The following is a 57,671-nucleotide window of genomic DNA, read 5'->3' on the forward strand; positions in this document are numbered from 1 at the left end:
GAACCGACGCGACCCGGACTTACGCCTTCGCGCGTTCGACGGAGCAGCAAAACAGCATCGAACAAAAAACGTATGAAGCGCTGGTTGCCAATGAACTCGCCACGCATTCGTTCCGGCAGGTACCGGACGCGGATGCAAACTACAGGGTGGAACTTTCGTATTCTATTCGCGGCGACATGATCACCGTCCGGCAGCCGGTCTATTACGATCCGTGGCCCATGTACGGCGGCTGGTACGGAAGGCCTTACGGCTGGGGCGGCTATGAAGCGTGGGGTGGCTGGGACATGGGGCCCGCGGGATATGTGGATCAAAGCTACCCGGTGTTTGTCCACGCGCTGCAGATCCGGATGACCGACCGGGCCAGCGGGCGCGAGGTGTACAAGGTGAGCGCGAGTAATTCGGGCGGCGAATCGTCGCTGCTCCGGGCAATGCCGTATCTGATCCGCAGCGCGCTGGCGGACTTCCCTCTGGGCAACGGCACGGTACGCACGGTAAAGATTCCGCTGGATAAGAACGGCGGCGCCAGCAATGAGACGGCGGTGGCGGCGGGTACTCAAAGCCGTCCGGCAAGCGCTCCTGCGGGCGTGCCAGTGCCGGTGCAATAGCCTCAGTAAAAGCCTTCTTGGCTTAACGAAAGAAAAAAATACCGACATGGCATGGGCGGGACGCCCGTGCCATCGTTTAGTTGCACGTCTCGAAACATCCAAACTCCCGCTAAAAACCAGCGTTGCACCGTGGCCAGACATGGATGGCGTGCGCACCAAATCCGGCAGCCCCTTATATGCAATTAAATTCGAAACGAGATATATTTCGAGGATGAACAATCCCCGCAACGCTACGCTTCGTGCCGCTCCTGAGCCAGCAACCTGGGACGCGCGGCTCGCCCGGCGCCTGGTTACGCCGCTCGTCGGTACACCGATTACTCCGAACCATTTGACGACACTGCGCCTTCTGATCGGCATGGTGGGCGCTTATTATTTATCGGTAGGCAGTTTCTGGACATGCAGCCTTGGCGCTTTGCTGATCGCCGTGTCAAATTTTGTCGACCATACTGATGGCGAACTGGCGCGTATCAGCGGCCAATCCAGCAAGATCGGTCATTTTTACGATCTCGCGTGTGATTCCGTTGTGACGGTGGCGCTTTTCGTAGGCCTTGGCTTCTACGTGGGCGTACATCATCCTTCCATGATCGTCCCGGCGCAGTGGCTCGGTGGTGTGGCGGGCGTTGCAGTTGCACTGATCTTTTTCCTGCGCATGCGGATTGAATCCATGGCGGGTAAGAACGGCACGAAGCAGGCGTCAGTGGCGGGATTCGAAACCGAAGACGTGCTGTATCTGCTGCCTTTTGTGACTTTGTTCAACGGCATGACGCCGTTCCTTGTCGCGGCGTCCATCGGCGCGCCGCTGTTTGCCGTGTGGGTCGTGGTGGATTATCAGCGCGTGGTGCGCCGCGTTGCACGAAGCACGACCTCCAGCAAAGACGCCGACGGCCAAGACTTGCAGGCTGTTCAATGAATTCAACTGTCAATCCGGCATCGGCGCACCCGTTCGGCGGCAACGCTGCCGGGCGCGAACGCAAGCAGGCTGTCGACGAGATCCTCGCCGCGCATCTCCAGCGCACGTCCCCCGAGCCACAAACGGCCAGGCGTCATCAGGCCTTCGATGACCAGGGCGCATTCCTTTATCTGGAAGACTTTCTGCCGCGCGAGTTCACGGAAAAGTTGGTCGAGGCGGTGCATGCGGTCACGCCAGCCATCAACCGCAACTATTTGCCGGGCCACAAGCAGGGTGGCAGCGTCAGCCGCCATGCCATCGATGAACTGGCGCCGTTTATTGCCGAGTTGTATCGGTCGCCGGCCCTGATTCGCTGGCTGGAAAAAATCAGCGGCGACACGCTCCAGGAATCTCCCGCCGACGATCCGCACGCCTACGCGTTGTACTTTTATACGAAGGCAGGGGATCACATCGGCTGGCATTACGACACGTCATATTACGACGGGCGCCGTTACACGCTGCTGCTCGGCGTGATGGACGATTCGTCGTGCCGCCTCGAATACGAACTGCACACGCGCACGCCCGAGATTGCGGATCAGCCGGGTTCCGTGCAGATTCCGCCCGGCGGCCTTGTTTTCTTCGATGGCGACAAGCTGCGCCATCGCATCACGCCTGCTCGCGCGAACGAATTCCGCGTGTCGCTCACTTTCGAATACGTCACGAATCCGAATATGCGGCCGTGGCAACGGTTCGTATCGAACATGAAGGATTCGATCGCGTATTTTGGTTTCGGCCAGGTGTTCCGCCGCAAAGGCGGGAAGAACGGCGCCGCATGAGCCGCGCTGGAACTGTCCTTCTGTCGCTCGGCGTGGTGTTGTTCATCGCGCTGCTGGGCTGGCAGGGTTTCGGTTCCGTTGCGACGGCGCTCGCTGCAGCAGGCTGGGGCCTGCTCGCGGTGGCGATGTTTCATCTGCTGCCCGTGGTGATCGATGCGCTCGCGATCGAAACGCTGTTCGCCCGCAATCAACGCGATGTCACGTTCCGCGACGCACTGCTCGCGCGCTGGACCGGCGAGTCGGTCAACAGCCTGATGCCGGCCGGTCAGATCGGCGGCCCCATGTTGATGGTGCGGTATCTTTCGCAGCGCGGCATGCGTGCTCGCGACGCCGCCGCCGTCATCACCGTCAGCACGACCATGCAGTCTGTCGGACAAATGATCTTCGCAATGATCGGCCTCGCGTTGCTGAGCAGTTATGCGTCGGGCGTGGGCATGGTGCTGCCGGTGTTGATCGTGATCGTGGTGTGTTCGTTGATGGTGGTCGGATTCTTCTTTGCGCAGCGCGCCGGTTTATTTGGCCGCGCAACGCGCTTTGCCTCCCAGTTCGCCGCGCGGTTTTCGAAGAAACGCGACTGGTCGTCGCTGGTGTCGCGCGCGCAGGCCGTCGATGGCGCCGTGCTCGAGCTCTACAAGAAGCCTGGACCGGTTGCCGCGAGTTTCGCGCTGAGCCTGCTTGGCTGGATAGTGGGCACGGGCGAAGTGTGGCTTGCGCTGCATTTGCTTGGCTCGCCGGTTGGCTGGGCCGAAGCCCTCATGCTTGAAAGTCTCGGACAGGCCATTCGCGGTGCGGCCTTCGCCGTGCCCGGTTCGCTTGGCGTGCAGGAGGGCGGTTATCTGCTGCTCGCGCGCCTGATCGGCCTGCCGCCCGAAACCGCGCTCGCACTTTCGCTCGCCAAGCGCGCGCGCGAATTGCTGCTGGGTTTGCCGGGCATCGTTTATCTGCATTTCGCTGAAAAGGGCTGGCAGCGCCGTCGTCTCGCGCGCGTGCCGGATATCGAATAAAGCCTTGTCCATAGGATCATCATGCGCGCAATCATCCTTGCCGCCGGGATGGGATTACGTCTCGTTCAGCCGGAAGGGCAGCAAAAGCCGAAGTGCCTGCTGCGTTTTGGCGAATCGTCGCTGCTTGAACGTCATCTGCAACTGCTGAAGTCGGCGGGCGTGGATGAGATCGTTTTCGTGCTCGGTTTCAAGCACGAAGTCGTGGAAGAAGAACTGGCCGCGATCGACTGGAAGCCGCGTACCGAAGTCGTCGTCAACAATGAGTTTTCGCTTGGCAGCGTGTTGTCCGTGCACACGGCCGCCGAAGCGCTGACGCGCGGCGGCGACGTGCTGCTGATGGACGCCGACGTACTGTATGACGAGCGCATTCTCGAACCGCTGGTGGCGGGCGTGGGGCCGGTGAACCGCCTGTTGATCGACCGCGATTTCGAAGCCGGCGACGAACCCGTGAAGCTTTGCGTGGCGAATGGCGTACCGGTGGAATTGCGCAAGCAGGTGCTGGCCGATCTGCAGTTCGACGTGATCGGCGAGTCGGTGGGTTTTTTCCGTTTCGACGAAACCGCTGCACGCCGTCTGGCCGAAATCGTCGCGGGATATGTCGCGACGGGCCGCGCCAACTTGCCGCACGAGGAAGCCGTACGCGATTTGCTGCTGGAGCGCAGCCAGGTATTCGACGTCGCCGACGTGACAGGCGCGCCATGGATCGAAATCGATTTTCAAAACGACGTTAAACGCGCGGCCGACGAAGTCTTGCCGCAACTGCGTCAGCTTGCTGGAGCACTACGATGAACGCACCGTATCAATTACCCGTCGGCTATTCACGCACGCTTCGTTTGCGCGAAATGCTGCAGAGCAATCAGCTTGAATTCTTGATGGAAGCGCACAACGGCTTGTCCGCGCGCATTGTCAAGGAAGCCGGTTTCAAGGCGATCTGGGGCTCGGGCCTGACGATTTCCGCGCAATTCGGCGTGCGCGACAACAACGAAGCAAGCTGGACGCAAGTGGTCGACACGCTCGAGTTCATGGCCGACGCCAGCGACCTGCCGATTCTGCTCGACGGCGACACGGGTTACGGCAACTTCAACAATGTTCGCCGGCTCGTGAAGAAGCTGGAGCAGCGCGGTATTGCGGGCGTGTGTATTGAGGACAAGCAGTTTCCGAAGACGAACTCGTTCCTCAACGGCGAGCGTCAGCCGCTTGCCGAGATGGACGAATTCTGCGGCAAGATCAAGGCCGGCAAGGATTCGCAAAGCGATCCGAATTTTTCCATCGTTGCGCGTGTGGAAGCGCTGATCGCCGGCTGGGGCATGGAAGAGGCGCTGAAGCGCGCCGAGGCTTACCGGCAGGCTGGCGCCGACGCCATCCTGATTCACAGCAAGCTGTCGAAGGCCGACGAGATTCTCACGTTCGCGCGCGAATGGGCAGGCCGCGGGCCGCTCGTGATCGTGCCGACGAAGTACTACAGCACGCCAACTGATGTGTTCCGCCAGGCCGGCATCAGCACCGTGATCTGGGCGAACCATTTGCTGCGCGGCGCGGCGTCGACTATGCAGGCAATCGCCAAGGAAATTCACAGCAGCGAGACGCTTGTGAACGTGGAAGACCGCGTGGCGAGCGTGAACGAGATTTTCCGTTTGCAGGACGCCGAAGAATATTCGACGGCTGAAAGCGTGTATCTGTCTTCGGCGAGTGCATCGCGCAACGCGGTTGTGCTGGCGGCAAGCCGGGGCGCGGGCCTCGAAGCCGTCACCGCCGACAAACCCAAGGTCATGCTCCCAATCGCGGGCAAGCCATTGCTGCGCCGCCTGGTCGAAGCGTTCAAGAAAGAAGGTATCAACGACATTACCGTGGTGGGCGGTTATCGCGCTGACGCCATCGATACGTCGGGCATTCGTCTGGTCGTCAACGAGAAGCACGAACAGACGGGCGAACTGGCGTCGCTCGCGTGCGCGGCGAAGTCGTTCACCGCGGACACCGTGATTTCCTACGGCGACCTCTTGTTCCGCAGCTACATTCTTCGCGATCTGGTCGAGTCCGACAGTGATTTCTGCGTGGTCGTGGATTCGTCGCAGACGCCGCAGGTAGGCGTTGCCTCAACAGACTTTGCGTATTGTTCGACCGCCGATGACCGCGCGCTGTTCGGCCAGAAAGTCTGGCTCGAAAGCGTCACGAGTTCGGCAGGTCCGGCCAACGTGGAATCGAAAACGCCGCAAGGCCGCTGGATGGGCTTGCTCAACGTTCGCGGCGCGGGCCGTGAGCGGCTGGTCGCCACACTCGAACAACTGCAACAGCGCGATGACTTCGCCAGGCTCGACATGGCCGCGCTGCTGAACGCGCTGGTCGCGGCGGGCGAGCGTATTGAAGTGCAATACGTGCACGGCCACTGGCGCGGCGTGAACGATCTCGACGAACTGCGTCAAGCTGGCGATTTCGCGCACGGACAAGCGCCGTACGGTTCGAATGGATCGGCGGGCGCGGAGGCTGGCGCGTGATCGAAGCTGCACAATTTGTCGAAGCCGCGCGCGAGCGCGGTTTCGACTGGTATGCGGGCGTGCCGTGCTCGTACCTGACGCCGTTCATCAATTACGTGCTGCAGGACGAATCGCTGAATTATGTGTCGGCGGCGAATGAAGGCGACGCCGTTGCGCTGATCGCGGGCGTGGCGCTGGGCGCATCGGGTGTGCACCGTGCGCGGCGCGGCGTTTCGATGATGCAGAACTCCGGGCTCGGTAACGCGGTGAGCCCGCTGACCTCGCTGACGTGGACATTCAGGCTGCCGCAATTGCTGATTGTCACGTGGCGCGGCCAGCCCGGTGTCGCCGATGAACCCCAGCACGCGCTGATGGGTCCCGTGACGCCGGCCATGCTGGAAACCATGGAAATTCCTTGGGAACTGTTCCCCACTGAAGCCGACGCAATCGGTCCCGCGCTCGACCGCGCGACCGCGCATATGGACAGCACTGGCCGTCCGTACGCGCTGGTGATGCAAAAGGGCAGCGTGGCGCCGTACAAGCTTGAAAAGAAGGGCTTGAGCGGTGTGCGCCGGCGTGCTTTGAACGAGCGCGCCGAGGTCAAGGCGCAATTCAGGAACGGCGAACTTTCTTCACGTCATGACGCACTTCAGCGCGTGATCGCGCATACGCCGAAAGATTCGACTGTCGTGCTGGCATCGACGGGATTTTGCGGGCGCGAACTCTACGCCATCGATGACCGCGAGAACCAGTTGTATCTGGTCGGATCGATGGGATGCGTGACGCCCATGGCGCTTGGTCTTGCGCTCTCGCGGCCTGACCTGAACGTGATCGCGCTCGATGGCGATGGCGCCGCGCTCATGCGCATGGGCGTGTTCGCCACGCTTGGCGCATACGGCCCGTCGAACCTCGTGCACGTGCTGCTCGACAACGGCGCGCATGAGTCCACCGGCGGTCAGGCGACCGTATCGCGCGGCGTGGAATTCGCGCGCATTGCGTCGGCGTGCGGGTACGCGCTGGCTCTCGATGGCGACGATCTTTCGGTTATCGATCAGTTGTTCGAAGCAAAAGATATCGACGGTGTTCGTTTTGCGCGACTGTCGATCAACACAGGCACGCCTGGCGACTTGCCACGTCCGTCGATCACGCCGGAAGACGTGCGCGCGCGTTTGCAAAAACATATCGGACGCTAGACATCATGCTGCTGCTCAATCCCGGCCCCGTCACGTTGACTGAACGCGTGCGCAAAAGCCTGTTGCAAACCGACTTGTGTCATCGCGAGCCGGAATTTTTCGATCTGCAGGACGAAGCGCGTTCGCGTTTGCTTGCCGCTTACTCGCTCGATCCAAAGGTCTGGACGGCCGTATTGATGACGGGTTCGGGCACCGCCGCCGTGGAGTGCATGATCGCTGGCATGGTCCGCCAGGGCGGGCGCTTGTTGATTGTCGAAAACGGCGTGTATGGGGAACGGATCGCGCAGATTGCCTCCCAGTACGGGATCGATCATGAAGTCGTGAAGTATGCGTGGATGGAAGCGCCGGATACCGACGCGATCATTGCCAAGCTGGATGGCGTAACGAACGTCGCCATCATTCATCACGAGACCACGACGGGCCGTCTGAACAAGATCGATGAGTTGAGCGCGGCGTGCAAGGCGCGCGGTATCGGCTTGTTGCTCGATGGCGTGAGCAGCTTCGGCGCCGAGCGTATCGACTTCGATGGCGGCGGCATCACGGCCGTTGCCGCGACGGCGAACAAGTGCCTTCACGGCGTGCCTGGCGCAGCGTTCGTGATCGCGAAGCGCGAAGCGCTGAAGCACGCGGCGAGCCGCACGTATTACCTTGGCATTACGCGCCTCGCCAAATTGCAGGACGAGCGCAACACGCCGTTTACGCCGTCCGTGCACGCGTATTACGCGCTGGTGGAAGCGCTGCGCGAGTTCGAGGACGAAGGTGGTCTGGAGGCGCGTCACGCGCGCTATGCGGCGCTCGCCGAGCAAGCGCGTTCGGGATTGGCCGCGTTGGGAGTTGAAGGTGCGTTGCCGGCGGAGGAATCCTCGGTGGTGTTGCGTGCGTACCGGCTGCCAAAGGGCGTGACATATCCGGTTCTGCACGACGCGTTGAAGACCGAGGGTTTTGTGATCTACGCGGGGCAGGGCGGTTTGTCGAACGAACTATTCCGTATCTCGACAATGGGGGCTTTGGGTCCAGCCGATATCGACCGGCTGATTGCATCGATTGCGAAGATCGTGCGTCAAGCCTGAAGGTTTTGTTTGAACGCAAAAGGCCGCGACACCTTTCAGGTTGCCGCGGCCTTTTGTATTACTTATGCCATCAATCCCGGTTACAGAAAATCGCCGTGATGAACGGCGCCACGTGATGGATGATCGCATCGCTTCCGGCGGCGCGGACCTTCTCTCTCACTGAATCTTCCCCGCCAATAACCACCGCGCCATACGCCGATTCGGCGATCGGCGCGCCGCTTCCCGTCTTGAAGATGGCGTCGTCCTTCTGGAACCCGACGACGGCGAACACGCCGAAATCGAAGGCAGTGAGATGGCTGCCGCGCGTGGGCTTGAACGCATTGATGGAGTTGGCTTCCACGCGCATGGGCGTGGCTTCGATCACGTGATCCTGCTGCAGCGGCGCGATGAACGCATGCGCGTCCGCTTTGCAATCAAGCAGGGAATCCAGCGCATAAGCGGAGGCGTGCGCGGACGTGACGGCAATCAGAACGGCCAAGCCGATCCGGACGGCGTGGCCAAGGTGTTTAACGCGTGGCTTCATGAGTAGTTTCACGACCGGTGAACAAGCGCTCGGGCGATACCAAAGGCTAAACTTTACCGGGAAGCAGGGAAACGCGCTCAATCTGTAATTTTGTCCGATCCAGCTTGTGTTTTTTTGGGGCGCGTTGGCTTAGTTTAATTACGCCGCAGCCCGTTCCTCGGCGACCCCACGCCGCGCAGCCCTTCGATGCACGCATCGTCCCGCCGAATACGTTTCGAACACAGCGCGGTCATCGCCGAGCATGGCGAACGCGAACAATAGTTCTTCCAGCGATTCAGCGCGCGCGGTGCGGCGTGCGAGAAGCGGCGTGCTGGCCGGATCCAGCACCACGAAATCCGCTTCGCTGCCAGGCTTCAATGTGCCGACCTTGTCTGCCATATCCAGCACCTGGGCCGCACCGGTCGTCGCCAGCCAGAACATGCGCGCCGCCGTCAGATGATGACCCGCGAGCCGCGCAATCTTGTGCGCCTCACCCATGGTTTGCAGCATCGAGAAAGACGTGCCGCCGCCTACGTCGGTTGCGAGCGCCACCGGCATGTTCGATCGAGCCGCTTGTTCGATGTCGAACAGGCCGCTGCCAAGAAACAGATTCGATGTCGGGCAATGCGAGGCCACCGCGCCGGTTTCGGCCATGCGCTCGCGGTCGGTATCGTCGAGATGAATGCAATGGCCGTAGACCGCGCGCGGGCGCAGCAGATCGTAGTGATCGTAGATGTCAAGATAACTGCGATGCCCCGGGAACAGGCTTTCGACCCACTTGATCTCGTCGGTGTTTTCGGCAACGTGGCTTTGGATATAAATGTCGCGGTGCTTTCCGGCGAGTACCGAGCAGGCTTCGAGTTGCGCCTCGGTAGAAGTCGGCGCGAAGCGTGGCGTCAGCGCGTATTCCTGGCGGCCACGGCCATGCCACCGCGCGATGAGTTCGGCGCTGTCGTCGTAACCGGACTGCGCGGTGTCACGCAAGTATTCAGGGCAATTGCGGTCCATCAGCACCTTGCCCGCAATCATGCGCAGGTTGCGCGATTCGCTTTCGCTAAAAAACGCATCGGCAGACTGCTTGTGGACCGTGCAATACACGAGCGCACTCGTGGTGCCGCAAGCCAGCAGTTCGTCGATAAAAAATCCCGCCGTCTCGCGCGCGTAAGCCGGATCTTCAAACTTGCGCTCGGTCGGAAACGTGTACGTGTTCAACCATGGCAGCAGACCCGGCGCGGGCGACGCGATCATGTCGGTCTGCGGATAGTGAATGTGCGAATCGATAAAACCTGGCACGATCAACTTGTCGCGAAGCTCCCTGACGATTGCATCCGACGCCATGCGCGAGCGCAGCGCCGCATACGCGCCCGCCGCCACCACGCGGCCATCTTCCACCAGCAACAGGCCGTCGGTTTCATGCACGGCGTTGCTGTCGGAGAAAGCGGGGTCGCCGCGGAACGTGAGAAGCTGCGCGCGGTAGGCGGTTTGGCGGCTGGGCGAAAGCATGGTTGAAACGTCTCCAGTAAAGCTTGTTATAGCTGTGTCAAAAGCAGCAGCGAGAGCGCGGCGACAATCCACATCGCCGGCTTGATTTCTTTTCTGCGGCCCGTGAAGAACTTGATCACGACAAACGCGAGAAAACCGTACGCAATGCCGTCCGTGATCGAGTAGGTCAGCGGGATCAGGATCATGGCGAGGAAAGCGGGAATGGCTTCGTCGAAACGGCCCCATTCGATCTTCGTGATCGACTCCATCATGAACACGCCAACGAGCACGAGCGCTGGCGCCGTCGCGATTGCGGGCACGAGCGAAAGCAGCGGCGAGAGGAACAGGAAAGGCAGGAAACACAATCCCGCGACGACCGCCACGAGCCCGGTACGGCCGCCCGCCGAAATCCCCGCTGCCGATTCAATGTAGGCGTTCGCCGGACTCGTGCCGAGCGGCGCGGAAATAAGGGCAGAGAACGAATCGACCATCATCGACTCGCGGATATTGCGCGGGTTGCCGTCTTTATCGTAGAGCTTGCCGGCTTCCGAAATTGCCATGAAGGTCGAGAGCGCGTCGAAGAACGACGTGAACAGCATCACGAAGATGAACGGCCAGTAGATCACCTTCAGCGAGCCGAAAATATCGAGTTGACCGAGCGCGGAGAAGTCCGGCGCGGAAAACAGCCCGTTCCAGTTCACGAGGGTTTTCGTGGCGATGGCGGCGGGCCAGTAAGCGGTGCCGTCGCCCCAGAAGCGGCCGATGGGAATCGCGATCACAGTCGTGAAAATGATGCCGAGCATCAGCGCGCCCGTCACCTTGCGCGCCACCAGGATCGTGGTCACGGCAAGGCCGATCAGGAACGTGATGACCACCGGATTGAGCGATGCCGAATGCACGATCGTGACCGGATCGCCAACCACGAACTTCGCGTTGACCAGGCCGATCAGGCTGATAAAAAGGCCGATGCCGCACGATACGGCGTGGCGCAGGTTCGCCGGAATTGCATCGACGACGAGCTTTCGCGCGTTGAACAACGCGAGGACCGCGAAGATCACGCCGGCCCAGAATACGCAGCCAAGCGCGGTTTGCCACGGCATCTTGCCGCCGTGGACCATGACGAATGTAAAGAGCGCGTTCATGCCCATGCCCGGCGCGACCAGCACGGGATTGCGCGCGTACAGGCCCATTGCGCAACTGCCGAGGAAACTGACGATCACGGTCGCCGTCAGCGCGGCAGGAAAGGGAACGCCGGCTTGCGACAGGATTCCGGGATTGACGACGATGATGTACATCGCCGTGAGAAAGGTCGTGATGCCAGCGACAATTTCGGTCTTCGTGCGCGAACCTGCCGCGCGGATGCCGAAGAAACGCTCGAGCGTGGTGGTGTCGTTTGTGATCGATGCCATGATGTTCCCGCGCGTCAGGCCGCTGCGTGCCAATAAGCATCGAGCCTGGCGACCATCGCGTCGCGTTCTGCGTCCGTCACGAACGACGCTTCCAGGCTGTTTTTAAGCAGCGTGTAGACCTCGGGATCGGTGAGATTCAACGCCTCCTGGATCGCGAAGTAGTTGGCGTTCACGTAGCCGCCGAAATACGCCGGATCGTCCGAGTTGATCATGACCGCGACGCCCTGGTCGAGCAGCGCCTTGAGCGTGTGTTTGGTCATGTCGTCGAACACACGAAGCTTCAGGTTCGACAGCGGACAGACCGTCAACGCAATGCGGGCATCGGCGAGACGGGCGACCAGCGCCGGATCTTCCATGCTGCGCACGCCGTGATCGACGCGATCCACCTTCAGCAGATCAAGCGCTTCATAAACATACGCCGGCGGTCCTTCTTCGCCCGCGTGCGCCACGAGCTTCAGACCTTTATCGCGCGCCTTCGCAAACACGCGCTCGAACTTCGACGGCGGATGACCGCGTTCCGACGAATCCAGTCCAACGCCAATCAGCCGATGCTTGTATTGATCGAACAAAGGCAACGCTTCATCGAACGTCCTGAGCGCATCGTCTTCCGGCAGATGGCGCAGGAAACAGAGAATCAGCTTGCTCGTCAAGCCGCGTTTTTCGCCCTCGGCCAGCGCGCTTTCTATACCCCCAACCGCCGTCGCAATCGAAACGCCGCGCTCGGTGTGCGTCTGCGGATCGAAGAAAATTTCGGTGTGCGTGACATGGTCTGCGAGCGCGCGTTCCACGTACGCCATGGTCATGTCGTGGAAATCGCGCTCGTGCAACAGCACGCTTGCGCCCGCGTAATAGATGTCGAGGAATGATTGCAGGTCGGTGAACGCGTAGGCCGCGCGCAGCGCTTCAATGGAATCGTACGCAAGCGTCACGCCGTTGCGCTTCGCCAGTTCGAAAATCAGTTCGGGTTCGAGCGAACCTTCAATGTGGATGTGAAGTTCGGCCTTGGGCGCGCGGGCGATCTTGTCGGCAAGAGTGGGATTCATGTTGTTGTGCTCAAAAAGGTCTGGATCACGCGATTTGCGGATGCTGCGCGGAATTGTAGCCGCGCGCGGCGTGCTCCTCGACCTTCTGCAACAACTGGGCTGCAACGGAGACAGCAATCATTTCGGGCGCTTTGTCGGCAATGCCGGGCACGCCGATGGGACAGGTCATGCGGCCAATGCGCATTGCATCGATACCGCGCGCCGCCAGCTTGCGCTCGAATTGGACCTTCTTGGTGTGCGAGCCGATCATGCCGAAAAACGCAAAATCCCCGCGGTGGAGGATGCGTTCGGCAAGCGCGAGATCGAGCGCGTGGTTGTGCGTCATCACCAGGAAGTAGCTGTTCGGCTGCGCTTCGTCCACCGCCGATTCCGGCGTGCCGCTGGCGTCCATGGTGACGTTGCCGGGAAGATGATCCACCGCGGGGAAGGTCTCGTCGCGTTCATCGACCCAGACCACGCGGCACGGCAGATTCGCCAGCACCTTGACGATCGCGGCGCCCACGTGTCCCGCGCCGAACAGCACCACGGAAAATTCCCGCAACGCAATGGTTTCAGTCAGCAAGGCGCCGCTTTCATCGAAACCCGCGCCGTCCCAGAGGAGGCAATCCTGCTCGCTCACGCCGGGCTCGGGATCGGAGAGCATCACGGCATCCGGAACAGGACCGAAGCCGACGCTGCGCACGGTCGAATGACCCTGCGCCAGGCGTTTGTTCAGCGACGTCACCCATCCCAGATCGCCGATATCCAGCCGCTCGAACGCCAGCACAACCGAGCCGCCGCAACATTGGCCGAGGCTCGGTCCCAATGCAAAGCGTTCGAGCCGGCGCATGTGAGGACTACGTGCGCCGTCTTTCAGCACTTGCCGCGCGGTTTCAATGGCCTTCCATTCAAGGTGCCCGCCGCCGATGGTGTGGCGTGCTTCGTCGCGTGTGACGAGCATCTTGGTGCCCGGCTCGCGCGGCGCCGAGCCTTGCACGCGCGCAACCGTCACCAGCACGACGGCGTCGCCGTGTGCGAGAAGGTGTTGCAGATCGTGCAGCCAGGCTTGCATTGAGCGCGCTCCTAGTTGACCGTGGCCGGTTGTGCGATGTCAGCGGCGACTTCGAACACTTGCCTCGATGCCTGCGCGTCCAGAGCGTTCAGTATGGATTCGGGCGTGGCGGGCGCGCGCAACGCCGGGGCATCGGTGGAATCCGGCGCGGCCGACGCAATGGCCGCGCGAATCGCCAGCAACACGGAGAAGCCGAGCAACAAGGGCGGTTCGCCCACGGCCTTCGACCGGAACACGGTCGGCTCGACGTTCTGATTCTCGAAGAGCTTCACGTTCATGGCGGCAGGAATGTCGCTTACCGAAGGAATCTTGTACGTCGATGGCGCGTGAGTCATCAGGCGGCCATCTCGGTTCCACCAGAGTTCTTCCGTGGTAAGCCATCCCATGCCTTGCACGAATCCACCTTCCACCTGGCCGATATCGAGCGCGGGGTTGATCGACTGGCCAGCGTCGTGGAGGATATCCGCGCGCAGCAAACGCCATTCGCCGGTGAGCGTGTCCACGACAACTTCCGAGATTGCCGCGCCATAAGCGAAGTAATAGAAGGGCTGGCCGGTCAGCGTTTTCGAATCCCAGTTGACCTTGGGCGTGGCATAGAAGCCATCGGACCACAACTGCACGCGCGCAAGATATGCCGCTGCAACGAGTTGATCGAAGGGCATCTGGCCGCCGTTGGCATCCACCACGCCGTTATGAAAACGCACCTCTTCCGCGCGTCCGCCAAGCTGTTTCGCGGCCAGTTCCGCGAGCCTTGCGCGAATGGTCAGCGCGGCGGCTTCCGCCGCCTTGCCGTTCAGGTCGCTGCCGGTCGACGCAGCCGTGGCCGATGTATTCACGATCTTCGAGGTATCGGTGGCAGTCACGCGCACTCTCGACAGCGCCACGCCCAACGCGTTCGCCACGACCTGCGCGACCTTCGTGTTGAGTCCCTGGCCCATCTCCGTGCCGCCGTGGTTCACGAGCGCCGAGCCGTCCTTGTAGACATGCACGAGCGCGCCGGCCTGATTGAGGAACGGCACGTTGAACGAAATGCCGAATTTGACCGGCGTGAACGCTATGCCGCGCTTGAGCACGGGACTGGTCGCGTTGAAGGCGGCGATTGCGTGGCGCCGCTGCACATAAGCACTCGATGCCACCAGTTCGTCGGTCAACGGCTCGAGCACGTTGTCTTCGACGGTCTGGCCGTATGGCGTCATGTTGCGATCATGGACACCGTAGTAGTTCACGCGGCGGACATCGACGGGATCGCGCTTTAATCGATGCGCGATTTCGTCCATCAACACTTCCATCACGAGCGCGCCTTGCGGACCGCCGAAACCGCGAAACGCCGTGTTCGATTGCGTGTTCGTGCGGCAGCACAACGCGGTGATATCGACGTCCTTCAGGAAATACGCGTTATCGAAGTGACAGACCGCGCGAGTCGCCACGGCGCCCGACAAATCCGCCGAATAACCCGCCCGCAACGCGATTTCCACGCGCGCGCCTTGCAGGCGGCCGTCGTTGTCGAAACCGGCTTCGTAGGTGTAGACGGCGTCGTGGCGCTTGCCGGTGATCATGAAGTCGTCGTCGCGATCGGCGCGCAGTTTCACCGGCTTGTGCAGCAAATGCGCCGCCAGCGACGCGATGCACGCAAAGATGCCCGACTGCGATTCCTTGCCGCCGAAACCGCCGCCCATCCGGCGGCATTCGCACTGGACGTTGTGCGTTGGCCAGTCGAGCATGTGCGCGACCAAATGCTGCATTTCACTCGGATGCTGCGTTGAACTGTAGAGAAGCAGTCCGTCATGTTCCTTTGGAATGGCATAGGCAATCTGTCCTTCCAGATAGAACTGTTCCTGCCCGCCGACTTCGAATTCGCCCTGGATCCGATGCGCCGCCGACGCCATTTTCCCGTCCGGATCACCGCGTTTCAGATGCAGCGGCGGCAGCACGAAGGCTTTTTTCGCCTTGGCATCGCGCGGTGTGAGGATGGCGTCGAGCGGTTCGTAGCGGATCACTTCCTCGCTTTTCGCAAGCGCCGCGGCACGGCGCGCGAGATCATGCGTTTGCGCAATCACCGCGAACACCGGCTGTCCGAGATAGTGCACCTCGTCCTGGGCGAGGATCGGGTCGTCGTGCAGCACGGGACCGCAGTTGTTCTCGCCGGGAATGTCGTCGGCGGTAAAGACCGCGATCACGCCGGGCGCGGCCAGCACGAGGTCGAGGTTGATCGAGACAATTCGCGCGTGCGCATGCCGCGAGAGGCCGAGCGCTGCGTGCAGCGTGCCGCGCACTTCGCCAATATCGTCCACGTAGGTCGCTTCGCCGCTTACGTGAAGATTCGCCGATTCGTGCGGCAAGCCGACGCCAATCGCCGCGCGCTCCGGCTTTTTCGCCGATGCCGCGTCGAAAGTTTCGCCGGTGCGCGCCGTGATTTCGCTGTCGGCGGCGCTGTCGAGAAGGGGATCGGTACGCTTGTTCATCGCGTGGTCCTTGGTGCTTTTGGTGCAGCGTTTATGCGGCTTGCGGCGCCGATGAAGATCATGCGGCTCATTGCACGTCGAACGCGAACGCGTTGACGTCGTGAAGGGCGAGCGGCTCGTGCGCGCGCGTCTCGAGGAAAAAACGCCGCAGCACGTTGCGCGCCACCTTGCTTCTGTACGCGCTCGACGCGCGCATGTCGGTGAGCGGCTGGTAGTCGATGTCGAGCGCGCGCATGGCGGCCTCGACGTTCTCCTCGTTCCACTCCTGGTTCACCAAAACGGCTTCCGCATTCGATGCCCGCTTCGGCGTCGCCGCCATGCCGCCGAACGCAAATCGCGCGGCGCTCACGCGGGTTCCATCGAGCGTTATGGCGAACGCCGCACACACGGCCGAGATGTCGGAGTCGTAGCGCTTGGAGACCTTGTAGGTGCGGAAACGCAAGTTCGCCGATGGCAGCGGCACACGAATCGCCGCCACGAATTCACCCGGTTCCAGCGCGGATTTCTGGTAGCCGAGGTAGAACTTGTCGAGCGGCATGCTGCGCGTTCTGGCGGCGCGTTGCAGCACGATTTCGGCATCGAGCGCGATCAGCGCGGGCATGGAATCTCCAATGGGCGAGCCGTTCGCCACATTGCCGCCGAGCGTGCCGGCGTTGCGGATCGGCCGCGACGCAAAGCGCGTCCACAACTCGGCGAGTTCCGGATAAACAGCCGAGAGCGCGCCGTAAGCGTCTTCCAGCGACGCCGCCGCGCCAATGGTCAGCCACTGTGCGTCGCGGGTAATAGACTTGAGCTCGGCCACATTGCCGATAAAAAGAATATCGCCGAGATTGCGGAATTGCTTGGTGACCCAGAGGCCCACATCCGTGCTTCCCGCGAGAATCCGCGCGTCCGGGTGCTCGGCGCGCAGCCGCGCGAACTCCGTGAGCGTTACCGGCGCGAAGAACGTCGGACGGCCGAACGCGGCGCCGCGTGCGTCGGGCGCGATGTATTCCAGCGTGTCCTTGCGTCGTATGGATTCGAGCCGATCCTTGAGCACGTCGCGATCGAGCGGTGCGCGCGGGTACTCGAACATCTTCTGCGACGCATCCACGATCGGCCGATAACCCGTGCAGCGGCAGAGATTGCCGGAGAGCGCGGCGTTGATTTCGTCGCGGGTTGGCATGCCGGCGCCGGCGGGCTGGTTCTGATAGAGCGCCCACATGGACATCACGAAGCCCGGGGTGCAGAAGCCGCATTGCGAACCGTGGCATTCGACCATGGCCTGCTGGACCGGATGCAGCGTGCCGTCCTTCGCGCGCAGATCTTCCACGGTGAAGAGCGCGCGGCCATCGAGCGTCGGCATGAACTGGATGCAGGCGTTGACGGCTTTCAGGACCGGTTGCCCGTCACCATCGAGTTCGCCGATAACGACCGTGCACGCGCCGCAATCGCCTTCGGCGCAACCTTCCTTGGTGCCGGTGCATTGATCGTGTTCGCGCAGATGCTGGAGCACCGTGCGGGTGGCGGGGACGTCGTGCACTTCGCGCAGTGCGCCGTGCTGGAAGAACCGGATGGTTTGCGTTGTCATATAGAGTCCGAGACATTGCGGATCGGGCGCGCGTTACGCGAAATCGGCTTTGAAAGTCCAGCCGAAAGAGCGCACGTGGATCGCCATCCAGAAAATAAGATATCACCGCAATATCTCGAAAATATTCCGGCGAACGTATCCAGACTATGTGACGAAGCTAATGAGAGCAGAAAGCGTGCGAGGCCACGATTGACGCGAGATGGGCGAAAGCGCCCCTGGGCCGGAGGGGATTTCTGGCCTGAGACGGCCGGATGGCGTGCGTGCGCGGGATGTTCCCGGTTATACGGTGCTTTGATCGACCAAGTGCGGGAAATCGATCTGTGTTGTTTCGGCGAAGGCTCCAACCATCGCCGAATCCGCCTTTCAGGATGCCCGCAATCTGCGCTTCGTCCACAAACTCCCGGCAACAGCCAGGAACATCACGGCAAAGGCAATCAGGCCCCACTGCGGAAGCGAGAGACCGAGAATGGGCGGGTACGGCGTTTCGCACAGTCCGGCGACCTTGAATACCTGTGGCAGCCACTGCGCGGGCGGCAGGGAATCCACCACTGGCTGGAGTGCATCGAAGCCGCAACTGAAGCCCGGATGCGCCTGCACATAGACGTGACGCGCGGCCGCGACCACGCCGCCCAACGCCGAAAGCGCGACAAGCACTTCAAGCAGCGCGATGCCGCGCCAGCCTTTGAACGACGCGCCAAGCAACGCAAACACCGCGATCAGCACAAAAAAGTAGCGCTGGATGATGCAAAGCGGACAAGGATCCTCGCCTTTCACGAACTGGAGATACAGCGCCCCGCCAACCAGCCCGAGGCTTATCACGGCAAGCAAGACCAGCAGCCGCCGCTCGCGGCGAATCACGCGATCGTCTCCGTGCATGGTGAAGTGATTCAAGGAGTTATTCATATTTCCGAATTGTTCGAGAAAAAAGCACCTGAAAGTGCGCATCCGGCGACGGAATTCTATCGCGATCCTGGATTCGGGACGGTTTGCGGGGCGTTTTCAGGTGTCGGGTCGATTGCTTTGTCTACCGGGTGGTTTCAAGCACGGCTTCGACCGCACGGCCGATGGCAAGCAATGCATCGTCGCCAAGGGGCGCGCCGGCCAGCATCAGGCCGACGGGAGCGTCGCCTCGCGGATGGCAGGGCAGCGACAACGCGCAACTGTCGAGGAAATTGAAGACTGACGGATTGCGCAGGATCAGCGCATTGATCCGGCCAAACGCTTCGTCGTCGCGTTCGAGGTCGGCAATGCGTGGAGGGACGACGGGCACGGTGGGACACACGATGGCGTCGAACCGCTGCCACAACGTGCGCGCCTGATCGATCATGCCGGCGCGCGCCTGCAAGAGGTCGAGATAGTCAGCGGCGCTTGCCGGCGCGCCTTTCACGATTCGCGTGCGGACGCGGGGATCGTACTGGTCCGCATGTGCCGCAAGCAGTGGCCGGTGCCACGCGTAAGCTTCCATGGACGCAAAGCTGAAGCGGCTGATCTCGCCCATGCGGTCGAGAGGTCCAAAACGCACGTCTTCCACCAGCGCCCCCGCTGCCGATAAATGCCCGATAGCGGCGCGATAGGCGCTGGCGACCGTCTCGTCGACGCCATCCATCACGAAGTTGGTCAGCACGCCCAGACGCACGCCGTCGAGCGGGCGGGTTGCCGGCACGACGGCGTCGCGGCCGGCCAGAATCCGGTCGACCAGCGCACAACACGCTACCGACAACCCTATCGGTCCAAACGAATCAAGCGTTGTGGATAAAGGCACGCCGCCCTGCGTGGGAACGCGCGCGGCGGTCGGTTTGAAACCGGTCAGCCCGCAGAGGGCGGCCGGGATACGGATGGATCCGCCGGTATCGGTGCCAAGCGCAATGGCGGCCATGCCGTCGGCAACCGATGCCGCCGCGCCGGAAGACGATCCGCCGGCAATGCGTTCGTCGCCAGCCACATCGCTCCGATACGGCGAACGCGGCGTTCCATAATGCGGGTTCAGGCCCAGGCCGGAGAACGCGAATTCGCTCATGTTGGTTCGCCCGACAATCACTCCGCCTGCACGGCGCAGCCGCGCGACGGCGACTGCGTCGGCCCTGGCCGGTGGTGCGTCGGCCAGCACGCGGGAACCTGCGCGCGTGACCTGCCCTTCAATGTCGAAAAGATCCTTGATCGAGACCGGAATGCCCGCTAGCGGTGAAAGGACAGTGCCCGCGCGGCGCAGCGCGTCATGAGCGTCGGCGGCTGCGCGGGCACTGTTGGCATCGACGTGGATGAAAGCCGTGGAACCTTGTCCCAAAGGGTCGGCAATGTGTTCGAGCGCCTGTTCAACGAGTTCCCGGCTGGTGGTCCTGCCGTCGCGAAGGGCTGCAGCGAGTTGCGCGAGCGGTGCGAATTGCGGCGAAGTTTGGGACGAAGTAATAGGCATGGTCGACCAGAATCAGTGGCGTGAACGGGGCATCGACTGGCAACCCGCAGTGAGCCAGCCTTCCCCGAAAGTGGCTGTCATTCTAAGCCAGCCCGGTAACGAATACCCGGCTGCAATGGCCTGCTGGCCCGAAAAATGGGCACGTTAGCCATCCGGCTGATAGCGGCGGTGCAGCACGTTCCATAAGCTTTGATTACGGCCTGCCGCGCGGTTGTCTGAAGGTAGAAAACAACAGTGCCAAAAAACCTAAGCGCTTAGGTTTACTTGAGCGCTGCTAACGGATAGAGTGAACCTATGCCAACGATTTTTCGCATCGGCGCTGCCCGCGTCGTGATTTATCTCAATGATCACTTGCCTGCCCACGTACATGTGCTGGACGGGGATCAACATGCAGTTTTTAACTTGCAATGTCCGCATGGACCGCCAGCCTTGCTCAGGAACCACGGATTTTCACAGACCGCTGCCAACACCTTCGCCCGCCGAATGCAAAACGTAGTCGGCTCGCTGTGCACTGAATGGAAGACACTTCATGACTGCTTTAGTTGAAATCACCGAACGCGAGATGCGCGAAGCCGAAGAGCGCTCGCGCAAGTACGTCGCCGAGAATCCGGTGGCGCTGGCCGCAATATTTCGTCCAGAAGATGGGCGGCTTTCCATCGAACTGTCGAACGGCGCATCATTCGCCATTCCGGCCCGGTTGATTCAGGGCCTGGAAAACGCGTCGAATGACGACCTGGAGTTGATCGAGATCACGGCTTCGGGCACGGGCCTGTATTTCCCCGCCGTTGACACCGATATCCTCGTTCTTCCGCTGCTCGCGGGCGTGCTTGGATCCCGATCGTTCATGGCGAGGCGAATGGGCAAGGCCGGCGGTGCCAGCCGCAGCGCTGCGAAGGCGGAAGCCGCAAGAGCGAACGGCGCTCGCGGCGGCCGCCCGCGCAAGGCCGTTACGGGGAGCGAGGAAGCGGGTTTGATCCGGGAGAAAAAATAGCCGTCGCGCATGCGGCCGGGGTCGAGCCGCCATGGGGATTTTCTACCCGCGCTTACGGCAATCGGTCGGCATCGCGTGGACGTTCGAGCGTCCCGGCATTCGCTGTGGAATTGCCGTTGCGCCGCCATTTCCTCGATACCCACACGCCGAAGTCATCAAGGACCGTGTACACCACGGGCACGACAACCAGCGTCAGCAGCGACGAAGTAATCACGCCGCCGATCACGGTCTGGCCAAGCGGCCCACGCTGTTCGCCGCCTTCGCCCAGACCGAGCGCGAGCGGCAGCATGCCGAAGATCATTGCGAGCGTGGTCATCAGGATTGGCCGCAGACGCACGCGCGCAGCCTCAAGCAGCGCGTCGCGGCGGGTCATGGCGTAACTCACGGCGTGACCTTGGCCGGAAGCATCGAGCAAGCTTCCTCGCCGCGCCTGATTTGCGAAGTCGATGAGCAAGATCGCGTTCTTCGTGACGAGCCCCATCAGCATGATGAAGCCGATGATCGAAAACATGTTCAGGGTGCTACCGAACAGCAGCAGCGCGGCTAGCACGCCTATCAGCGTCAGCGGCAGGGACGCCATGATCGCAAGCGGCTGCAGGAAGCTGCCGAATTGCGAGGCAAGGATCATGTAAATGAAGATGACGGCGAGCGCCAGCGCCTGGACCGCGTAGATGAACGACTCGTTCATGCTCTTTGTGGAGCCGCCGAAGCGGTATCGGTAGCCGGCTGGAAGATGCATGTCGTCGAGCGTCTTCTTGACGTCCGCGGCGACTTCGCCCGGCGAGCGTCCCGTCACGTTCGCGGAGATTTCCACTTCCCGCGACAGATCCCGTCGGCTGATCACATCCGGCCCGGTGGTTTCAGCGATTGCGGCAACCTGGCGCAACGGCACGAGCAGCGGCGCGCCGTTGGCATCGGTGCGGCTAGTGGCGATCATGAGCCTGGACAAGTCGTCAACATTGCGCCGTTCAGCCGATGGCAACCGCACGCTCACGTCGTAATCCTGATCGTCCGGTGCGCGCCATGTGCTGATGGCGTCGCCCGAAAGCAGCGGACGCAGCGCCTGACCGATTTCCGACACGCCTACGCCCAGGTCCGAGGCGAGTTCGCGCCGTACGTCGATGGCGACAATCGGCTTGTCGTCTTTCAGGCTCGCGTCGAGGTCCACAAGGCCGGGAATTTTCAGCAGGCGTTGTTGCGCGTCGGACGAAAGACGGCGCAACTCGTCGAGGTTGTCACCCTGAAGACTGAACTGGACGGCCTTGGCTGAGCCCGCGCCGTCGGACATGCCGATTTCGGTCACGACAATACCGGCGACGTTCTTCAACCGTTCACGAAACACCTGGTTCAATTCCTGCACGCCCCGCGTGCGATCGCGCCGTTCCTTCAAGTGCACGGTGATCAGCGCGTTGTTCTTGCCCTGTGCGTTGCCCGAGTTGATGGTGGCGTAGCTGTAACGGACCTCCGGGTACTGCGCGAGCACGGTTTCGACTTGCCGAACCTTTTCGGCGGTCGCTTCCAGCGACGTTCCCACAGGCGTATTCAAACCAATCTGCGTGGTGGAGAAATCGGCGTTGGGCACGAACTCGGTGCCAATCAACGGCACGAGAAAAAGGCTGCCGACAAAAGTCGCTGCCGCAACCACCAGGGTCGCGACTCGATGCCGGAGCGACCATCCGAGCAGACGTTGATAAAACTGTGCGAGCCGTTCCACGCCGTGCTCGAAATACGCAAGAAAGCGCGCCAGATATTTCGTGCCGCGGACGTGAAGCGCAGGATCGGGCCAGATCGACGAAAGCATTGGATCGAGCGTGAACGACACGAACATCGAGATCAGCACGGCGGCCGCGACCGTGACGCCGAACTGATGAAAGAACCGTCCGATGATGCCGCTCATGAACCCCACGGGCAGGAACACGGCAACGATCGAAAAAGTCGTCGCCAGCACGGCAAGCGCGATTTCCTTCGTGCCATCGAGCGCGGCGGCGCGATGATCCGCGCCAAGCTGAACATGCCGGACAATGTTCTCGCGCACCACGATTGCGTCGTCGATCAGCAGTCCCACGCACAGCGACAACGCCATCAGCGTGATCACGTTGATCGTGAATCCGGCCATGTACATGAACGCGAAGGTGCCGATCAGCGCAATCGGCAACGTAAGGCCGGTGATCACGGTGCTGCGCCACGAGCCGAGGAACAGGAACACGATCGCGATGGTGAGCAGCGCGCCTTCGAGCAACGTGCCCTTGACCTCGCTCACGCTGTTTTCGATTTCGCGCGACGAATCGTCGGTGATGTCGAGCTTCACGCCCGGCGGCACGGACTTTTGCAGCGCCTCGACTTCGGCGCGAATGCCGCTGGCGACGTCGACGGTGTTCTCCCCCTGCGCCTTGATCACCGATAAAAACAGCGCCCGGTTCCCGTTGAGCAGCGCCATGCTGTCGGGTTCTTCCTGCCCGTCGACGACTTGCGCGACCTGATCGAGCGTGACGGCGTGACCCGCATTCGACGCGCCGCGCCGCGCGACGATGATCCGCTTGAAATCATCGGGCGTCTGGAAACGGCCTTTCACCTGCACGGTTTGCTCGATACCCGCCGATGTCAGCGGCCCCGCCGGGATTTCCTGGTTCTCGTTCTGCACGGCGCGTATCACCTGATCCACGCCAACGGAAAGCGCCTGCAGCCGGTCGGGACTGACATCTATGCGAACTTGCCGCTTCACACCTCCCACAATGCTCACCGATCCCACGCCGCGCACCGTTTCCAGGCGCTTGCGCACGATCTGGTCAGCGGTGGTCGTGAGATCGCGCGTGCTCAGCGACGAACCCGGCGCGTTCGAAACCGCGACGGTGACAATCGGCATATCGGCCGGGTCGTAGCGCAACACGCGCGGTTCCTTCACGCCGTCACGCAGATCGGGCCGGATCAGCGCCACTTTATCGCGCACGTCCTGCGCCGCCTGCATCACGTTCACCGACAGATCGAACTGGACGATCACGACCGACAACGCATCGTACGAATGCGACGAGATTTCATCGATACCGCTGATCGTGTTGACCGCTTCTTCGACCTTGCGCGTGACATCGGATTCGACCGATTCCGGCGATGCCCCCGGATACGCCGTCTGCACGACAACCACAGGAAACGTGATGTCGGGGAACTGATCCACCTTTAGCCGCTGATACGAAAACAGGCCGATCACGAGAAACGCCGCCATCATCATGGCGGCGAAAACCGGGTTGTTGATGCTGATTCGCGTGAACCACATGATCCGCGGCCCCGCTATCTGGAAGTGACGGGTGACGACGCAGCGCTCACGCCGGCGCCCACCAGACGCACCGCGCTGCCAATACGCAAGGCGCCGAGATTGTTCTTAACAACCTGCTGGCCTTCGCTAAGCGGCGCATTCACGAGTTCCGTCCAGCTCGACCCGCCGGCGTCGCCGGTCGCGCCGGTTGTCACGGGAACCTCGACCAGCTTGCCGTTCGTTATTGCATAGACGCTGTGGCGCGGGCCGTCCGTGCGAACGGACGTCGCCGGCACGACCACCGCATTCGCCGTGCTGCCGACAATCACGCTGCCAGTTCCAAACATGCCGATGCGCAAGGTCGATTGCAGGTTCGCCACGCGGACGTAGATCATGATCGAGCGCGAGCCGGCTTGCGCGGCCGGATTGATACGGGTGACGGTGGCGTTGACGGGAGAATCGATTCCATCGAAACGAAGCAGCACCGGCTGGCCGATCCGCACGCGTCCGATCTCGCCTACCGGCACGGGTGCTTCTAGTTCGAGCTGGGTCAGGTCGACAATATCGAAAAGCTTGGCGTCGACCGCCACGTGTTCGCCCGGTTCCACGTTACGCGACGCAATCTGGCCGCCGAACGGCGCGCGCACGATGGTGTCCGCCACCGACAGGTTCGACGACGACAACGCCGCGCGCGCCGCGGCCAGATTCGCCGCGGCGATGGCGTACTGGCTTTGGGCGGTATCGAAGGCATTTTTCGAGATGAAGCCTTTTTCCACCAGCACGCGATTGTTTTCCAGCGTCTGTTTCGCGATGTCGAGTTGTCCGGCCATCGCGGCCATTTGTCCGCGCGACTGGTCGGCACGCGCGGCGTAATCGCGGGCATCGATCGTGGTCAGGATTTGTCCGGCCTTGACCGTATCGCCTTCTCGCGCGCGGACATCGAGCGCCGAGCCGGCGACTTTCGCTTTCACTGCCGCCTGCGTGACCGCGCGCAGCGAGCCGGTGAGCGGCAGTGTTTCGGACAGCGTATGGCGGGCGACGGCAGTGAGATCGTCCTGCGTGAATTCGATGACCGGTTCATTGGCCGAAGAAGGCGCGGGCGCATTGGCTGTTGCGCGTTTGCGCAGCGAATGCACGACGCCAATCGCCAGCAGGATGACGATGACGATAGCCGCAATAACGCTTGCCCGTTTTCTAGATAAATGCATTGCCTGCCTGTGGAACGTGGAGCACGCCGCACGATAGCGCGTTTCACGGCGACGGGCGGCAAAGCTGCCAAAGGTATCGCGAGCAGGCGGGCGCTGCAAGCGCGGCCAGGTTCAGATCAAATCAGATTGTTCTTGAGAAACGCCGCTCGGCGTTTCCGGCGAGATAGCGATCGAAGATCATCGCCACGTTGCGCACCAGCATGCGTCCGTCGGCAAGCACGTTGATGCCGGTACGCGTCACTTCTACCAGTCCGTCGGCTTCGAGCGGTTTCAGCCGTTCCAGTTCACTTGCGAACGCCACGGGAAACCGGATGCCATACACCGCCTCGACGGCGTCGAAGCGCAGCGAAAACTGGCACATCAGTTGGGCAATGATGTCGCGCCGCATGCGGTCGTCGGCGCCAAGCCGCACACCGCGCGCAATTGCCAGCTCGCCCCGGTCGATTGCCGCCGCGTATCCGCCCATGTCCTTGGCGTTCTGCGCATAAACATCGCCGACTTTGCCGATGGACGAAACGCCCAGGCCAATCAAGTCGCAATCCGCCTGCGTGCTGTAGCCCTGGAAGTTGCGCTGGAGCGTCCCGGCACGCTGGGCAATCGCGAGTTCATCGGTGGGAAGCGCGAAGTGATCCATCCCGATATACACGTAACCCGCCCCGGTCAGCTTCTCGATAACCCGTTCGAGTATTGCAAGACGCACGGCGGGCGAGGGCAGGGTGGTTTCTTCAATATGCCGCTGCATCTTGAAAAGGCTCGGCATATGCGCATAGCCGAAAACGGACAGCCGGTCCGGAGCCAGGCCTATGATCGTATCGAGCGTGCGGCTGAAGCTCTCCACGCTTTGATGCGGCAATCCGTAGATCAGGTCCACGCTGACCGACTTGAATTGCTCCGCTCGCGCCGCCGACATTACCGCTTCGGTCATCTCGAACGGCTGCACGCGATTGACCGCTTGCTGCACGCGCAGGTCGAAATCCTGCACGCCGAAGCTCAACCGGTTGAAGCCCAGTTCCCGCAATACGCCAATGGTTTCCGCCGACGCCTCGCGCGGATCGATTTCGATGGAATACTCGGCTTGCGCGTCGGGAAGGAGCCGGAACGATTCGCCGGTCGCGACCATCAGCTCGGTCATTTCCTCGTGCGATAAAAACGTCGGCGTGCCGCCGCCCCAATGCAATTGCGAGATGGGACGGGTTGTATCGAAACACGCTGCCTGCAAGGCAATTTCACGTTTTAGCCGATCAAGATACGGCCGCGCGTGTCCGCGGTTTTTCGTTGCTATCTTGTTGCAGCCGCAATAGAAACACACCGTGTCGCAGAAGGGGATATGGAAGTACAGCGAGAGATCTGCCGGCGCCGCGTCCTTGTCCGCCGCCGCCCGTAGATAATGATCGCGATCGAAGGATTCGGTGAACTGAACGGCGGTCGGATACGAGGTGTAGCGCGGCCCGGCCGCGTCATATTTCGTGAGCAGATCGGGGCGAAAGAGGGACATTGCTGACAGGCCATGAATAGATCGTTCGAGTCTAGCCGACAAATTTCCACGATTCTTGCGTGATAACGCCGCAGCCGCGCGGCTTGACACGCGGTGGCACAATGCAGGGTTACGTTTATTGAAAAAGCCGTCCGATCCATGGCCGTTGTCTCCAATCCGATTAATTCCGTCCACGCCTGCCGCGAAGCGTGCGGCGCGTGCTGTATCGCGCCGTCCATCTCGAGCGCTATTCCCGGCATGCCCAACGGCAAGCCGGCGGGCTTGCGCTGCGTGCAACTCGGAGAGGATTTGCGCTGCGCGATTTTCGGCGATCCACTACGGCCGGCGTGTTGCTCGGGCCTCAAGCCATCGGAGCCGATGTGCGGAAACACCCGTGACCACGCGCTCGCCTGGCTACAGCAGCTTGAATTTGATACACAACCCGCGCAACCCGCGCGCGCCTGAATGGTCGAATGCTCATTCAAGTCACTGGAGAATCTCGCATGACTCAAGCCGTTGCGCCGAAGCGGCGCCGGTTCCTGCTCGCGGCTTTGGGCGGAGCAAGCGCGGTGGCGTTGGGAACGCAAAGCGTGACCCCTGCGCGCGCTGCATCCATATTCCCGTTCATTCCGGATCACTACACGTTCAGCCGGGCAGAAGTCCAGGACGCCGTGCAGCGCAAGTTTCCGTTTCAACGCACGGCATCGCAGATTTTCGATGTCACGCTGGCCAATCCGCTGGTCGGCCTCGCGCCGGACCGCAACCGCATTACCGTGCGCGTCGACGCGCGTCTGGCAACGCCTTTCATGCCAAATCCGGTGACGGGCGTCTTTACGCTGTCGAGCCAGCTTGCTTACGACGCCGCCAGTCATTCGGTCATCCTGATGTCGCCGACAGTCGACGACAGCCAGGTAACGGGCGACGCCGCGCAGTACACCCAGCAGATCAACGCGGCGGGCGCGGTCATCGCGACGCAGTTTCTGGATCGTTACCCTATCTACACGTTCAAGCCCGAACAATTGCAGTTTGCCGGAGTGAATTACGAACCCGGTACAATCACCGTCCTTACAAACGGCATACGCGTGCAAATCGTCGAAAAGTAGCATTTTTTCGATGCAAGTCCGCACGCGGCGCGCCGGAACGACAGGCCGGCGACGGCCGAACCATGGCAAAAGGGCGGACAGATGGACGGGATTCTATTTTGCAAGGCGCTGATTCTGGGCGTGGTGGAAGGGTTGACCGAGTTCTTGCCGGTATCGAGTACGGGACACCTGATTGTCGCGGGCAGTTTGCTCAACTTCACGAACGCGCAGGCAAAAACGTTCGACGTCGTGATCCAGTTCGGCGCGATCCTCGCCATTGTCTGGGAATACCGTCGCAAGATCGGCGCGGTCGTGGCCGGGATTCCCACGCAACCGCAAGCGCGGCGGTTCACGCTCAACGTGATCATTGCGACCGTTCCGGCCATCGTGCTGGGGCTTCTGCTTGAAAAACACATCAAGGCTGTATTGTTCGCGCCGGTGCCCGTTTCGGTGGCGCTGATCGTGGGCGGGATCGTGATCTTGTGGGCCGAGGCGCGAAACCGCGAAAGGAATATCGCTCCGCGCGTGACCTCGGTCGACAACCTCAGTTACTCCGACGCGCTGAAGGTTGGCCTTGCCCAATGTTTCGCGCTCATTCCCGGCACGTCGCGCTCGGGATCGACGATTATTGGCGGAATGTTGTTCGGGCTGGAGCGCAAGGTCGCGACCGAGTTCTCATTCTTCCTCGCGATCCCGATTATTTTCGGCGCGACGCTGTATGAGCTTGCTAGGGACTGGAAGACGTTATCAGTGGATTCGCTCGGGCTCTTCCTGGTCGGATTGGTGGCGGCGTTCATCAGCGCGTTCATCTGTATCCGATGGCTGCTGCGCTATGTCGCCACGCACGATTTCACCGCGTTTGCGTGGTATCGGATCGGTTTTGGCTTGCTGATCCTGATCGTGGGGTACAGCGGCGGATTGAGCTGGGCGGAGTAAGTTCGCGCGGTTGCTTTGTGCCGATTCCAGAACGGCCGATGCAAATGAAACAGGCCGTTCCAGCGTGAGCCGGAACGGCCTGTTTTGCATTTGGCCGCGCGATATCAGCGCCGCTTGAAGACCAGATCCCACACGCCGTGGCCGAGTTTCAGGCCCCGGCGTTCGAACTTGGTTACCGGCCGATAATCGGGACGCGCCGCATAGCCCGCATCCGATGTATTTTCCAGCGCCGGTTCGGCTGACAACACGTCGAGCATTTGCTCGGCGTAGTTTTGCCAGTCGGTCGCGAGATGCAGATAGCCGCCCGGCTTCAGCCGCGACACCAGCAGCGCGACAAACGCTGGCTGGATCAGACGGCGCTTGTGGTGACGCGCCTTGTGCCACGGGTCCGGAAAATAAATGTGGACACCGTCAAGACTTTGACCGGCGATCATCTGCTCGAGCACTTCCACTGCGTCGTGCTGGACGATCCGGATATTTGACAGCCCTTGTTCGCCGATCAGCTTGAGCAGCGCGCCCACGCCGGGCTCATGCACCTCGACGCCCAGGAAGTCATCGGCTGGGCGTGCTGCGGCGATTTCCGCTGTTGTCCCGCCCATGCCAAAGCCGATTTCAAGCACGCGCGGCGCGCTGCGGCCAAACGCGGCGTCCCAGTCGAGCGGTTGCGGCGAGAACGGCAGGACGAAGCGCGGGCCGAAATCATCGAGCGCGCGGCGTTGTCCTGTCGATACCCGGCCCGCGCGCGTCACAAAGCTGCGGATGCGGCGGTGCGGGCGGGTTTCGGGCGTCTGCTCGACTTCGCTTGATCCCGCATTGGCTGCGTTGGCATTGTCGTGGTCTGGGGTGGGATCGTGGATCATCGGCAAGGATGGAATCTGTGGTTGAGCCGGGGCGGGACAAAGGCGGTATGGCAGTAAACGGCAGTGAACCGCAGTGAACAACCACGCCGCCTTAAATCAAAAAGCCGCCTGCGAGGGCGGCTTTTTGCATTTCATGGACTGGAGCGGGCGATGGGAATCGAACCCACGTCTGTAGCTTGGGAAGCTACGGTAATGGCCATTATACGACGCCCGCAGAGACCACGATTTTACGCGGAACGGCTGCGTTCCCGCAACCTTGGTTCCGCGGCGAGCCTTCAGATGCCGAACGTGGTCATCGTCACGGCAAGGCGCGTCACGATCATCAGCAGCACCTGCACGATCACGAACAGCAGGATGGGCGACAGATCGATACCGCCCATGCGCGGCAAGATGCGCCGCAACGGCTCCAGAAACGGCGCCGTGAGCTGATACAGCAGCGGCATGGCTGGCGATTGAGGATTGAGCCACGACAGCAGCGCCATCAGGATAGTCATCCAGATGATGAGATTCAGCGCCCATTTGATGACCGTGATCACCGCGACCAGCAGCAGCGTGGGAAGCAGCACCGGAAGACCCGCTGCATCGACGCCCGCGAGCAGCACCATGAGGATCAGGAATACTAGCGCAGCAATGAACGCCGCAATGATGCTCGCCAGATCAACTGACTTCGTGGCCGGCAGGATCTTGCGCAACGGCAGGACGAGCCAGTTGGTGGCCTGCATCACGGCGTTGGACACCGGGTTGTACGGCGGCATGCGGACGAACTGCATCCAGGCGCGCAGCAACAGCGCGGCGCCAAACAGCGTAAAGACAGTGTTGAGTACAAAACGGGCGATCTCGCCGAACATCTCAATTCCTTTTCGAGGCAAAAGCGCGGCGCTCGCGGCCGCGCGGGGTATCACGAGGGCAGTATAAAAGCGGCGCGGGGACACCGGCCGCATGGCGCGTCAGCCGTTTAGCTGCTCGCGCGAATTTCACTGATCTGCACAACGGGCGGATCGCCGTCGGTGTAATTCGGAATATCGTCCGTGAATGCTTTCATGTGCGGCGCGACGGCCGCCGTGAAGGCATCGACGGAATCGAACAGCAGGTGACCCGCGCCCGCATACGCAGGCTTCGAACCCGGCGCACCGCCCGCAACGCCGGCGTCCGCGGACCAGCCTTTCAATGCGCTTCCCAGCAAGCTGGCAACCCACGGCATGTGGTGCGAGCAGTAGTAATCGATGTCGAAGCGCGCATTCTCGCTGTACGGATATAAAAAGCTGACCTTGATCATTGTTTTTTCTCGTAGCTGAACGGATTGGCGTCGAAGGCGGCCGGATCCTTGGGCGTTTGTGGCCGTTTCTACACGTTTCTGTCCGGTGTCAACCCGGACATTCAAACGGGCGTTCTGGAAGCAATCGCCCGGCGCGCCTGCCGAATCCCCCGGCGGCTTTGCCACGCGGGCGCGCCGGGCATCACGATAGCATGGCTTGAGTGCACCTTGGGATGGTTGCCACACGCTGTGAGTCGAGCAAACGGAGTGGCAGTTCCGGTTCCTGAGCGTTCGCCGTCGCACCAATGGCGTCGTTGAGAACGGTTAAAAATACAAATATCGACATGTCGGCGACGATCTTCGAAAAGTTCGCTTGCAGTTTCGTACTTACGCACTTTCATCGGTACGCTTGTATCGCACACGGCGCGGCGGCCGGCCCGGTTGTACACATGTGCATCGAATGCGTAATCGCGACAAAAAGGCATGGACTTTGCTTGATCGAAAGGGTTGGATTGATTGTCGCGCGAATCCATCGCGCGATGCGCACTGGTGAACAGGCGGCGTTTCGCTCGCAGGTGACAGTCCAGGGCGCTTCATATTGGGTTCCTTGATTGCCAGTGCTGGTTTCGCAACGTTCGGGAGTCGTCATGAGTATCTTTGCTTACCGGAAACATCTTCGTTTTCTCAGCGAGACGCATCGGCGTCAGTGGTGGGATCAACGCAAACGGCTCACACCACGTGTGCGGATCAGCGGGGCTTATGTGCCGCCCAGCGTCACGCGCGAATTCGCCTACGTAAAAGTGGGCTAGGCAAGCGCGGCGACGCCCACGTCGCCGATCAGGCTTAAAAGCATTGCGCCCCGTCCGATGGTTTTCCGTCGGCGGGGCTTTGTTATTTGTGCACGTCGACAGTCAAGTGTAATCAATCATTTCTTTGGTGACATTTGGAATAAACGCTTGATGCAACGCGTAATCGGTAGAAAGCCCTGCAAATCCTTAATATCACCCGCTGCGCGGCTGCAGCCATGCGCCGACAAGGGCGGTAACCCTTGAAACCGGGAGAAAAGCGCCCAGTTTTAAGACGATGCCAATTGCAATTTGCTACAAATGCTTAAGGTGGGATTCAGGGTTTTTCGCTACATTGAGTGCATGTCGTTGCGTTGTCCCGTCGTGTGCACGGGTCCTGCGGCGAGGAGAAGAAAAGTGAAAAAATTAGTTCCGTTTCTGATTGCCGCTGCTCTCGGCGCAGGCTTTACGAGTGCGGCTCAAGCTCATGTGTCCGTGGGGATCGGCATTGGGGTGCCGGCATATCCGGTGTATGCCGCGCCACCGCCGCCGGTGTATTACGCACCACCGCCGCCGCCTGTTTATTACGCGCCGCCCGTGGTCTACGCGCCGCCTGCGGTTGTCGTCGGCGGGGGGTATTATCGCCGGCCGTACTGGGGTGGTTATCACGGCGGTTATGGATATCGGGGCGGTTATCGCGGCGGTTATGGCGGTTGGCGTCATTGACCTGCCATAGGGCGGCTGGCTACGTTGCAAGCTGATAAATGCGGCGCAACACGATCGAGTCGTGTTGCGCCGTTTTGCTTTGCGGGCCGGTCTTTCCGCGCTGGTAATGCAGATACGGTTCGTTTGCGGGCGTGCCGGCTGATGCAGTTGCAGGAGAACGCCGGCACGCTCTTCAAATCAGATCACGATATCCATGCACGATAACGCTGTACGAGAAGTATGCGAACAGCACCGCCGACAACACGTGACAAGCGCGCAGTAACGCCGTTCCCGCGCGCTTGCGGCCGTGGCTTGCAAGCGCGCAGATAAACACGGTCCACGCGAGGCCGCCGCAAAAGAATCCGGTGAGAAACACCGAAGCGCTCAGCTTGCCGGTTGCGCCCGCTTTTGCAATCAGCGCGCCGCCCACGGCGGCAAACCAGAGAATGGCGCTCGGCGATGAAACCGCCAGCAACGCGCCACGCAAGAAGCTGCGCAAATACGGCGGACGCGGCGTCGCAAGATCGGGTTCGCCTTCCACCGGAGGCGCTGAAGCCGGGTACAGCGCCTCACGCGCCATCTTGAACGTAAGAAACAGCAGAACGATCGAGCCGCCGATCCATACGATCCAGCGCACGGCGTCGAACTGGAGCAACGCCGCCATGCCCGCGAGCGCCAGCGCGGCGTACACGAGATCCCCGAAACAGGTGCCGAGGCCCAGCATCATGCCGGGCTTGAATCCGTGGGAAAGCGTCAGCGAGATGATCGCGACGTTTGCAATACCGATATCCAGACACAGCGACAACGACAGAAAAAATCCATCCGACAGCAATGGCAACGCGTGCATCCAGGCTTTCCTTGTTAGTTGTTATTGAGCGAGGCGCCAGTTACATGCGTTCGAGCGGCACTGAAACCACAAGCCGGCCCGTGTCGATACCCATGGTGTTGCGCATCGCCGGATTGCGATAAGCGCCGAGTTTTTCGCGTTGCGCTTTGGTGCCAATGCCGAGCTGCGCGAGCACGTCGGCCACGATTGCATGGAGCACGGTGGTATTGCCGTCCTCCACCTTTACCGCGATCCCCAGCGCGCCGCTCGACTCCGACCCACGCACGCCGATCGCATAGCTCGCTTCGGCGCCCACCTTGCCGGCGAGTCCGCCCTCGAAGGCGCGCATCAACGCCGTACAAAAACGCTGTTCGCCGGCGACGAGTTCGGGGTGGGCCGTCATCGCGCGATAGATCCGGGCGAGGGCGTTCGAGCGCGGCGTCGTTTCCGGACGTGTTGCGGCATCCGCGATCTTCGCAAAAAGGCGCGCGAGCCGATCCAGTGGAAATGCCGGCGTAGGCAGGTTGCATCCATCGATAGCCCATTGCACGCCATCGTCCGGAAGATCGCAAATCTCTGCGATGGTCCGCTTTACCCGAACCTGCAACGGATGGGCGGGCAAGTGATAGTCCTTGATCGCCGCACCCAGCGCCTGCGCGCCCGCCAACATGCCCGCGTGTTTGCCGGAGCAGTTGCTGCAGACGCCCGTGGGCGTGAAGTCGCGTTTGACCCAGTCCTTCCAGACCGCATCCGATAACGGCGGATGGCCGCCGCACCGGAGATCGGATTCGCTCGCGTGCGCCTTGGCAAGCATCGCCCGTACGCGTTCTATGTGGCGCGGCTCGCTGTTGTGCGACGCGCACATCAGGGCGAGATCGGCGTCATCGAAGCCAAAACGCTCGAGCGCGCCGGTTTCCAGCACGGCCAGCGCCTGCGCCGGTTTCGCGGCGGAGCGTGCCAGCGTCATGCGCGAAGGATCGCCGAACGCATGCAACACACGGCCTTCGGCATCAACCACCGCGACGTGCGCGGCGTGCGTGTTTTCCACCGATTCCCCACGATAAACCGTCGCCGCAACGCTCATGATGGCGTGCCTCCCGAAAATCCGATCTCGTCCCACAATGCGTCGACGCGGCGCTTGACCGCGTCGTCCATCAGGATTGGCCGGCCCCATTCGCGATCCGTCTCGCCGGGCCATTTGTTCGTGGCGTCGAGCCCCATTTTCGATCCCAGGCCCGCCTTCGGAGACGCGAAATCCAGATAGTCGATCGGGGTGTTATCGACGAGCACCGTATCCCTCGATGGATCGATACGCGTGGTAATCGCCCAGATCACCTCCTTCCAGTCGCGGATGTTCACGTCGTCATCCACCACCACGATGAACTTCGTGTACATGAACTGCCGCAGGAAACTCCAGACGCCGAACATCACGCGCTTGGCGTGTCCCGGATAGCTCTTCTTGATCTGCACGATCGCCATGCGGTAACTGCAGCCTTCGGGCGGTAAATAGAAGTCGGTGATCTCGGTGAACTGCTTCTGCAAGAGCGGCACGAACACTTCGTTGAGGGCCACACCGAGCACGGCGGGTTCGTCGGGCGGCTTGCCTGTATACGTAGAGTGATAGAACGCGTCGCGGCGCATGGTGATCTTTTCGACCGTGAAGACCGGGAACCACTCCTGTTCGTTGTAGTAACCCGTGTGGTCGCCGTACGGGCCTTCGAGCGCATGCTCGTATTTCGCGGAAGCATGATTCTGTGGCCGGGGCGGCGCGCCCTCGGGCGCTTGCGGCAGCGGACCGTCTTGCGGATGGATAAATCCCTCCAGCACTATCTCCGCGCGCGCAGGAACCTGCAACGTATCGACACCTGGCGTGAGGCACTTCGCCAGTTCGGTCCTGCCGCCGCGCAGCAAGCCGGCAAACTGGTATTCGGAGAGCGAGTCGGGCACTGGCGTTACCGCGCCGAGAATGGTGGCGGGATCGGCGCCCAGCACAACGGCCACCGGATACGGCTTGCCCGGATTGGCGAGCGCGAATTCCCTGAAGTCGAGCGCGCCGCCGCGATGCGCCAGCCATCGCATGATGAGTTTGTTGCGCCCGATCAACTGTTGCCTGTAGATGCCGAGGTTCTGCCGAGTCTTGTTCGGCCCGCGCGTCACCGTGAGGCCCCATGTGATCAGCGGGCCGGCGTCGCCTGGCCAGCATGTCTGGATGGGGAGGCGTGCAAGGTCGACGTCCTGGCCTTCCCATACAATTTCCTGGCACGGCGGCGAACTCACCGTTTTCGGCGCCATGTCCCACACGGCCTTGGCCAGGGACAACAGCTTGCCCGCGTCCTTGAGCCCTTTCGGCGGCTCGGGCTCCTTGAGCGCCGATAGCAAACGCCCGACATCGCGCAGCGACTCGAGGGCGGCTTTATCGCTGAGAAGGCTGGGGTCTGACGTGGCTTGCGCATCTGTTTCGATACCCATGCCAAGCGCCACGCGTCGTGGCGTGCCGAACAGATTGGCCAGCACCGGCATGGAATGTCCGGCAGGCTTTTGGAACAACAATGCTGGGCCACCCGATCGCAGCACGCGGTCGGACAGTTCGGTCATTTCGAGAACGGGAGAAACCGGCTGCTTGATGCGGCGCAACTCGCCGAGCGTTTCTAGGCGGGCGGTGAAGTCACGCAGGTCTTTGTATTTCATCGGCTAAAGGGGAGGGCCTGCGAGGAAAGGAAATCCGCAGCCGACGCGCATTGACGCGCGCGGGCGATTGTCGATTTTACCTGTGTCGATGTCGGTACGTCAGGTCACACAACGGCACAACTCGGGCCTGACCGCTGGAAAACCGCTTGGGAAGGTGGTTTGAAGGCTCTGAACACCGTTTATAATAACCAAAAGTAATAGCTTTTACATTTCTCAGCATTGACGGATCATTTGAGGCTGCTAGAATCCATCGACATTAACAACACCGATTGAAACTTTTTACCACTGCCACGGGTCTTTTGAAATGACGCTGTGCGTCGCCCGGCCGGATTGTTCCGGTTTTGCAATGGCTTTGGTTTTCTCGCCGGCGCCCTTCTTCGCCGGTTTTTCGCGTGGTGGCTTGTGTGCGCGCCCTGGCATGTTCCTCGTGCCGCGCGCACCCGGAATCGAAGTGTTCCGGTCAGGCCATCCCAACGGTTTGTGCCGTTTTCCCGATACCGCTCGTGGGCTATCCCAGAGCTGGCGGTATCGATTTCTGCGTGATGTGCCGGTTTTCAGGGCTTACATCTGTAGAAATCAATGCATTTGGGAGCTCCAATGAATGCCTGGTTGTCATGGCGTCCCGACGCTCGCATAGCGCTGTATCTACGCGCTGCGCTACGTCGCGCCAAACATATGAGTCTTACCGTGTTCAGCCTGGTCGGCTGCGCGGCCGTTGTCACCGCGCTTGCGCTGTGGTTACTTCCCGCATGGCGCGGTTCTTTCGCCGCAAAATTGATGCCGCTGGTCTCGGCTGCGGTACAAGCCGGCCCCGCGCGTTTGCTCGCCGGCCAGCCGTTGCCGCCGTTCGCAATCGGGCACCAGCGCGAAGAAGCATTGCGCAACGGCGATCCGACCTCGCTTGGCGCCGCTGCCAGCGACGACGACAGCGCCCGCAAGCTCACTGGCGGACTGAGCCTTGCAGTATCGCCGAACGGACTCGATCCCCGCACCTTGCCGACAGTTTCAACGCTTGCCAGCGCCATTTCCTCGCAGCGCGTCGTAGCCGATGCCCGCGACGATCGCGTGCTGGTCTCCACGCGTGAGCAGAACCTCGTCGCGAACTTCATTGCGCGGCGTTATCACGTGGCGCAGGAGCCCGTGAGCGAACTGGTTCGTGCGGCCTTCGATACCGGTCGCGAAGTCGGCCTCGACCCGCTGCTGCTGCTTTCCGTGATGGCGATCGAATCGGGCTTCAATCCGTATGCCGAAAGTGGCGTGGGCGCGCAGGGCCTGATGCAGGTCATGTCGAAGGTTCATTCCGACAAATTCGAATACTTTGGCGGTTCGCACGCCGCGCTTGAACCGCTTGCGAATATCAAGGTCGGCGCGCTGGTGCTGAAGGATTGCATTGCGCGCGGCGGCTCGGTGGCGGGCGGCCTGCGGTTCTACGTAGGTTCGACGGCACAGGACGATGGCGGCTACGGCGCGAAGGTGCTGGCCGAACGCGCACGGCTTCGCGACGTGGCCCGCGGCCGCAACGTGCCGGTCAACGCGCCGCAAGCTCCGGCGCAGCCAGTCGCGCCAAAGACGGTGATGGCATCGGCGAACGGTTCCGCTGACAAGCGCGTCCACTTCACGCTCGATGGCGTTCCGCCGATTACAGCGCCTGCCAAGGCGGCGTCGCCGCAGGCAAGCGATCGCAAGGAAACCGACGACGCCGAGACGCAAGCCAACAAGCATGAGCATGGAGGGGCTTGGGAAGTGGGCGCTTGAGAAGGCCTTTCACGCGATAGATCCGGCAGCAGATACAAAAAGCCGTTTCAGCTTCATGCTGGAACGGCTTTTTTCATTCGCCAACGCTGCATTACTACAGCTTAAGCGCGGAACAACGTCCCAAGCCGCTGTACGGCCTCTTCGAGTTTCGAATACGCGGTCGCGTACGACAAACGGATATAGTCCCGCGGTGCATGAACGCCGAAGTCGTTCCCCGGAACCAGCACAACACCTGCGTCATGAAGCATCGAGCGGGTCAGCGCGGTGCTGTCGCCGGCAGCCGGATGCGCGACGCGGCGCGTGTCGGCGTACACGTAGAATGCTCCGTCCGGCACCACCGGCACGTCGAACCCAAGCGTGCGCAACGCCGGCACGATGAAATCGCGTCGGCGCGCAAATTCCAGCCGACGCGATTCGTAGATCGCCAGCGTGGCTGGCTCGAAGCACGCGAGTGCCGCATGTTGCGCGAGCGCGGATGCACAGATAAACAGGTTCTGCGAGAGTTTTTCGACCGTCGAGACCATTCCGGCCGGCACGACCAGCCAGCCAAGCCGCCATCCGGTCATGTTGAAGTACTTCGAGAAGCTGTTCACCGTCACCACGTCGTCGCCGAGCGACAACGCCGATATGGGTTTCGCGTCGTAGCTCAAGCCCTGATAAATCTCGTCGACGATCGTAAAACCGCCGTGCGAGCGCACTACGTTGACAATTTTCGACAGTTCCGCCGCTTCGATGGACGTTCCCGTCGGATTGGACGGCGACGCGAGCAGCACGCCGCACGTAGAGGGCGTCCAGTGCGCTTCAACCTGCGCGGCGGTCAACTGGAACCGCTCGGCCGGGCCGCTCGGGATCAGCACCGGACGGCCTTCGGTCGCCGCCACGAAATGGCGATTGCACGGGTAGCACGGATCGGGCATCAGGACTTCGTCGTCGCGGTCCACGAGCGCGGTGCACGCCAGCAGCAATGCGGCCGATGCTCCCGCTGTCACCACAATGCGCGAGGGATCGATATCGAGTCCGAACGCATCGCGATAATGGCCGGAAATCGCCTCGCGCAATGACGCCAGACCGAGCGCGTTCGTGTACTGCGTGACGCCGCGCCGCAAGGCGTCGGCAGCCGCTGCGATCACCGGTTCGGGCGCCGTGAAATCCGGCTCGCCGATACCCATATGGATGATGTCGCGTCCCGCGCGTTCGAGCGCCTGCGCTTCTTTTGCCAGTTCCATGACGTAGAAGGGCTCAATGGCGTCCACGCGCGCCGCATAGCGAATCGCGCGTTCGGACACGGCGCCGAGCGGATCTTTAGCGAAGTTCATCGGCGTTGGAAGGATCGATTCAGGTACGTTGTCCGCGGCCTTGCGCTTCCGCCGGACGCAACTGGACCGCGAGCTTGTCGAGCACGCCGTTCACGTACTTGTGGCCGTCGGAGCCGCCAAATGTCTTGGTCAGCTCAATGGCTTCGTTGATCACCACGCGATACGGAATGTCCACGTGATGCTTGAACTCGAATGCGGCGACCATCAGCACCGCGCGTTCGACCGGGGAAAGCTGGTCGAGCGGACGATCGAGGCACGGCTGAAGTTCGGCGGAAATGATGTCCGCTTCCTTGATCACGCCATGCAGCAGGGCGTCCAGGTGCTCCTGGTCGGCCTTGTCGTAGCCTTGCGCGCCGCGCAACTGCGCGTCGATCTCGCCGCCGGGCGAGCCCGACAGCAACCATTGGTAAAGCCCTTGTGTCGCGAGTTCGCGCGAGCGGCGTCGAGCGCTTTTCATGCACGGTCCTCGTCGTCTTCATCTTCGTCGTCGCCGCCGAGCTGTTCCAGCGCCACCGAGAGATTGGCCATTTCGACCGCCACGCGCGCCGCGTCGCGGCCTTTTTCTGTCATGCGGGCAACCGCTTGTTCGTCGTTTTCCGTGGTCAGCACGGCGTTTGCGACCGGCGTGCCGAAGTCGAGCGCAATGCGCGAAATTCCCGCGCCGCTTTCATTCGATACCAGCTCGAAGTGATAAGTCTCGCCGCGAATCACCGCGCCAAGCGCGATGAGCGCATCGAATTGACCCGATTCAGCCAGCTTTTGCAGCGCCAGCGGGATTTCGAGCGCGCCCGGCACGGTGACGAGCAGCACGTCTTCACCTATCACGCCAAGCCGTTCAAGTTCTTCGGTGCAGGCGTCCACGAGCCCGTTGCAAACCGGTTCGTTGAAGCGTGATTGCACGATGCCGATGCGCAGTCCGTCGCCGTCGAGGTTCGGTTGATATTGTCCGATTTCCATTATTTGTCCGTTGTCAGTGTGAGCGTGTGGTGGCGAGCGCCGGTCGGATCACTTCAAACCGAGCGCAAGTGAGAGAACGAAGCGGCGTCGGCTGGATCCATGGATTGCGTGGCGGGACAACCTGGCATGGGAATAAAGCCCGTCACTTCAAGTCCGTAACCGGACATGCTGCCAAGCTTGCGCGGGTTCGACAGGACCTGCATCTTGCCCACGCCCAGCTCACGCAGGATCTGCGCGCCGATGCCGTAGGTCTTGAAGTCGATCGGCCGGCGTTTCAGTTCGGCCGCCTTGTCTTCCCGTTCAAAAGCCTCGAAGACCTCGACCAGATGTTCTTTCGAATCGCCGCAATTGAGCAGCACGATTGCGCCGAGATCGCGGGCGGCGATCTCTTTCATGGCGGCATCGAGCGTCCAGGAATGCGTGGACGAATCCACTTCCAGCAGGTCCAGCACGGAAAGCGGTTCATGCACGCGCACCGGAGTCTCGCGGTCCGGCGCCGGCCGGCCTCGCACCAGCGCAATATGCGGCGAACCGCTCGGCTGATCGCGATACAACACCGCGCGAAACGCGCCGTGCGCCGTCTGCATGGTGCGTTCGGCCACGCGCTCCACGATCGATTCGGTGCGCGAGCGGTAATGAATCAGGTCGGCGATGGTGCCGATCTTGATGTCGTGCAGCTTCGCGAATTCGATCAGGTCGGGCAGACGCGCCATTTCGCCGTCGTCGCGGATCACTTCGCAGATCACCGACGCCGGCGTCAATCCGGCCATGGCCGCGAGGTCGCAACCTGCTTCCGTGTGTCCGGCGCGAACGAGTACGCCGCCAGGTTGCGCCATGATCGGAAAAACATGGCCCGGCTGGACGATATGTTCGGCCTTGGCGTCGTGCGCGACGGCCGCCTGGATGGTGCGGGCGCGGTCCGCCGCCGAGATGCCCGTGGTCACGCCTTCGGCTGCCTCGATGCTGACCGTGAACGCCGTGCCGTACTGCGTGCCGTTTTTCTGCGTCATCAGTGGCAGGTTCAACTGGCGGCAACGTTCCGGCGTGAGCGTTAGGCAGATCAGTCCACGGCCGTGCCGCGCCATGAAGTTGATCGCTTCCGCAGTCACGAAATCGGCGGCGATGACAAGATCGCCTTCGTTTTCGCGATCTTCTTCGTCGACGAGAATCACCATCCGGCCTGCTTTCAGCTCAGCGATGATCTCTGGAGTGGAGGCGAGCGTCATTGCGATGGTCGTCCGTTCGGGAAAGGGCGTATTTTACGCCACCGGGAAGGGCAACGCCGGGGTTTTGCCGGTTTTGGGTGTGTCGGGCGTCGGGGGCTGGAATGGCCGCAGTCGGGTCGACGCCGAGTTGTCTTCAGGTCATTGCCGCGCGCGTCAGTCAGGCGGAAAGCGAATTTGCGAAAACTGCCGTCCCGCAAGGATCGCCGCGCGCTCGATTTGCGCTGCCGAATCGATCAGACTTTGTTGTTCCAGAAACATGAGATATGCACGCGTTGAAACTTTCCTGCAGTTGTCCGGCACCAGAAAACTGGCGCGTGCGATCTTGTGATCTTCAAACAGAAAGACGCCGATCCGCCGGTCATCAAGACTGAGATCGTTCATGGCTTCCTGAATGGCCAACTCGCCAAGGTTCGCCCTGCGGGCTGGAGCGGTCCTGTCTGCCTGCGTGTAATGGCAAAACACTTTGGTCTCGAGGACAGGCCCGCAATGCTTGCTGGCCCAGGCTGCAATGCGTTCGCTGGTCGGCGTCTGGTTACGCGTTACCTCGTACAGCACCATATCGACCAGTTCAACAGGCCAGCCCGGTGCGAGCAGAAGATCGAGCGCATTCGCATAGGCGAGCGTGATCAGCGGCCCTGCATCGGGAAGCAGGGTGGTATTGGCTGGCATGGGTTATTTGGGCAGCGCGTTCAGGTCGTCGACCATGCGGCTCACGGCCGGCTCCGGCAGCCGCGGCATGGGAAGGTGAGCGCGGGCCATGAGCAGGAACAAGTCCTCGTCGCTATCGATACCGAGCGCCTGAATGGCCTGATTGTCGTCGAGTCGGCCCAGCGAAAAGTCGAGCAGCGTGCGAAAGTTCTGATTGTTGCTGGCTTCCGCCGCTTCGAAGGTTTCGACCAGATAGCGCAGTTCGGCGTTAAAGAGCGCGTTGATCGACGTGTCGGACTTTGCTGCGAGAATCTTGGCGCGCTTGAGCAGATCGCGATCGACCGCGCCGGTGAAGTTGACCGTTTCCGCCATTGCGCACCTTCATAAGTGATAACTGAGCGAAGATATTAACGCAGATTTATGTGCTACACATAATTATGTGTTGTCAGTTTGCCGTCCCTGACGCACTCAAAATCCGCTCCACATATCGCGCAATCAAATCGATCTCCAGATTCACCTTCGATCCCGCTTTCAAATGCCGCAGCGTCGTCACCTCCACCGTATGCGGAATCAGGTTGATCGAAAACTCGCATCCGTCCGGCCGGTCGTTCACGGTGTTCACCGTCAGGCTCACGCCGTTCACCGTCACCGAGCCTTTGTACGCCAGGTATTTCCCAATATCTTTCGATGCCAGGACTCGCAATTCATGCGATTCGCCAACCGGCTCGAACCGCGTCACTTCGCCAAGACCATCCACGTGCCCCGACACCAGATGCCCGCCGAGCCGGTCGTGCGCGCGGAGCGCCTTTTCCAGGTTCACGTCGCCGGGTTGGGAGAGGCCTGCCGTCTTGTTCAAGCTTTCGCGCGACACATCGACGGCAAACGACGCCGCCGATTTCTCGATGACCGTCATGCACGCGCCCTGGATGGAGATGCTGTCGCCGAGTTCGACGTCCGCGAGATCCAGGCCGCCCGATGCGACCGTGAGGCGTACACCGGTATCCGCGTCAGCGGGCGAACCAAGCGGCGTTACGGCTTCGATGCGGCCCACCGCCGCGACAATTCCTGTGAACATCGTTGAGATTCCTTGGGCTTTTGCGTTACTTTTGCGTTAGATAAGGGGCCGCGCGTCCGCCGGTTCGTCGGCCTTCACAACGGCGAAGCGCGCGAGAATCCGCACGTCGTCGCCAATCCGGTCGATCCGGTGAAACCGCAGATGCGGCCGCGCTTCAAGCATGTCTGGCGGCGCAAAGTCGAACATGCCGGGCGCGTTGCCAAGCAGGCTGGGCGCCAGATAAACCAGCAATTCGTCGATGCAGCCCTCGCGCAACAGCGAGCCATTGAGCTTGTGACCCGCTTCGACATGCAGTTCATTGATGCCGCGATCGGCGAGGATGCCGAGCAGAGCGGGGAGATCGACTTTGCCATCTTCATTCGTGAGCGGCGTGAACTCGATACCCCGTTCACGCAGCGCAGCGGCTTTGACAGAATCGGGCTCGGCGCCGCAAAAAACCCACGGCGGCGCGCCTTCCAGAATGCGCGCGCCAAGCGGCACGTCGAGGCGGCTGTCGATCAACACGCGCTGCGGCTGGCGCGGCGTGTCCACCGCGCGCACGGTGAGTTGCGGGTCGTCCTCGCGCACCGTGCCAATGCCCGTCAGGATCGCGCATGCGCGGGCGCGCCACGCATGGCCGTCGGCGCGAGCGGCTTCGCCCGTGATCCACTGGCTGTCGCCGCTCGGCAAGCCCGTACGGCCGTCGAGCGTGGCCGCGACTTTCATGCGTACCCACGGCCGGCGGCGCGTCATGCGCGACACGAAGCCGATATTCAGTTCATAAGCCTCGTTGGCGAGCAGGCCGCAGCGCACATCGATACCCGCGTCGCGGAGAATCGCAAGGCCGCGCCCGGAGACAGCCGGATTCGGATCTTCCATGGCAGCGATGACCTTCGCGACCCGTGCTTCGATCAGGGCGTTCACGCACGGCGGCGTGCGGCCAAAATGGCTGCACGGCTCGAGCGTCACGTAAGCGGTCGCGCCGCGCGGATCGTGGCCGCGCGCGCGTGCGTCCTTCAGCGCGCGAATCTCGGCGTGATCCTGCCCGGCGGGCTGCGTGAAACCTTCGCCGATGACTTCGCCATCCTTCACCAGCACGCAGCCGACGCGCGGATTCGGCGTCGTGATGTACATCCCCCGCGCGGCCAGCGCGAGCGCGCGTTCCATGTGCGAGAAATCGGTCTGCGAAAACATTGCGGCGGCCTCTCTTTTCTGGCGTTTCAGGCGGCGAGCCGGGCGAAAGCGCCACGGGCGGCGTCGAGCGTGGCGTTGATCACGGCGTTGTCGTGGACGATCGAGACGAAACCCGCTTCATACGCCGACGGCGCGAAGTACACGCCTCTGTCGAGCATTTCGTGGAAAAAAGTGTTGAAGCGCTTTGTGTCGCCTTTCGTGACTTCGGCGAAGCTCGCCGGAATGCTTTCGGCGAAATAAAGGCCGAACATTCCGCCGATGGCGTCCGCGGAAAACGGCACGTTCGCTTCCTTCGCGACCGCGACGAGACCATCGGCGAGACGGCGGGTTTGTGTTGTCAGCGTGTCGTAGAAACCCGGCGCCTGGATCAGTTGCAGCGTTTTCAGGCCGGCTGCGACCGCGATCGGATTGCCCGACAATGTGCCCGCCTGATACACGCCGCCGAGCGGCGCGAGATGCGCCATGATGTCCCGACGGCCGCCGAATGCCGCAGCGGGCATGCCGCCTCCGATCACCTTGCCAAGACACGTAAGGTCCGGCTTGATGCCATAGACCGCTTGCGCGCCGCCAAGCGCGACGCGAAAGCCGCACATGACTTCATCGAAAATCAGCACCGAGCCGTATTCGTCGCAACGCGCGCGCAATGCCGCGAGGAATTCCGGCGAGCCTTTCACGAGGTTCATGTTGCCCGCCACCGGCTCCACGATCACCGAGGCGATCTCCGAGCCGAACGCGGCGAACGCTTCGTCAAGCTGCTCGACGTTGTTGTATTCGAGCACGGTGGTGTGTTTGGCGATATCGGCGGGAACGCCTGCCGACGTGGGGTTGCCGAACGTCAGCAAACCCGAACCCGCCTTTACGAGCAGGCTGTCCGCGTGGCCGTGATAGCACCCTTCGAACTTGATGATCCGGTCGCGCTTCGTGAAACCGCGCGCAAGACGCAGCGCGCTCATGGTCGCCTCCGTGCCGCTGGAAACCATGCGAACCTGTTCCATGGATGGCACCAGCTTGCAGATCTCTTCCGCGATCTCAATCTCGGATTCGGTCGGCGCGCCGAACGAGAAGCCATTTGCCAGCACGCGCTGCACGGCTTCGAGCACTTCCGGATGAACGTGGCCGAGAATCATCGGCCCCCATGAACCGATGTAGTCGATGTACTGCTTGCCGTCGGCGTCCCAGAAATACGGACCGTGCGCGCGCTGGATGAATCGCGGCGTACCGCCGACCGAGCGGAACGCGCGTACCGGCGAGTTCACGCCGCCGGGAATGGTTTTCTGGGCGCGTTCGAAGAGAGCTTCATTTCTGGACATGACTGGACCTGCGCTGGATGGCGTGTGTTGCTTCAGAAGGCTGCGGTCGCGGGCGCTGATCGGGCCTCGATCAGATGCCGGATGGTGGCCCGGCGCGTTGGCGCGGCTGCAGGAAATCAAGCTGAAATTGTACCGGAGTCGCCTGGATCAGGCCGCAAGGGCGGCGTGCCTCGCAGTCGCGGTCCAGCGCCGCCGATCCGTGCGCGTACAATGCTTGCACTTTTAAGGCGTCGTTTAAGTCGTTCGCTTGAGTCGTTTTTTCGGCGGCCAAACACCATTGCAAGGCTTTTGCACAGGTGCCCCCGTCGCCGGAACGAAGTCTCGTGTCTTTCCCATGTTCTTTTCGTCTCCCATGCCCGAAATCATCAAGCGCCGTTCCGACCGTCGGCTGATCCTTCTGCTCGGCGCGCTGGCGGCGTGCGGTCCGCTTTCCATCGATATGTATCTGCCAAGCCTGCCCGCGCTCGCCAACGCGTTCGGCACGACCGCGGCGGCCGCGCAGATCACGCTCACCAGTTTCATGCTCGGCTTTTCGTTGGGAATGCTTGTATATGGGCCGCTTTCGGACGCTTATGGGCGCCGGCCCGTTCTCCTTGGCGGCATCATCTTGTACGCGCTCGCGAGCGTGGGATGCGCGCTGTCGTTTTCCATCGATTCACTGGTGGTCCTGCGCTTTCTGCAGGCGTTGGGCGCGGGGTCGGCTTCCGTGCTGGCGCGGGCCATTGCACGCGATGCGCACGCGCCGTCTGACGCGGCTCGCGTGCTGTCCATGCTTGCTATCGTCACGTCTATCGGGCCGTTGCTTGCGCCGCTGATCGGCGGGCAGTTGCTGTTGCTTGGCGGATGGCGCGCGGTGTTCGTCACGCTGTCGCTATTCGGCTTGCTGTGCGCCGTGACGACTTATCTGCGTGTACCGGAAACGTGGCCGCGAGAAAAACGCGCGACTTCAGCGCTCGGGCAGTCGTTTGCCGCGTATGGGCGTCTTCTCACCGATCCCGTTACCTGGGGCCACGCTTTATGCGGCGGGATGGCGTTCGCTTCCATGTTCGCGTACATCACGGCGACGCCGTTTGTGTATATCGACTACTTTCATGTGAAGCCGCAGCACTACGGGTTTTTCTTTGGGCTGAACATTATCGGGATCATCGGATGGAATGTGGTGAATACGCGGCTCGTCGGGCCGTTGGGATCACTGAAACTGATTTCCATTGCTTCGTTTGTCAGTGTTGTTGCGGCGCTGGCGACCGCGTTTGTTTGTATTACCGGGGTGGGGGGATTGTGGGCAATCGTCGGGTGCCTGTTTTTTGTGGTCGGCGTTGTGGGGTTGTTGTCGGCCAACTGCACAACCGATCTCATGCATCGATACCCACACAACGCAGGCGCCGCAGCCGCAGTGTTCGGCTCAGTGCAGTTGGCGCTCGGGGCGCTCGCCAGTGTTGCGGTCGGGATGTTGCACGATGGCACCCCGCAAGGGATGGGGATCGTGATCGGAGTGACCGGCGTGTTGACGTTTGTCGGGCGGACGATGGTGTTGCGGTGGCATGGACGGCCGGTCAGGGCGTTGCGCGCGGGGTGACGGCGGGGTTTTGTTGCGGTGGGCGGTGGGGTTGCTGGCGGGGTCCTGCTTTTTAGGTCTTCGCGCGTTCCTTGTTCGTTGATCCTTTTTAGCACTGTTAGCCACTGTCCGTGGCGGGACTTCATTTCTTTGTCCAACGGCGACAAAGAAACGAAGCAAAGAAAACGCCTTCCAACCGCTAATTCTTAAGGAGACCAAGCGTGCAATTCCATCTGCTTGGGACTTCAAAAGAACGCTCAGCGCATAACCCAGACCGCCGAACCCCTCCCGCTCCGGCAACACATACCCACACGCTTCGCCACCCGTGTTCGTGGCAGTCAAACAAAAAACACGTCCCGGATTCTATTCGTTATTTTGTTATCGTTGTTGAAGCATCTCTTTCAAGAACGTGAACGCCGTTGCTTCCACCCGCGCAATGCTTTCCGCCTCAATGCCAGCACCGTGACCGCCGTCGCGGTTCTCCAGATACCACACGCGCTCATGTCCCTGCGCCTGCATCCGCGCCGCCATCTTGCGGGCGTGGCCCGGATGAACACGATCGTCCGTCGCCGATGACGTGAACAGCACCGGCGGATACACCGTTTCCGCTTTCACGTTTTGGTACGGCGAATAACTCAGCAGGAAACGTAAGTCGTCCGCATTGTCCGGGTCGCCATATTCATCAATCCACGATGCACCCTGCAACAACACATGAAACCGCGCCATTTCGAGCAGCGGCACTTCCGATAACACCGCGCCAAACAACTCCGGGCGCTGAACGAGCATCACGCCAGTCAGCAAACCGCCATTGCTTCCACCCCGTATGGCAAGCTGTTCCGATGTCGTCACGCCGGACGCCACCAGTGCTTCTGCAACGGCAATGAAGTCATCGAAGGCAACCTGGCGGTTCTCGCGCTGCGCAGCCTGATGCCACTCAGGCCCGAACTCGCCGCCGCCGCGAATGTTCGCGACCGCGTATAACCCGCCACTCTCGAGCCACGCGATTCCCGTGGTCGCGTCGTAGTGCGGGTCAAGCGCGACTTCAAAACCACCATAGCCATAGAGCAAACAAGGCGCCGGCCGATGACCCCGCACGTTCGCTTCGCGGCCGATCAACCAATAAGGAATGGCGACGCCATCTGTTGATAGTGCGTGACGCCGCTCGGCAACCAGCCCGGTTGCATCGAATTGAGCCGGAAGGCGCGCGAGCAGTTGCCATTCGCTTTCCGGCTGCGCGAAATCGGCGTAGTAAAGCGACGGCGGCGCGAGGAAATGTTCGACGTGAACAAGCACGGTGTCGTCGCGCTCGCTGTCGATGGAATCCACATACGACTGGCTGGCCGCCGGCAGCGGGAAATCACGACGCGTCCATTCACCTTCGAGACCGGCCGGCGGGCCACGCAATTCCACGCGCGGCGAACCATCGTCCATCTGCGACACCACCAGCCAGTGCTTCGTGAAGTCGATATCAGCGAGGACGCTGCGGCCCGATGGCGCGAACAGCACGGTGAAATTGCGCGCGCCTTCAAGGAAGGCATCGCGGCGGATGACGAGCAGCGAACCGGCAGCGTAGGTCGTTGCGCCCAATTCGCAGGACTCGCGCGGCGTGACGAACAGCCAGCCATTCCAGTGCTCGAGTTCCGCGTGGAGCGGGACATCGTATTGTTGCCACTCGCCGGTCGTTTCATCGAGCCAGTATTGCAGCGTCTCGAAGAACGACGTTGCGCGCGAAGCCAGATGCAACTTCTCGATCTGATCGTAATCCACACCCGCCGATACATCGCGGCGCTTGCCTTCAAAGACCACGGGGGCGTCGGCGAGCGGCGTGCCACGCTTCCATTTACGCGCCTGGCGTGGAAAGCCGGATGTGGTCAGCGCGGGTTTCTTGCTGTGCGCGCTATCGTCCCAGCCGACATACACCGTGTCGCGATCGATCCACGAAATGCCGTGTTTGCCGACGTCGGGGAGCGTAAAGCCGGCTTCCACGAATGCGCGCGTTTCGATATCGAACTCGCGGACCACACATGCGTCGGAGCCTCCCGGCGACAGGCTGACCAATGCCCGGTCCCAGGTGGGATAGAGCATGTCGAAGTCGTGCAGCGCCCAGCGGATGCCGTCTTTGGCGGCACTCGTATTCAAGTCGATCTGGTCGACGTCCAGGATTGTTTGCCATTCGGGCGCTCCAGCCAGCCATTTTTTCCAGGCCGTGCGCCGCACTATGCCCAACGGGTTCTGCTCATCCTGCCAGGTGTTGTAGCCCCAGTCGCCGTAACGCGAACACGAAACGATGCGTTCCTGCGAGGTGTAGGCTTTTGCCAACCGCTTCGTGAGTGCGTCGGTGTCGGCGGTCATGCCGAAGGCTTCTGTGGTGCGCGCGTTTTGCGCGCTTACCCACGCGTTGACATGGGCGTCCTCAAGTGTTTCCAGGTCGATAAACGGGTCAGGGCCGTCGGCAACAGGCCATTCGAGTTCGGGGCGTCGGCTGAGGAAGGAATCTGTCATGTGGAGAGCAAAGCCTGCTTTGGGTCGCCGGAGAACACATAGCCGGCCTTGGCGAAAATTCGGAAGGGGAATTGTGCCTTACGGCGTTGCATCACGCCGCCCCGGGTCAAATTGATTTCGGATCGCGCGGCTCGGCGATTTCGGCGCTTCGACACGCGTGTCAAGTTCGTTATTGCAGACCAAGCTTCTGCGTATTTGTGTTGATTATCGCTTTTAGTGTTTCCTTATCCGGATCGCAACGATAAAAATAATTTTTTGATAGTCGGATCAGGCATATATTTCGTTGCAAAGTTGTGAATAAAAAATCAGATACGAACACGTATCGGGCTGCAAGTTTGATAATTTATGACGCACAGATTGAGCCTGAATTGAAAAAATCCTTAAAGAGTAAAAACATCAAACGTAGCAAATAACAAATAAAGCACTCGGATGCTCTTGCATAAGATAGGATGATCCCAAAGGCGAGCAGGTAAATCCTGAGTAGAGGCTGGATACAGGCGTCGATTATTCTTCAAAAAAAACAAAAATACCGATTAATTGAATGATCCATCGATCTATACAAAAAAATTCAACGCCACGCACGCGTGGTTAATCCTTGTCTGATCTATTTAGATAGCGCGGCTGCTTAGTTGCTGTGGCCTGATACCCGAAAAAAATGAATGGGCGGCGTCGTTCAATTTATATCAACAATCCCGTTGATCGTCATGCGATGAATCTGGAGCGACAACGAAGGCATGCTGTATTCCGATCGTTAATACAGCGATTAACCAGTGCTAATACTGACGGGGCTGCTCATGCAATGGCGAAATAATGTTTCGAACTCTGTTGAATGCAACGTAACTGCATCCAAAGCGAGGCCATAAATGAACCGGATTCGTCCAGCCGCGCCGGATTGGGCACTTGATTCCATGCAAATGGCTGCAGTGTTTGTCCAGTTGCATTTCGGTTATAAAAATAGACAAAGCCTTGCCGGCGGCCCCCGAAGCTGCCTGACACCCATTAGCGCCGGAATTCTGCTAATCAGTATTGGCGCGATCATCAGTCAGACACAAGCACATGCGCAAACCGTTTCGATCCCCAGCGCGGCAACCACGGTCACGCTGCAAACCCTGAGCCCGGGCTCGACCACTTTCGATGCGCCGGCGGCCACGGTTATCAGTGCATCGTCGGGTGATGGTATCGACGGCAGCAACGCGCAGAACTGGGTTCTCAGCAATCACGGCTCGATAACCGGAGCGGTCGCCGGCATCTCCTTGTCCTCGGCTGCGCTCAACGGCGTCACCCTGGACAATTTTTCCTCTATCAGGGGCAATACTTCTACGGGTGTCCTGCTGAGTAACGGCGGCCAGCTGACCAATCATGCGGGCGCCACTATTGCCGGCACAGAAGATGGCGTCAAGATCACGGGTGCAGGAGCGACCGTGAGTAACGACGGTTCAATTACAACCAGCAGCAGCACTCTCTCCGGAGTGTACTTCGAGTCCGGGGGCACGCTTACCCAGGGTGCAACTGGCACGATCGGCACGAGTGGGGGTACGGGCTATGGTGTGGTTTTCAACACTGGCAGAGTCGATGGTACCAACGCGGGCGCGATCTACGGCGGATCGGCCAACTACGCCTTCTGGGCGCGCGGCGCAGCAGCAGGTGCATTCAGCAACAGCGGTATATTCAGTGCAGGTACTGGCGCTGTACTTGCAAGCAATGGTGTTTCCCTGACCAACACCGGCACCATTACCGGCACGGGCGGCACGGCGGTTTCCGTTACGGGAAACGGGAATACGCTGATACTCGGAACGGGATCGGTGCTCAACGGCGGTGTCGCCAGCACTGGCACAAACAATGTGCTGACGCTACAAGGATCGGGCAGCGCAGGTAGCAATCTGACTGGATTCAATACCCTGAACATGTCCGGCACTGCCTGGACGCTTAGCGGCGCGAACACGACGACAGGAACGACCGCTACCGCTACCAATGTGCAAAGCGGCGTCCTTACCCTTGCCGGTGCGCTGACCAATGGTGGCGCGGGAGGCGGTACCACGATCGCTTCGGGCGCTACGCTGCAGGTCGGCAATGGAGGCACCGCTGGCAGCGTGACTGGCAACATTGTTGACAACGGTTCGCTGGTCTTTGATCGCAGTAATGCGATCAGTTATGCCGCGCTTATCTCCGGGACTGGCTCGCTCACCCAGTCGGGTACGGGTAACCTAACGCTTTCCACAGCTAATACGTACACCGGTGCCACCGCTATCCAGGCGGGGAGGCTCACCGCAGGCATTGCTAACGTTTTTGCCAGTAGCAGTGCGGTGACCGTGAACAGTGGTGCGATTTTCGCGCTGAATAATTTCGCCCAGACAGTCAACAATCTTAGCGGTGCCGGCTCCGTCACTTTGGGGTCGGCAACGCTAACGGTCAATAACAGCAGCGACACGAACCTCAGCGGCCTGATCAGTGGAACTGGCGGACTGACGAAAACCGGCAGCAATGCATTGACCTTGAGCGGTGCGGGTAACTCGGTCGGAGCGGTGTCGGTCAATGCGGGATCCTTGAATTTTGCGCAGAGCGGTCTGCTCACCGCTAGCTCGCTGACCGTGGCCAATGGTGCTTTCTCCCATATCAACGCCGGCGCCGAGGTCACCACGACAGGCACTGTAACGGTAGCTGGAACCCTTGCATCGGACGGCATTCTGAACTCGGGCGCCGGCATGCATATGAGTGCCGGAAGTACATTGGAGATCGGCAGTACAGGCGTACTAAACCGGCCGGGCGAGATCAATAACGTGGTTGTAGATGTGGGCGGTGCTGCTGCGACCACCATCATTAACAATGGCGTAATAAACACGGAGGGAAGCGGGGCCGCCGTCAAGGTGAGCGCTGCGTCAGCCATCGCCAATATCACGAACACGGGTTCCATTGGAACCAGTACCGGACTGGCCGCTGTGACCGGAATATGGTCGTCGCTGGGTGTCACCAACATCGTCAATCGTGGAGCCGTTTATGGCGGCAGCACCAGTTCCGCAATCTATTTCAGTACATCGGGCAACTCGCTGACGTTAGGCGCGGGCTCGAATCTGCACGGAGGCACCGGTACGACGTCTTCTCTTGCCGCGGGAGTAAGCAGCAACGCGGCTGCGATCAGCGCGGGTACCGGCAACTCCATTACCCTGATAGAAACCGGTAGCGAAAATGGCGATTTTCTGGGGAAAAGTAACGCGGTCACGCAGGGGTTTTCCGGTTTAACCGCCGCCACCGGCAGCATCTGGAGCCTCGGTGGCCGGATCAACCTGATTGGTACGGCTGCCAACACCCTCAGCGTCAACGGCGCATTGACCGTGACTGGCGAGATCAGCAATAGCGGCACGGGCGGTGGCACGACTATCGCGAACGGCGGGGTTTTGAATCTCGGCAACGGCGGCACCAGCGGTGGCGTTTCGGGCAATTTCATCGACAACGGCACGCTGAACTTTAACCGCTCCGATGTCGTGACCCTGGCCAATGCGATCAGCGGTACAGGCACTGTCACGCAAGCAGGCACGGGCACAACGATCCTGACCGGCGCCAACACCTATACGGGCGGCACTACTATCAGCGCAGGCGCCTTGCAGATAGGCAACGGTGGCACGACCGGCAGCGTGGCTGGCAATATCGTTGATAACGCGGCGTTGAATTTTAACCATTCCGATGCGCTAACTTATGGCGGAGTGGTCAGCGGCACAGGTTCGTTGACGCAGCAAGGCGGCGGTACCCTTGTCTTGACGGGCGACAGCAGCCATACAGGGGGCACCACCGTCAGCGCTGGCATCCTGCAACTTGGAAATGGCGGAACCACCGGCTCGGTGGCCGGCAACATCACCGACAACGCCGCGCTGATTTTTAATCGCTCGAATGCCGCGACCTATGGTGGAGTGATCAGCGGCACAGGGTCGCTGACGCAAGCGGGCAGCGGCACGACCACGCTCACCGGCGTGAACACTTACGCGGGGGGCACCTATTTCAATGCGGGCATCCTGAGCGTGGGTGCTGACGCCAATCTTGGGTCCGCAGCCGGAGGGCTGAGCTTCAATGGCGGGACGCTGCAGTTCACAAGTGGGCTTACCACAGCCCGAACCGTCACTCTCAACACTGCTGGCACTATCGATACGGAGGCGAACGCCGACACGCTTTCCGGCGTCGTCGCGGGCGCCGGCGCACTCACCAAGCAGGGTACGGGCACGCTGATTCTCAACGGCGCCAACACTTATACAGGCGGTACGAATATCGACGCAGGTATCCTGCAAGTCGGCGCAGCGGGCACTATCGGTAGCGGTGCAGCCAACATAGCAACCGGTGGCACGCTCGCGCTGATCCCCGCCGGTGGCAACTACGCTTTCAATAACGTCCTCACCGGAAGTGGCCTGCTTACTGCCACCCTCGGCAGCGCCACGAACAGTTTCAACTTCGGCGCGACTGTGGGAAATGCCTTCATCGGTAAGGTCACGCTCGGCCAGAGCACTTTTAGCCTTGCCGGCGCCAACACGAGCACACTCACGAACGCCACACTGCAGTTGAACGCGGGCAACACAACCACCGTGGGCGCGGGCGCGCAAAGCATCGGCAACCTGACGCTGAACGGCAATACCCTGATCTTCGCGAACCTGCCCACAGGCACGCTTGGCACCGGAGTACTCACGCTCAATAGCGGTACCGTGCGGGTTGATCCCGGCAGCGCGGTCAATCCAACCGGCTCGCTGCTCACTCAGGATGACGGCGCCAACACCCGGTTGATCAGCGCGACCAGCGTCAGCGGCAATGCGAGCAACCTTTCGCTCGCCGATCTGGCGGGCCGCCCGCTCGCCAGCGCCACCACGAACATTGCTCAAGGCGGCAATACCGTTGCCATCGGAACCTATAGCTTCACGCTGAATACAGGAGCTGGCACTGGCCTTTACGCGGGCTACGGCCTGAGCCAGCTTGATCTGCAAGCCGGTCAGACCCTCACGCTTGCCGGCGACACCACCGCAGGCGGGGCGGCTGACATGAAGGCCCGGATTACCGGCAGCGGCGCGCTCACCATAGACGCCACCAACAGCATCACCCTGATAAACGCCGCCAATGACTACACCGGCAACACGACCGTCAGCGGCGGCACGCTGGTCCTCGGCAGTGACAATGCGCTGGGCAATACTGCGTTACTGGCGCTGAATGCGGGAACGACAGCGGATATCAACGGCAAGACCCAGGCAATAGGCGCTCTCGGCGGAGCAGGAACGCTCAATATCGACGCCGGCAATCTGACGATCAACAACGGCGGTGCGTTCGGCGGCGCCATCAGCGGCGCCAGTGGCGCGCTGAATGCCAACGGCGGCACGCTGATCCTGACGGGCGACAGCACCTACACCGGCGCTACGACGATCAACGCAGGTACGTTGCAGATCGGCAATGGCGGCACCACCGGCAGTTATGCGGGCAATATCACGAATAACGCGGTTCTAGCGTTCGACCACAGCGACACCACGACCTATGGCGCAGTGGTCAGCGGCACGGGTTCGCTGACCCAGCAAGGCAGTGGCACCGTGGTGTTGACGGGTGACAATACATACACGGGCGGCACGGCCATCAACGCGGGCACATTGCAGATCGGCAACGGTGGAACCACGGGCTCGGTGAGCGGCAATATCACCGATAACGCGGCGCTGGTATTTGATCGCGGCGACACCACGACTTATGGCGGTGTGGTCAGCGGCACGGGTTCGCTGACCCAGCAAGGCAGCGGCGCGTTGGTCCTGACGGGCAGCAACACCTACACGGGCGGCACGACAATCAGCGCCGGCACCCTGCAAATCGGCAGTGGCGGAACCGCCGGCTCAGTTGCCGGCGATATCACTGACAACGCCGCATTGGTTTTCAATCGCAGCGACGCCGTGACCTACGGCGGACTAGTCAGCGGCACCGGTTCGCTGACCCAGCAAGGCAGCGGCACGACGGTCCTGACTGCTGCCAACACCTATAGCGGTGGCACCACCATCAACGCCGGTACGCTTGAACTCACCGGCGCGGGCAGCATTGGCAGCGGCACTGCCAGTCTTGCCAACGCGGGCACGTTACTGATCAACAACCCGGCCAGCGGCAACTACACTTTCAATAATGCGTTGACAGGCAGCGGCACCCTGCAGGCCTCGCTCGGCAGCGGCGCCAACACGTTCACGCTGGGCAATACGGTTGGCGGCGCCTTTACCGGCACCATCGGCATTGCCGGCGGCACATTCATGCTGGACAACAACGCACAGAGCGCGATGCCCAACACCACGCTGCGCCTGGACGCCGGCGGGCTGGCCCAGATCAGCGCCAATCGAACGATCGGCAACCTAGTCTTCAATGGCGGCACGTTTCAGATAACCAGCACCGGTTTCGTTCCCGACGGCAAACTCGCTGTCGGGAACCTGAACGTAGCGTCAGGCGGCGCCATCGCACTCGGCATCCCCAGTGACTTCCCGGTTCACGCGTTGCCTCCGCAACCCTCGCTGTTCGACCAGGACGACAATATCGAACTCCAACTGATATCTGCCACCGGCACCGTGACAGGTGCAGGCTCGCGGTTGCCGCTCACCAAATTCGACGGCTCCCCGGTTGCCGCTCCGCAGACCGTCGCGCTGAGCGCAAACGGCACGGCCGTTGCAATTGCCAGCTACAACTACGCCACCAATGTCCTGGCCGGCGCGAACGCCGGCGTATGGCTCGGGTATGACCTTCTGCAACTCGACCTGCTAGCGGGCCAGACGCTGGAACTGACCAACGCCAACGCCGTCGACAACACACTGAACGCCAGGATCACTGGCGGCGGCAACCTCTTCATCGATGCGGTCAACACGGCCATTCTCGCCAACGCCGCGAGCGACTACACCGGTACGACCACCGTTCATGGCGGCACGCTCGTACTCGGCAGCAATAACGCCTTGGGCCGCACCGCCATGCTCGACGTGAGTGCTGGCGCCACCGCCGATATCAACGGCCGGACCCAGTCGATTGGCGCGCTCGGCGGGGAAGGCGCCCTCAATATCGATGCGGGTAACCTGACGATCAACAACGGCGGCACGTTTGGCGGCGTCATAAGCGGCGCCAGTGGCGCATTGAACGCGAGCGGCGGCACGCTGATTCTCACCGGCGAGAACACCTACACAGGCGCTACGACAATCAACGCGGGGACGTTGCAAATTGGTGACGGCGGAAACACCGGCAGCTACGCCGGCAATATCACGGATAACGCGGCGCTGGTGTTTGACCGCGGCAATGCGACGACTTATGGCGGGATTGTCAGCGGGACGGGTTCGCTGGCTCAGCAGGGCAATGGCGTCTTGATCCTGACGGGCGACAACACTTACACGGGCGGCACCACGATCAGCGCCGGCACTTTGCAACTTGGCAATGGCGGAACGGCAGGCGGCATAGTGGGCAATGTGAGCAACAACGCAATGCTGAGCTTCGCTCGTTCGGACAACCTGACGTTCGATGGAATCATCAGCGGAGCGGGATCGGTAACGCAGGCCGGCAGCGGCATGGTCTTGTTCAATGGCGTGCAAACATATAGCGGCACGACCAACATCAACGCGGGCACCTTGGCGATAGGAGATGCATCCCACCTCGGCGCTGAACTGGCTGGCGGCGGTCCGGTCACGGTCGGTGCCGCGGGCGCCCTGGGTGGATACGGCAAGGTCCCGGGTCCGTAACCAACGATGGCGTGATTGCCGTAGGCAACGCGCTTCCGGCTTTCGCCAATGCGCCGGATGCGACATTCACTATCGCGGGAAATCTCGATAATCGCGGCACCGTTACGATGTCAAATGGCGTCGCGGGCGACCGCATGATCACGGGCGGCATCTACACCTCGAACGGCGGCAAAGTCCTGATTGACACGGTTCTAAACCAGGGCGGAGCCGCATCGAATTCCGATTTGCTGGTGGTGGGTGGCACCTTGGTCGGAGCCAGGGGCGCCACGCAGCTTGTGGTGATGAACGTCGGCGGCGCCGGGGCGACGACGGTCGATAACGGCATCATGGTGGTACAGGTTCAGGACCCCGCGCATTCGGCCACGGGCGCTTTCTCGTTAAGCGGCCGCGCGGTGGC

General features: G+C 61.3%; 47 protein-coding genes and 1 tRNA gene (2 of these 48 cut by a window edge). 19 read left to right on the forward strand and 29 right to left on the reverse strand.

The features are described from left to right. From ACRWA7_RS20610 to ACRWA7_RS20645, 8 genes are all read left to right on the forward strand, one after another. Positions 1 to 605, forward strand: the 3' portion of a protein-coding gene (locus tag ACRWA7_RS20610) for a DUF4136 domain-containing protein (protein ID WP_438395783.1). It extends 130 nt beyond the left edge of the window; 605 of the gene's 735 nt are visible here — the last part of the coding sequence; the start codon falls outside the window, past its left edge; its stop codon occupies positions 603 to 605. Positions 606 to 816: 211 nt separating this feature from the next. After that, positions 817 to 1,515, forward strand: coding sequence for a CDP-alcohol phosphatidyltransferase family protein (locus tag ACRWA7_RS20615; RefSeq protein WP_060817121.1), 699 nt, complete (start codon positions 817 to 819; stop codon positions 1,513 to 1,515). Continuing rightward, positions 1,512 to 2,330, forward strand: a complete 819-nt coding sequence (locus ACRWA7_RS20620) for a HalD/BesD family halogenase (protein ID WP_438395786.1) — start codon at positions 1,512 to 1,514, stop codon at positions 2,328 to 2,330. The genes ACRWA7_RS20615 and ACRWA7_RS20620 overlap by 4 nt, the downstream gene beginning before the upstream one ends. Next, positions 2,327 to 3,334: a flippase-like domain-containing protein gene (locus ACRWA7_RS20625; protein WP_438395787.1), complete on the forward strand. Its 1,008-nt coding sequence runs from the start codon at positions 2,327 to 2,329 to the stop codon at positions 3,332 to 3,334. Before ACRWA7_RS20620 ends, ACRWA7_RS20625 begins: the two co-directional genes overlap by 4 nt. A 21-nt stretch (positions 3,335 to 3,355) precedes the next feature. Further along, entirely contained in the window at positions 3,356 to 4,123 is a 768-nt protein-coding gene (locus ACRWA7_RS20630) for an NTP transferase domain-containing protein (RefSeq protein WP_438395789.1), read from the forward strand. Next, the gene (gene aepX, locus ACRWA7_RS20635) at positions 4,120 to 5,826 is read left to right on the forward strand and encodes a phosphoenolpyruvate mutase (RefSeq protein WP_438395791.1); all 1,707 of its coding nucleotides are present in this window, start codon (positions 4,120 to 4,122) and stop codon (positions 5,824 to 5,826) included. The genes ACRWA7_RS20630 and aepX overlap by 4 nt, the downstream gene beginning before the upstream one ends. Then, a complete protein-coding gene (gene aepY, locus ACRWA7_RS20640; RefSeq protein ID WP_438395792.1) occupies positions 5,823 to 6,998 on the forward strand; it encodes a phosphonopyruvate decarboxylase in 1,176 nt (391 codons plus the stop codon). Before aepX ends, aepY begins: the two co-directional genes overlap by 4 nt. 5 nt (positions 6,999 to 7,003) lie before the next feature. Further along, positions 7,004 to 8,068 (forward strand): 2-aminoethylphosphonate aminotransferase, encoded by a 1,065-nt coding sequence (locus tag ACRWA7_RS20645; protein ID WP_438395793.1) that lies wholly within the window; start codon positions 7,004 to 7,006, stop codon positions 8,066 to 8,068. 70 nt (positions 8,069 to 8,138) lie between these two features. On the opposite strand, the gene ACRWA7_RS20650 is transcribed toward ACRWA7_RS20645, so the two are convergent. The 9 genes from ACRWA7_RS20650 to ACRWA7_RS20690 all read right to left on the reverse strand — a co-directional run bounded on the left by ACRWA7_RS20650 (position 8,139) and on the right by ACRWA7_RS20690 (position 20,000). Beyond that, entirely contained in the window at positions 8,139 to 8,591 is a 453-nt protein-coding gene (locus ACRWA7_RS20650; RefSeq protein WP_060817114.1) for a hypothetical protein, read from the reverse strand. 138 nt (positions 8,592 to 8,729) lie between these two features. Beyond that, positions 8,730 to 10,073: a guanine deaminase gene (gene guaD / locus ACRWA7_RS20655; protein ID WP_438395795.1), complete on the reverse strand. Its 1,344-nt coding sequence runs from the start codon at positions 10,071 to 10,073 to the stop codon at positions 8,730 to 8,732. A 26-nt stretch (positions 10,074 to 10,099) separates the two neighbouring features. Continuing rightward, positions 10,100 to 11,461 carry an NCS2 family permease gene (locus tag ACRWA7_RS20660; protein ID WP_060817200.1) on the reverse strand — a complete coding sequence of 454 codons (1,362 nt, stop codon included), beginning with the start codon at positions 11,459 to 11,461 and terminating at the stop codon, positions 10,100 to 10,102. A 14-nt stretch (positions 11,462 to 11,475) separates the two neighbouring features. Then, positions 11,476 to 12,504, reverse strand: coding sequence for an adenosine deaminase (locus ACRWA7_RS20665; protein ID WP_438395797.1), 1,029 nt, complete (start codon positions 12,502 to 12,504; stop codon positions 11,476 to 11,478). Between the two features lie 25 nt (positions 12,505 to 12,529). Next, the gene (gene xdhC / locus ACRWA7_RS20670) at positions 12,530 to 13,555 is read right to left on the reverse strand and encodes a xanthine dehydrogenase accessory protein XdhC (protein WP_060817111.1); all 1,026 of its coding nucleotides are present in this window, start codon (positions 13,553 to 13,555) and stop codon (positions 12,530 to 12,532) included. 11 nt (positions 13,556 to 13,566) lie between these two features. Beyond that, a complete protein-coding gene (gene xdhB / locus ACRWA7_RS20675; protein WP_438395799.1) occupies positions 13,567 to 16,017 on the reverse strand; it encodes a xanthine dehydrogenase molybdopterin binding subunit in 2,451 nt (816 codons plus the stop codon). A gap of 67 nt (positions 16,018 to 16,084) precedes the next feature. Beyond that, on the reverse strand, positions 16,085 to 17,587 hold the full coding sequence (xdhA, locus tag ACRWA7_RS20680) for a xanthine dehydrogenase small subunit (RefSeq protein ID WP_438395801.1): 1,503 nt from the start codon (positions 17,585 to 17,587) through the stop codon (positions 16,085 to 16,087). A gap of 363 nt (positions 17,588 to 17,950) precedes the next feature. Then, complete coding sequence (locus ACRWA7_RS20685; protein ID WP_438396721.1) at positions 17,951 to 18,463, reverse strand: disulfide bond formation protein B; 513 nt, start codon at positions 18,461 to 18,463, stop codon at positions 17,951 to 17,953. A 148-nt stretch (positions 18,464 to 18,611) separates the two neighbouring features. Beyond that, positions 18,612 to 20,000, reverse strand: coding sequence for an amidase (locus ACRWA7_RS20690; protein ID WP_438395803.1), 1,389 nt, complete (start codon positions 19,998 to 20,000; stop codon positions 18,612 to 18,614). 294 nt (positions 20,001 to 20,294) lie between these two features. Between ACRWA7_RS20690 and ACRWA7_RS20695 the strand changes: the two genes are divergently transcribed. Further along, positions 20,295 to 20,546 carry a DUF4160 domain-containing protein gene (locus tag ACRWA7_RS20695; protein WP_075643224.1) on the forward strand — a complete coding sequence of 84 codons (252 nt, stop codon included), beginning with the start codon at positions 20,295 to 20,297 and terminating at the stop codon, positions 20,544 to 20,546. After that, positions 20,530 to 20,991, forward strand: coding sequence for a DUF2442 domain-containing protein (locus ACRWA7_RS20700; protein ID WP_438395804.1), 462 nt, complete (start codon positions 20,530 to 20,532; stop codon positions 20,989 to 20,991). Before ACRWA7_RS20695 ends, ACRWA7_RS20700 begins: the two co-directional genes overlap by 17 nt. Positions 20,992 to 21,043: 52 nt before the next feature. Here the strand turns inward: ACRWA7_RS20700 and ACRWA7_RS20705 are convergent, their stop codons facing one another. From ACRWA7_RS20705 to hemN, 3 genes are all read right to left on the reverse strand, one after another. After that, on the reverse strand, positions 21,044 to 24,259 hold the full coding sequence (locus ACRWA7_RS20705) for an efflux RND transporter permease subunit (protein ID WP_438395806.1): 3,216 nt from the start codon (positions 24,257 to 24,259) through the stop codon (positions 21,044 to 21,046). 14 nt (positions 24,260 to 24,273) lie between these two features. Then, positions 24,274 to 25,446, reverse strand: a complete 1,173-nt coding sequence (locus ACRWA7_RS20710; RefSeq protein WP_438395807.1) for an efflux RND transporter periplasmic adaptor subunit — start codon at positions 25,444 to 25,446, stop codon at positions 24,274 to 24,276. A gap of 121 nt (positions 25,447 to 25,567) precedes the next feature. After that, positions 25,568 to 26,941: an oxygen-independent coproporphyrinogen III oxidase gene (hemN, locus tag ACRWA7_RS20715; RefSeq protein ID WP_438395808.1), complete on the reverse strand. Its 1,374-nt coding sequence runs from the start codon at positions 26,939 to 26,941 to the stop codon at positions 25,568 to 25,570. Positions 26,942 to 27,079: 138 nt separating this feature from the next. Between hemN and ACRWA7_RS20720 the strand changes: the two genes are divergently transcribed. The 3 genes from ACRWA7_RS20720 (at position 27,080) to ACRWA7_RS20730 (ending at position 28,938) form a co-directional block, all read left to right on the forward strand. Then, entirely contained in the window at positions 27,080 to 27,385 is a 306-nt protein-coding gene (locus tag ACRWA7_RS20720; protein WP_438395810.1) for a YkgJ family cysteine cluster protein, read from the forward strand. A gap of 38 nt (positions 27,386 to 27,423) precedes the next feature. Further along, on the forward strand, positions 27,424 to 28,023 hold the full coding sequence (locus tag ACRWA7_RS20725; RefSeq protein ID WP_438395812.1) for a DUF1439 domain-containing protein: 600 nt from the start codon (positions 27,424 to 27,426) through the stop codon (positions 28,021 to 28,023). Between the two features lie 81 nt (positions 28,024 to 28,104). Continuing rightward, positions 28,105 to 28,938, forward strand: coding sequence for an undecaprenyl-diphosphate phosphatase (locus ACRWA7_RS20730; protein ID WP_060817102.1), 834 nt, complete (start codon positions 28,105 to 28,107; stop codon positions 28,936 to 28,938). Positions 28,939 to 29,042: 104 nt separating this feature from the next. Here ACRWA7_RS20730 and trmB read toward each other — a convergent pair whose 3' ends face one another. The 4 genes from trmB to ACRWA7_RS20750 form a co-directional block, all read right to left on the reverse strand. Next, positions 29,043 to 29,798, reverse strand: coding sequence for a tRNA (guanosine(46)-N7)-methyltransferase TrmB (trmB, locus tag ACRWA7_RS20735; RefSeq protein ID WP_438395814.1), 756 nt, complete (start codon positions 29,796 to 29,798; stop codon positions 29,043 to 29,045). 139 nt (positions 29,799 to 29,937) lie between these two features. Continuing rightward, positions 29,938 to 30,012 (reverse strand) — tRNA-Gly (locus ACRWA7_RS20740). Between the two features lie 61 nt (positions 30,013 to 30,073). Beyond that, positions 30,074 to 30,646 (reverse strand): YggT family protein, encoded by a 573-nt coding sequence (locus ACRWA7_RS20745; protein WP_060817100.1) that lies wholly within the window; start codon positions 30,644 to 30,646, stop codon positions 30,074 to 30,076. 107 nt (positions 30,647 to 30,753) lie between these two features. Next, the gene (locus ACRWA7_RS20750; protein WP_438395816.1) at positions 30,754 to 31,074 is read right to left on the reverse strand and encodes an EthD family reductase; all 321 of its coding nucleotides are present in this window, start codon (positions 31,072 to 31,074) and stop codon (positions 30,754 to 30,756) included. 626 nt (positions 31,075 to 31,700) lie between these two features. Here ACRWA7_RS20750 and ACRWA7_RS20755 point away from each other — a divergent pair. Next, the gene (locus ACRWA7_RS20755; RefSeq protein ID WP_167353894.1) at positions 31,701 to 31,862 is read left to right on the forward strand and encodes a hypothetical protein; all 162 of its coding nucleotides are present in this window, start codon (positions 31,701 to 31,703) and stop codon (positions 31,860 to 31,862) included. A 393-nt stretch (positions 31,863 to 32,255) separates the two neighbouring features. Next, positions 32,256 to 32,564, forward strand: coding sequence for a hypothetical protein (locus tag ACRWA7_RS20760; protein WP_060817097.1), 309 nt, complete (start codon positions 32,256 to 32,258; stop codon positions 32,562 to 32,564). Between the two features lie 172 nt (positions 32,565 to 32,736). Here ACRWA7_RS20760 and ACRWA7_RS20765 read toward each other — a convergent pair whose 3' ends face one another. The 3 genes from ACRWA7_RS20765 to ubiD are packed head-to-tail and all read right to left on the reverse strand — an operon-like array spanning position 32,737 to position 36,057. Beyond that, the gene (locus ACRWA7_RS20765; RefSeq protein WP_438395818.1) at positions 32,737 to 33,390 is read right to left on the reverse strand and encodes a LysE family transporter; all 654 of its coding nucleotides are present in this window, start codon (positions 33,388 to 33,390) and stop codon (positions 32,737 to 32,739) included. Between the two features lie 40 nt (positions 33,391 to 33,430). Then, positions 33,431 to 34,453, reverse strand: a complete 1,023-nt coding sequence (locus ACRWA7_RS20770) for an asparaginase (RefSeq protein WP_438395819.1) — start codon at positions 34,451 to 34,453, stop codon at positions 33,431 to 33,433. Further along, entirely contained in the window at positions 34,450 to 36,057 is a 1,608-nt protein-coding gene (gene ubiD / locus ACRWA7_RS20775) for a 4-hydroxy-3-polyprenylbenzoate decarboxylase (RefSeq protein WP_438395820.1), read from the reverse strand. The genes ACRWA7_RS20770 and ubiD overlap by 4 nt, the downstream gene beginning before the upstream one ends. A 597-nt stretch (positions 36,058 to 36,654) precedes the next feature. On the opposite strand from ubiD, the gene ACRWA7_RS20780 reads away from it, so the two are divergent. Beyond that, positions 36,655 to 37,812, forward strand: coding sequence for a transglycosylase SLT domain-containing protein (locus tag ACRWA7_RS20780; RefSeq protein WP_060817093.1), 1,158 nt, complete (start codon positions 36,655 to 36,657; stop codon positions 37,810 to 37,812). A gap of 101 nt (positions 37,813 to 37,913) precedes the next feature. Here the strand turns inward: ACRWA7_RS20780 and ACRWA7_RS20785 are convergent, their stop codons facing one another. From ACRWA7_RS20785 to hemL, 9 genes are all read right to left on the reverse strand, one after another. Next, on the reverse strand, positions 37,914 to 39,128 hold the full coding sequence (locus ACRWA7_RS20785) for a pyridoxal phosphate-dependent aminotransferase (protein WP_438395821.1): 1,215 nt from the start codon (positions 39,126 to 39,128) through the stop codon (positions 37,914 to 37,916). Positions 39,129 to 39,147: 19 nt separating this feature from the next. Further along, positions 39,148 to 39,585, reverse strand: a complete 438-nt coding sequence (nusB, locus tag ACRWA7_RS20790) for a transcription antitermination factor NusB (RefSeq protein WP_438395822.1) — start codon at positions 39,583 to 39,585, stop codon at positions 39,148 to 39,150. Beyond that, positions 39,582 to 40,085 carry a 6,7-dimethyl-8-ribityllumazine synthase gene (gene ribH, locus ACRWA7_RS20795; RefSeq protein ID WP_047896193.1) on the reverse strand — a complete coding sequence of 168 codons (504 nt, stop codon included), beginning with the start codon at positions 40,083 to 40,085 and terminating at the stop codon, positions 39,582 to 39,584. The genes nusB and ribH overlap by 4 nt, the downstream gene beginning before the upstream one ends. Positions 40,086 to 40,138: 53 nt before the next feature. After that, positions 40,139 to 41,311, reverse strand: coding sequence for a bifunctional 3,4-dihydroxy-2-butanone-4-phosphate synthase/GTP cyclohydrolase II (ribBA, locus tag ACRWA7_RS20800; RefSeq protein WP_438395823.1), 1,173 nt, complete (start codon positions 41,309 to 41,311; stop codon positions 40,139 to 40,141). 153 nt (positions 41,312 to 41,464) lie between these two features. Continuing rightward, the gene (locus ACRWA7_RS20805; RefSeq protein WP_438395824.1) at positions 41,465 to 41,980 is read right to left on the reverse strand and encodes a hypothetical protein; all 516 of its coding nucleotides are present in this window, start codon (positions 41,978 to 41,980) and stop codon (positions 41,465 to 41,467) included. 3 nt (positions 41,981 to 41,983) lie between these two features. After that, the gene (locus tag ACRWA7_RS20810) at positions 41,984 to 42,331 is read right to left on the reverse strand and encodes a hypothetical protein (RefSeq protein ID WP_438395826.1); all 348 of its coding nucleotides are present in this window, start codon (positions 42,329 to 42,331) and stop codon (positions 41,984 to 41,986) included. A 73-nt stretch (positions 42,332 to 42,404) separates the two neighbouring features. Next, positions 42,405 to 43,034, reverse strand: coding sequence for a riboflavin synthase (locus tag ACRWA7_RS20815; RefSeq protein ID WP_438395827.1), 630 nt, complete (start codon positions 43,032 to 43,034; stop codon positions 42,405 to 42,407). Between the two features lie 36 nt (positions 43,035 to 43,070). Further along, a complete protein-coding gene (ribD, locus tag ACRWA7_RS20820; protein ID WP_438395828.1) occupies positions 43,071 to 44,207 on the reverse strand; it encodes a bifunctional diaminohydroxyphosphoribosylaminopyrimidine deaminase/5-amino-6-(5-phosphoribosylamino)uracil reductase RibD in 1,137 nt (378 codons plus the stop codon). Between the two features lie 26 nt (positions 44,208 to 44,233). Further along, entirely contained in the window at positions 44,234 to 45,517 is a 1,284-nt protein-coding gene (hemL, locus tag ACRWA7_RS20825) for a glutamate-1-semialdehyde 2,1-aminomutase (RefSeq protein ID WP_438395830.1), read from the reverse strand. A 352-nt stretch (positions 45,518 to 45,869) separates the two neighbouring features. On the opposite strand from hemL, the gene ACRWA7_RS20830 reads away from it, so the two are divergent. Continuing rightward, positions 45,870 to 47,093, forward strand: a complete 1,224-nt coding sequence (locus ACRWA7_RS20830; protein WP_438396723.1) for a Bcr/CflA family multidrug efflux MFS transporter — start codon at positions 45,870 to 45,872, stop codon at positions 47,091 to 47,093. A 357-nt stretch (positions 47,094 to 47,450) separates the two neighbouring features. Here ACRWA7_RS20830 and ACRWA7_RS20835 read toward each other — a convergent pair whose 3' ends face one another. After that, positions 47,451 to 49,574 carry a prolyl oligopeptidase family serine peptidase gene (locus ACRWA7_RS20835; RefSeq protein WP_438395831.1) on the reverse strand — a complete coding sequence of 708 codons (2,124 nt, stop codon included), beginning with the start codon at positions 49,572 to 49,574 and terminating at the stop codon, positions 47,451 to 47,453. 863 nt (positions 49,575 to 50,437) lie between these two features. On the opposite strand from ACRWA7_RS20835, the gene ACRWA7_RS20840 reads away from it, so the two are divergent. Next, positions 50,438 to 57,274: an autotransporter-associated beta strand repeat-containing protein gene (locus ACRWA7_RS20840; protein WP_438395833.1), complete on the forward strand. Its 6,837-nt coding sequence runs from the start codon at positions 50,438 to 50,440 to the stop codon at positions 57,272 to 57,274. A gap of 11 nt (positions 57,275 to 57,285) precedes the next feature. Next, positions 57,286 to 57,671, forward strand: the 5' portion of a protein-coding gene (locus ACRWA7_RS20845; RefSeq protein WP_438395834.1) for an autotransporter family protein. The gene runs 1,060 nt beyond the window's last position; the window shows 386 of its 1,446 coding nt (coding positions 1–386); the start codon lies at positions 57,286 to 57,288; its stop codon lies off the right edge, out of view.

This window comes from Caballeronia sp. DA-9 (assembly GCF_051615025.1).
Classification (GTDB): Bacteria; Pseudomonadota; Gammaproteobacteria; order Burkholderiales; family Burkholderiaceae; genus Caballeronia; species Caballeronia sordidicola.

Excerpts from the sequence above, each read along its gene's own strand:
- ACRWA7_RS20615 (WP_060817121.1), top strand. The coding sequence starts at position 817 with ATGAACAATCCCCGCAACGCTACGCTTCGTGCCGCTCCTGAGCCAGCA.
- ACRWA7_RS20620 (WP_438395786.1), top strand. The coding sequence starts at position 1,512 with ATGAATTCAACTGTCAATCCGGCATCGGCGCACCCGTTCGGCGGCAAC.
- ACRWA7_RS20625 (WP_438395787.1), top strand. The coding sequence starts at position 2,327 with ATGAGCCGCGCTGGAACTGTCCTTCTGTCGCTCGGCGTGGTGTTGTTC.
- ACRWA7_RS20630 (WP_438395789.1), top strand. The coding sequence starts at position 3,356 with ATGCGCGCAATCATCCTTGCCGCCGGGATGGGATTACGTCTCGTTCAG.
- aepX (WP_438395791.1), top strand. The coding sequence starts at position 4,120 with ATGAACGCACCGTATCAATTACCCGTCGGCTATTCACGCACGCTTCGT.
- ACRWA7_RS20645 (WP_438395793.1), top strand. The coding sequence starts at position 7,004 with ATGCTGCTGCTCAATCCCGGCCCCGTCACGTTGACTGAACGCGTGCGC.
- ACRWA7_RS20650 (WP_060817114.1), bottom strand. The coding sequence starts at position 8,591 with ATGAAGCCACGCGTTAAACACCTTGGCCACGCCGTCCGGATCGGCTTG.
- guaD (WP_438395795.1), bottom strand. The coding sequence starts at position 10,073 with ATGCTTTCGCCCAGCCGCCAAACCGCCTACCGCGCGCAGCTTCTCACG.
- ACRWA7_RS20660 (WP_060817200.1), bottom strand. The coding sequence starts at position 11,461 with ATGGCATCGATCACAAACGACACCACCACGCTCGAGCGTTTCTTCGGC.
- ACRWA7_RS20665 (WP_438395797.1), bottom strand. The coding sequence starts at position 12,504 with ATGAATCCCACTCTTGCCGACAAGATCGCCCGCGCGCCCAAGGCCGAA.
- xdhC (WP_060817111.1), bottom strand. The coding sequence starts at position 13,555 with ATGCAAGCCTGGCTGCACGATCTGCAACACCTTCTCGCACACGGCGAC.
- xdhB (WP_438395799.1), bottom strand. The coding sequence starts at position 16,017 with ATGAACAAGCGTACCGATCCCCTTCTCGACAGCGCCGCCGACAGCGAA.
- xdhA (WP_438395801.1), bottom strand. The coding sequence starts at position 17,587 with ATGACAACGCAAACCATCCGGTTCTTCCAGCACGGCGCACTGCGCGAA.
- ACRWA7_RS20685 (WP_438396721.1), bottom strand. The coding sequence starts at position 18,463 with ATGCACGGAGACGATCGCGTGATTCGCCGCGAGCGGCGGCTGCTGGTC.
- ACRWA7_RS20690 (WP_438395803.1), bottom strand. The coding sequence starts at position 20,000 with ATGCCTATTACTTCGTCCCAAACTTCGCCGCAATTCGCACCGCTCGCG.
- ACRWA7_RS20695 (WP_075643224.1), top strand. The coding sequence starts at position 20,295 with ATGCCAACGATTTTTCGCATCGGCGCTGCCCGCGTCGTGATTTATCTC.
- ACRWA7_RS20700 (WP_438395804.1), top strand. The coding sequence starts at position 20,530 with ATGACTGCTTTAGTTGAAATCACCGAACGCGAGATGCGCGAAGCCGAA.
- ACRWA7_RS20705 (WP_438395806.1), bottom strand. The coding sequence starts at position 24,259 with ATGTGGTTCACGCGAATCAGCATCAACAACCCGGTTTTCGCCGCCATG.
- ACRWA7_RS20710 (WP_438395807.1), bottom strand. The coding sequence starts at position 25,446 with ATGCATTTATCTAGAAAACGGGCAAGCGTTATTGCGGCTATCGTCATC.
- hemN (WP_438395808.1), bottom strand. The coding sequence starts at position 26,941 with ATGTCCCTCTTTCGCCCCGATCTGCTCACGAAATATGACGCGGCCGGG.
- ACRWA7_RS20720 (WP_438395810.1), top strand. The coding sequence starts at position 27,080 with ATGGCCGTTGTCTCCAATCCGATTAATTCCGTCCACGCCTGCCGCGAA.
- ACRWA7_RS20725 (WP_438395812.1), top strand. The coding sequence starts at position 27,424 with ATGACTCAAGCCGTTGCGCCGAAGCGGCGCCGGTTCCTGCTCGCGGCT.
- ACRWA7_RS20730 (WP_060817102.1), top strand. The coding sequence starts at position 28,105 with ATGGACGGGATTCTATTTTGCAAGGCGCTGATTCTGGGCGTGGTGGAA.
- trmB (WP_438395814.1), bottom strand. The coding sequence starts at position 29,798 with ATGATCCACGATCCCACCCCAGACCACGACAATGCCAACGCAGCCAAT.
- ACRWA7_RS20745 (WP_060817100.1), bottom strand. The coding sequence starts at position 30,646 with ATGTTCGGCGAGATCGCCCGTTTTGTACTCAACACTGTCTTTACGCTG.
- ACRWA7_RS20750 (WP_438395816.1), bottom strand. The coding sequence starts at position 31,074 with ATGATCAAGGTCAGCTTTTTATATCCGTACAGCGAGAATGCGCGCTTC.
- ACRWA7_RS20755 (WP_167353894.1), top strand. The coding sequence starts at position 31,701 with ATGAGTATCTTTGCTTACCGGAAACATCTTCGTTTTCTCAGCGAGACG.
- ACRWA7_RS20765 (WP_438395818.1), bottom strand. The coding sequence starts at position 33,390 with ATGCACGCGTTGCCATTGCTGTCGGATGGATTTTTTCTGTCGTTGTCG.
- ACRWA7_RS20770 (WP_438395819.1), bottom strand. The coding sequence starts at position 34,453 with ATGAGCGTTGCGGCGACGGTTTATCGTGGGGAATCGGTGGAAAACACG.
- ubiD (WP_438395820.1), bottom strand. The coding sequence starts at position 36,057 with ATGAAATACAAAGACCTGCGTGACTTCACCGCCCGCCTAGAAACGCTC.
- ACRWA7_RS20780 (WP_060817093.1), top strand. The coding sequence starts at position 36,655 with ATGAATGCCTGGTTGTCATGGCGTCCCGACGCTCGCATAGCGCTGTAT.
- ACRWA7_RS20785 (WP_438395821.1), bottom strand. The coding sequence starts at position 39,128 with ATGAACTTCGCTAAAGATCCGCTCGGCGCCGTGTCCGAACGCGCGATT.
- nusB (WP_438395822.1), bottom strand. The coding sequence starts at position 39,585 with ATGAAAAGCGCTCGACGCCGCTCGCGCGAACTCGCGACACAAGGGCTT.
- ribH (WP_047896193.1), bottom strand. The coding sequence starts at position 40,085 with ATGGAAATCGGACAATATCAACCGAACCTCGACGGCGACGGACTGCGC.
- ribBA (WP_438395823.1), bottom strand. The coding sequence starts at position 41,311 with ATGACGCTCGCCTCCACTCCAGAGATCATCGCTGAGCTGAAAGCAGGC.
- ACRWA7_RS20805 (WP_438395824.1), bottom strand. The coding sequence starts at position 41,980 with ATGCCAGCCAATACCACCCTGCTTCCCGATGCAGGGCCGCTGATCACG.
- ACRWA7_RS20810 (WP_438395826.1), bottom strand. The coding sequence starts at position 42,331 with ATGGCGGAAACGGTCAACTTCACCGGCGCGGTCGATCGCGATCTGCTC.
- ACRWA7_RS20815 (WP_438395827.1), bottom strand. The coding sequence starts at position 43,034 with ATGTTCACAGGAATTGTCGCGGCGGTGGGCCGCATCGAAGCCGTAACG.
- ribD (WP_438395828.1), bottom strand. The coding sequence starts at position 44,207 with ATGTTTTCGCAGACCGATTTCTCGCACATGGAACGCGCGCTCGCGCTG.
- hemL (WP_438395830.1), bottom strand. The coding sequence starts at position 45,517 with ATGTCCAGAAATGAAGCTCTCTTCGAACGCGCCCAGAAAACCATTCCC.
- ACRWA7_RS20830 (WP_438396723.1), top strand. The coding sequence starts at position 45,870 with ATGCCCGAAATCATCAAGCGCCGTTCCGACCGTCGGCTGATCCTTCTG.
- ACRWA7_RS20835 (WP_438395831.1), bottom strand. The coding sequence starts at position 49,574 with ATGACAGATTCCTTCCTCAGCCGACGCCCCGAACTCGAATGGCCTGTT.
- ACRWA7_RS20840 (WP_438395833.1), top strand. The coding sequence starts at position 50,438 with ATGAACCGGATTCGTCCAGCCGCGCCGGATTGGGCACTTGATTCCATG.